Consider the following 57671-nt stretch of genomic DNA (forward strand, 5'->3'; position numbering starts at 1 on the left):
CGACCTGCAGCAGTTTGTTCAGTTTTCTGGAAATCGTCATGTGATCAATATTTCAACAATCAATAAATTCTGTGTAAAAAAGCATCATACGCAGCGAATCTTTATTATAAGGTCGTGCCCTGCTGCGGTGAAAGGTGCGACTTACTCATACACCATATGAGGCTTTGCAAAACCGGAACGGTTCAATTGTTCCAGCAAGGTTTCCAGTTCTCCCGGAGAGTCTACCGGGCCGATACGTACCCTGTAGAAAGGATCCGGTCGCTCTTTTCCTGTCACTACCCGGGCGGATATACCCAGAGATTCATGAACCTTTTGCCGTAACTGGTGAGCATTATCCAGGCTCTTCAGCGCTGCCAGCTGTAAAAACAACTCCGGCTGACCGGCAATACCCGGCTTTTTCACGCCGGTTACTGGCATGACATCAGCTTGTTCCTGGGCAAATACCAACGGATCAATACCTTCCACTTTAACCCGGGCTGTGCCCTTGTTGTGGAAATCCAGTTTTTTGGCTGCAACCCAGGACAGGTCAATCAACCGGTCGCCGTGAAAAGGCCCCCGGTCATTAACCCGCAGAATGACTGACCTCGAGTTTTCAAGGTTGGTAACCCTGACATAGGACGGCAGCGGCAAGGTTTTGTGTGCCGCTGTCATCTTGTACATGTTATAGACCTCACCGTTCGCCGTATGGCGACCATGAAACTTGGCACCGTACCATGATGCTGTTCCGGTCGCTGAATATCCGGCAGAGGAAGCTAGTGGCTTATAATCCACACCGGCCAGTTCATAAGGTGAGTTTTTTATCGGGCCATCATGCACACGAGGAACGGCATCAGGCACCTGACTGACATCAAACCCCGGATTATCCGGGCCTCTGTCCTTGATATGGGGGTCAATAAACGGAGAGTCTTTTCGGCCGGAGCAGCCTGCCAGCAAGGCGAGAGACAGCACGCCGGCCAACATACCGGTCCGGCGAACTGAAATATTCCAGCTACTGCTCTCAATCATCCCATGACCGGAGCAGTAACTTGTCTTGTCGTATATTGTCATCAGCCTTTGGAATCCGCTTCCTTAGCAGATACAGTTGTTGATCCTGATTTTGTCTCTGCAGCTTTCTGTGTGCTGGTCGCCGGTTGGTGTGCATAAGCCTGTTTGACTTCCTGCCCCAACTGATAAACAGCCATTGCATAAAGGTTGCTGCGGTTATAACGGGTGATGACATAGAAGTTCTTCAGCGTCACCCAGTATTCCGGACCGTTTTTGCCATTAAAGCGCAGGCCTGTAGCCTTGGCGCCGGGAGCCAGAATATTGCGCGGTTTCCACCCGTACTTTTGCAATGCTCCAACCGTCTGCTTGGGAGAAGGGCCATCAGTCAGGCCTTCCTCAAAGTTACCTTTGACGTGAGCTCGTGAAGCAACCGGCTTACCCTGCTCCCAGCCATGAACACTCAGATAGTTAGCCACACTGCCAATGGCATCAGCCGGGTCATTCCAGATATCACTGCGGCCGTTGCCACTGAAATCAACCGCGTAAACTCTAAAGCTCGAAGGCATAAACTGGGGAATACCCATGGCACCCGCATAAGAGCCGGTCAGGGATAACGGGTCAAAACCCTGCTCGCGGGACAGGATTAACAGTTCCCGCAATTCCTTCTGGAAAAACTTGGCCCGACGCGGGTAGTTAAAGCCCAGTGTTGCCAGAGAGTCAACGACCCTGAAGCCGCCAGACTGACGACCAAAGTAGGTTTCAACGCCGATAATGCCGACAATAACCTCCGGCGGCACACCGTATTTTATGGACGCTGCGTGCAGCAGGTCAGCATACTTTTCCCAGAACTCGACACCTTTCTTGATTCGAGCATCGGTAATGAAAATATCCCGGTAGCGATCCCATTCCATACGCTTTTCAGCAGGGCGCTCCATGATGCTGACAATGCGTTCCCGGGGTTCAATCTGTTTGAAGAGCTTTTCCAGATAGGCACGGTCCATCTTCTGTTCCCGTACCATCTCATCAATAAATAAACGTACATCTTCACGTTCGTGGAACGCGACGGCAGCTTTTTGTTGTACTTGTTGTTGAGCACCAGCAGTTGCTTGGGTCTCGGTTCCTCCAGCCATCACCTCACCACTTGTCACTAGCAGTGAGCCGCTGACCAGAAACGGGGCCAGCCAGCTTGCCAGCCCGGGTCGCTGAACACGACTCATTGTTCCAATCATGCTTTTCTTCACCTGTTTCCGGGGTACCGGTTGTTGTAAAGGTACCGGCTTACCCATGGCTGTCTGGGTATTTTCATACCCTGTGGTTTCCTCTTTGGTGGTATACAAGCGACAACAGCCCGTGGCAGTCCACCACATCACTCATTCCACCTGAACAAAAAGCTGTAATGCTCTCATCTTCACATGGATGAAGCAGATGCAAAACCCCCAGATTGAGTTTTTACAAAACTAACATAAAGGAAGGTGAAATCTATGACAGGCGGGAAGCTGTCCGGGCCTTTGCCCGAACAGCGATTCAGATACAGAGAAAAGAGCGAAAAAGAAAATTGCTCGCACCTTAGCCGCGAGCAAGCAGGTTTCTGTGAGTATGAACTGACATTAACATGCCAAAACCGGCCATCAGCGTAACCAATGACGTACCACCACGGCTGACCAGAGGTAAAGGCACTCCAACTACAGGCAGAATGCCGCTGACCATACCAATATTCACAAACAGGTAAACAAAGAATGTCAGGGTAATACTGCCTGCCAGCAAGCGCCCGAAAACAGTCTGGGCATTCATCGCAATAAACACCCCTCGCCCGATAATAAAGGCATAAATGGTCAACAGCACCAGCACTCCGGCCAGACCAAACTCTTCTGCCAGTACCGCAAGAATAAAGTCAGTATGGCTTTCCGGCAAAAAGTCGAGGTGAGACTGGGTGCCCAACAACCACCCCTTGCCATAAACACCACCAGAACCGATTGCGATCTTGGACTGGATAATATTCCAGCCGGAGCCCCAGGGGTCACTCTCAGGATTGAGGAAGGTCAGTACCCGCTGCTTCTGATAAGCCTTCATCAAATAATTCCACAGCACCCATAGTGCCGGGATTGCAGCCAGAGCAGCGGAGAAAATTACCCGTTTTCTCAAACCTGCCAACAGCAGTACAAAGACTCCAGAAGCGCCAACCAGCAAGGAAGTACCCAAGTCCGGTTGTTTCGCGATCAGGGCAACAGGCATCGCGATAAGAATCAACGTCACCACTACCGCTTTCACACCCGGAGGCAAAACCTGCCGCGATACCCAGGCTGAAATTACAACCGGCATCACCAGCTTCAATACTTCTGATGGCTGAAAACGAAAACTGCCAAATGCCAGCCAGCGCTGGGCGCCTTTAGCACCATCACCCACCACCAGTACAGCCACCAGCATCAATACCCCTGCAGCATAAAGCCAGGGCGAGCAACGACTGAGAAATCTTGGTGACAACTGGGCAATGCCGATCATCACAACAAAACTGATGCCCAGGTATACCGCCTGTCGAATAACCATGCTGAGGTTACGATCACTGGCACTGTAGAGCACAAATAAACCGCACCCTGTCAGCAACAGCAACAGTGAAATTAACCAGGGATCAATATGCCACCGGGTCAGCAGCGGCGTTTGCTGCCCCAGATTATGACCGGACTCAGCCTGTCTGAGAAAATCATGCTGGCTCATCCGTTCTCTCCCTGGCTGGATTTCACGGCATCACTCTTTTCTGCCACTTTTTTGTCATCCATCATCCCGGGCCTCAACAGATAGGCATCCATGACATCACGCACCAGGTTGGCTGATCCCTTGTTGTTTTCGAGAATCGCCGCGACGACAATTTTGGGGTTCCGGGTCGGAGCAAAGCCGGCAAACCAGCTGTGATCACGCTGAAACTCTTTTAGCTTTTCAGCATCATATTTTTCGCCTTGAGGAATACTCACAACCTGTGCCGTACCGGTTTTACCAGCAATGTCATACTTTCGTTTGCGACCAATACGCCAATAGGCCGTCCCCGTCTGATCACTGACCACATCGTCCAGAGCATCAATGACCAGATCCCAGTAGGCATCATTCTGGAGTTTCACATCCCGGCTTTCCGGACGCTTCTCGACCAGATTGGAAGACATATCACTGCTGTCATCATTCAGCGGTTCATTTTTGGCCAGTCTGGGTTTTATATACTTGCCCCGGTTGGCAATCATCATGATCGCTTCTGCCAGTTGCATTGGAGTGGACAGCATATAGCCCTGACCAATGATGGCGATAATGGTTTCACCCGGATACCAGGGCTGGTTGTACAGCGCTTTTTTCCAGATTCTTGAGGGCAGCAAACCTGGTCGCACTTCACCGAGGTCAAGCTCTGAGGTTTCACCCAGGCCAAATCTGGAAACAAAGCTGTGCATATTATCGATACCCAACTTATTGGCCTGGGCATAGAAATAGGTATCGTTGGATACGACAATGGCTTTCTTCAGGTTCACCCAACCATGCCCCTGTCGTTTCCAGTTACGGTATTTGTGCTCGTTGCCCGGCAATCGGTAAAAGCCCGGATCAAATACCCTGTCGGAAGGAGTGACAATATTATTTTCCAATAGCGCCAGTGCCATGACCGGCTTTAATACGGAAGCAGGCGGGTATTCTCCCAACGTCGCCCTGTTGTACAGTGGTCGGTTGATATCATCCCGCAATGCACTGTAAGTCGGAGAGTCGATACCGGTTACAAACAGGTTGGGATCAAACCCTGGCGTACTGACTAATGCCAGCACACCACCGGTTTGCGGGTCGATCGCAACAACAGCTCCTCGTTTATTACCCAGCGCCTTGACCGCAGCCTCCTGCAATTCAGCATCCAGATACAGGTCAAGATTTTGCCCGGGCTCTGGCGGGACTTCTTTCAGCACCCGGAGCACCCGTCCCCGGGCATTACTTTCAACCTCCTGATAACCAGGCTTACCCATTAATATCGGTTCGTAATACTTTTCCAGACCGATCTTGCCGATGGTATCGGTACCGCTGTAACGGCTGGCATCAACCGATTTCAACTCGCGCTCATTGATACGGCCCACATAACCAACTGAATGAGCAAAGTCTTTACCGAAGGGGTAATAACGAATAAGTCGAGCCGAGACCTCTACGCCAGATAGACGGAACTGATTAACCGCTATTCGGGCAATCTCATCTTCGGTCAGGTTATATTTCAGCGGGACTTCTTCAAACGGGCGGCGACGACGAACCCGGTCACGGAATTTTTTAATATCGCTATCATCGAGCGCTATCAACTCCTGCAGGGCAGCCAGCGTATGATCCATACTGTCCACCCGTTCCGGCACTACGACAAGCAGAAAACTTGGCCGGTTATAGGCCAGCAGTTCACCATGGGTGTCATAAATCAAACCCCGGGTCGGGGGCAGCGGGCGAAGGTGAATACGGTTTTCATCGGAAAGCGTTGCCAGATCATCATGCTGGTCAACCTGAAGATAGACAAGGCGTGAAATCAAAACTGCTGTCAGCAGCAACATGCAGACCAGCGCCAATAGCAGCCTGATGTTTACGATACGCCCTTCCTGGGAATAATTTTTAAATGTTTCTAATGACATCAGTCAGTCGCTGGAATTTCAGAAAAAGAAGAAATGCCTGCTTTTATAAATTCTACGTAATCAATATTCGTATATTTAAAAAGATGCCTGTTCAGGAAACCCGGAACAGGCATCTGCAGCTTCAGGTCATATCGTCTGACACGACATGACCCTCGTCAAGCCGGAGAGTTTTCCGACTTTAACTAAAAACCACTAATGGACAGCATTATTTGTGGTAGGGGTGGCCAATCAGCAGGGTCCATGCCCGATACAGCTGTTCGGCAACCAACACCCGTACCAGAGGATGTGGCAGGGTCAGGGGGGACAGTGACCACAATTGCTCGGCTCGGGCAACCGCTTCGGGAGCCAGTCCTTCAGGACCACCCAGCAATATGCTGACATTACGTCCGTCTTCCTGCCAGCGCCCAGCCTGCTGTGCCAGCTGTTCAGTCGACCAGGATCGACCACCGACTTCCAGTGCGATAACCCGGTCTCCAGGACGAATAGCTGCCAGCATTTGCTCACACTCACGCCGGCGCAAACGGGCAAGATCGCTGCCTTTTCCCCGTTTGCCTAATGGAATTTCGACCATTTCCAGTGAAAATTCCTGCGGCAGGCGCCGGGCATATTCCTGGTAACCTTCTTCCACCCAGCGGGGCATCCGGCTACCAACTGAAATGATACGAATACGCATTATTCAGCCGCTTGGGCCGCTGCTTCTTCAGTTTCCCACAGGCGTTCAAGGTCATAGAACTCACGGGTAGCCGGCAGCATGATATGGGCAACCACATCACCCAGATCCACCAGAACCCATTCAGATTTATCGGTGCCTTCCAGACCAACAGGACGAATGCCGTGCTTCTTGCAGGCATCGATAACATTATCAGCCAGAGACTTCACATGGCGGTTGGAGGTCCCGCTGGCAATCACCATATAGTCAGTAATACTGGTCAATTGACTGACATCCAGTGCTGTAATGTCGTTACCTTTCAGCTCATCAATTGCATTGACAACCAACTGCTTGATTTCATCTGATTGCATGAAGTTGCGGATACCTTTTTGTAATTGAGAATATGACAGCCATGAGCAGAAAATGTAGCTCATCCGGTCATATGAAAATAGCTACAGAACCTGATATAGCTGTATTTTCATAGTAAATAGCAGTTTAGCGACTCATGCCGGGAGATTGAACCGGCACTTGCCGCAACATAGGTTCGTCACTGAAATCGGGTCTACCGGTTATTTCCGGATATGACCGTCACCCAGCACAACGTACTTCTGAGAAGTCAGGCCTTCCAGTCCGACAGGTCCACGGGCATGAATCTTATCGGTGGAGATACCGATCTCAGCACCCAGACCATACTCAAAACCATCGGCAAAGCGGGTAGAAGCATTGATCATGACAGAACTGGAGTCGACCTCACGCAGGAATTGTCTGGCACGGGTATAGTTCTCCGAGATCAGGGCATCCGTATGGTGCGACCCAAACCGGTTGATATGAACGATAGCCTCAGCCATATCAGCAACCAACTTGATACTCAGAACCGGCGCCAGATATTCGGTGCTCCAGTCTTCTTCGACTGCTGCCTTGATATCGGGCAGAACAGTTTGTGCTTTCTCACAGCCCCGCAGCTCAACACCATGCTCATCATAAGCCTGCTTCAGTCTGGGCAGAATCTGCTCCGCAATATCGGTATGAACCAGCAGAGTTTCCATGGTGTTGCAGGTGCCATAACGGTGGGTCTTGGCATTCACTGCAATATTAAAAGCCTTGTCCATATCAGCCTGGTCATCGATATACACATGACAGATACCATCAAGGTGTTTGATCACTGTCACCTTGGCGTCCTGACTGATGCGTTCAATCAGGCCCTTACCGCCACGAGGAACAATGACATCAATAAACTCTGGACGGGTAATCATTTCGCCAACGACTGCGCGGTCGGTTGTCTCGATAACCTGTACTGCATGCTCCGGCAGTCCGGCTTGCTGCAGACCGTTTCGAATACAGCTGGCAATTGCCTGATTGGAATGGATTGCTTCACTGCCACCCCGCAGAATAGTTGCATTGGATGACTTCAGGCACAGACTGGCTGCCTCGACCGTCACGTTAGGACGGGATTCATAAATAATACCGATCACACCCAGCGGAACCCGCATGCGTCCGACCTGAATACCACTGGGTACATAGTTCAGATCAGTAATATCGCCGACCGGATCAGGCAGGGAAGCAACCTGTTGCAGTCCTTCGATCATGGTATCGATTCGGGCTTCGGTCAGTTCCAACCGGTCAACCAGTGCATCCGGCAGACCTTTTTCCCGGGCAACATTCATATCCTTTCGATTGGCTTCTGCCAGAGTTTCTCGGGATGCATCCAGTGCTGTGGCTATTGCTGCCAGAGCACCATTACGGTCAGCCAGTGTGGTACTGGCCATCGCCGCAGCCGCTTCTCGCGCTTGCCGGCCAACCTGTTGCATATAGCTCTGAATAGAATTTGTCACAGTAACTCCATCCTTATGCTGTAAGGCACGTCTTTATTTTACTCTATGAAAATGCCCGCCGGCTGTTGCAGGGGCAGGCCGATAATAACACCAGCCCGCCCGCTACTGTGACTAATTCGTTGATTCAACGCTCAGGAGGTGTCAGGCAATAGGCAGAGTAAAGCTGAAGGTTGTTCCCCCTTCAGGGTTGCGATCTGCCCAAAGCTTGCCACCATGAGTCTGGATAATGGACATACAAACTGACAGTCCGATCCCCATACCATCCGACTTGGTGGTATAGAAAGGCGTAAACAGTTTTTCTTCAGCACCTTCCGCCAGGCCATGCCCCCGGTCTTTCACCGCAATTTCAACAAACTCATCATTGACGGTAACAGTTGAAATCCGAATACCCTCTGTCTTTCCCGGCGCATCACGCATGGCTTCCATCCCGTTACGCAGCAGGTTAAGAGCGACCTGCTGAATCTGTACCGGATCGACTCTGACAGCAGGCAGGGTTTCTGCCAGTTCAGAGTGAATTTCAATGCCATTGTTACGGGCATCCACTTCTGCCAGCCTGACAACATCCTGAACCAGACGATTACAGTCCACCTTTTCCAGACAATGGTCAGGCTTTTTAACAAAGCTTCTGATTCTGGAAATAATCCCGCCAGCCCGGCGAGCCTGACTGGAGATTTTTTCCATGGCCTCAATCAGACTCTCTGTGTCCAGAGGCTCCCGCTTCATCAGTCGCTGACTAACCTGGGCATAATTTGAAATAGCAGTTAGCGGTTGATTCACTTCATGTGCAAAACCGGCGGCCATTTCCCCCATCGTACTCAGTCGTGATACGTGGGTTACTTTTTCCTGCTGAACTTTCAACTCTTCCAGAGCTTTATCCAGAGCCGCCTGTTGACGTTTTTTCTCGGTGATATCGCGGAAAACCATAACCCCGCCATTAAGGGCTTCACCGGAAAAAATTGGATTACAGGCCAATTCACAATCAAAGGCGTCACCACTCCTGTTGGCTATCAGCACATCATCTTCAGCACCGGACTCTCCTGTCGTCAGCATTTTATCCATCAGGCTTGCAACCGCGTTGTTTGCCGTACCTTGAGGTTTCAACATATCGGTTAGCGGTGCTCCGACAGCCTCGGTCTCGCTCAGCCCTGTCATGTGACAAGCGGCTGGATTAGCAAAAATAATGGTGCCTTCGGCATCAAAACCAAAGATGCCTTCACTCATGCTCTCGAGAATACGCTGGTTCTCCGCCTCCAGCTGACGGTTACGACTGGAGAGTGCCTGCTCCAAGCGGTGAATTTTTAACTGAGTTTCAACCCTGGCAATGACTTCTTCAGCCTGAAACGGCTTGGAAATAAAGTCTACCGCCCCGGTTTCAAGGCCTTTCACCTTGTCCCGGGTATCATCCAGAGCAGACAGGAATATAACCGTAATATCTGATGTCTCCGGATCTTCTTTCAGTCGCCTGCAGACTTCATAACCATCAATCCCCGGCATCATAATATCCAGCAGCACCAGAGCCGGCTTGCCCTTGTGAGCAATATTCAGGGCACTTTCACCATTCTTGGCCACCAGTAACTTGTAGCCGCGCCCCGACAGGGTCTGCAGCAAAACCTGCAGATTGGTCGGGTTATCGTCAACCAGCAGAATACGCTCTGGAGAATCTGTCGCCTGAGTGTCCTGCCCGTTGGTATCATTCAGTGCAGCTGACGTCTGGCCCGGGTTTTCAGAGTTCATAGTGAGATGTACTTCTCTCTCAAGGATAAATAAAACGTTTCAAGCTGATCCATATCGACCGAGCGGCATAACTGCAAGATGTACTCGGCATCTTCCGCATGGCCATACTGCCGGGCTTTATCTGCAGCCTGACCAGCTGCTTCAATATCACCCAAAGCAATAGCCTGCCCTAACATATCAAGCCAATGCAGATCAGAACATGATGTTGCTACCGGATTATTCGGTGGTACTGAACGTGATTCAGATATCGATGTATCTGACGCATGTTGTTCATACTTCAGTCCCAGTAACTCGGCAATAACTTCCAGTAGCTCAACCGCTCTGAAAGGCTTGCTGACATAAGCATCGAAACCCAGTTCATGGTAATGGTGCTGCAGTCTTTCATTCACACTTGCCGTCACTGCAACAACAGGTACTTCAAGTTTCAGGTGCTGGCGCAGCTGGCGGATCACATCCATGCCGGAGATGCGTGGCATGCGAATATCAAGTAGCACCAGATCAAATACCTGTTCACGCAAATACATCAACGCCTGTTCGCCATCAGAAGCCTGTTTTACTCTGAAACCGGCGCCAGTCAACAGTTTAAGTAAAATATCGCGATTGATCGCGCTGTCATCGACTACCAGGATATCCGGGCAACAGCCTTGTGGTAGCCCCAGGTTTTTCCCTTCATCGAGAGGTTTACTTAGGAGTGCCGTCGGCGCAGTGGCAGGAATCGGATATATCGGGTGTTCGAAAATGAAGGTACTGCCTTGCCCTGGGTTGCTCTCGACCTGCAGCCTTCCACCTAATGCTTCCACCAGTCTCAGGCTAATGGCAAGCCCCAGCCCGGTACCACCTTCTTCCCGGGTTGAAGTGAGCTGTCTGAAAGGATCAAAAATAACATCCAGATCCTGCTGTTCAATGCCTACACCGGTATCCACCACTTTCAGGATTAAATTTTGCCGAACCTCACCAGCCTTACTCTCTGAATCAGGACGTCCTGCTGCAGCCGGTTGTATCGATACAGCCAGCTGCACCTTTCCTTCATAGGTATACTTAATAGCATTGCCAACCAGATTTATCAGAATTTGCCGTAATTTGGTTTCATCGGTGAACAGCGTTTCTGGCAAATCTGTGCCTGTTTCCAGCTCAAATACCAGCCCCTTGTTATCTGCCCGAGCCTTCAGCATCCGATGTACGGCCTGAAGCGTATGCCGCAACTCAGCCACTTCCCAGTGTAATTCCAGCCCGCCACTTTCGATTTTGGTCAGATCAAGAATGTCATTAATCAACGTCAACAAGTGCTGGCCACAGCTCTCTATAGCCTGCAGGTTTTCCCGTTGTGAAACCGAAACCAACTCACCCTGCAACATAATCTGGGTGTAGCCCAGGACACCATTCAGCGGTGTCCGTAACTCATGACTCATATTGGAAAGAAACTGGCTCTTCGCATGGTTTGCAGCTTCTGCTTCATCCCTGGCCTTGCGAATTTCCAGTTCCGCCTGCTTATAAGTTGTGACATCCCTTGCAATACCTTCCACAGCAGATACCTGCTGCTGTGAATCCAAGGCTGCCACTTCAAAGATTTCCAGAATCCGCTTGCTGCCATCAGCATGCGTCATTTCACAATAGTAGGCAGGACGCTTGCCGCCTCTGGAAAGTGCACGACTGTTCTCATAGACAACCCGGTTCATTGAATTGGCTGTCAGAAAACCTCTTGCGCCTTCCATATATTCTTGCTGGCTATACCCCAGAATTCGTTTGACTGAAGGTGTTACATAGGAGTAGCGCCCGTAAATATCATGGGAGTAGAAGAAATACGCCTGCTGTAATCCTTCAACCAGTCGCCGGTAGCGCTCTTCACTCTGCCGTAACGCTTCATCTGCTCGCTTGCGGTCACTGACATCACGAATGGCACAGGCAATTTGCATCCCGGCATCGGTCTGAATCGGATTAATAGTGACCTCGACCGGGAATTCATCGTCATGACGAGTCAATCCGGCGAACTCAAAGCCATGACTGCTGGCAATCATTTTGCTATTACTTTCACCCTGAAATATTGGATGCTTACCATGCAACCTGGCAGGAGCCAGTTTCATAACTGACTCACCAAGCAAGGCCTTGCGGGGATAGTCAAACAGATCTTCCGTACGGCTGTTTACCATCGTAATCATGCCCTTCGGTGAGCAGATCACCATGGCATCCGGCGATGCTTCCAGCAGGCTGTAAAACTTGTCAGAATCATTCACTCGGTCAGTAATATCGTGACCCATTCCCTCCAGACCGGAAATCTCGCCTCGGGTATCTTTCACCGGAACCGTAAAAAACTCGATCCGCCTCAAACTGCCATCTTTATGTCGCATTTCCAGTTCATAGGCCGATGGCTCTTGTCTCCCGCCATTTGCAGTCGAAAAATTCCGGGCCGGAAACTTAACATTCTGCTGCAGGTATTCGTCAGGGCTGAAACCAAGAATCCCTTCCAGGGATGGACTCACATGCGCAACACAACCATCAGTTGTACAGGCAAAATAGAAGTATTTACCCCGCAAACCTTCAGCAATTCGTCCGAGATTGGTTGCCCTGGCCTCATGCAAAGCCAGATCCCGCTCCTCCAGCCGTTGCACCATCGTTAAGAAGCTTCGGGACAGAGCTCCTGCCTCATCAGAACTATCTGTCTGTAGTGCAGTCAGGGGTTTGCCATCAGTGAAAGCTTTTACCGCAGCTGTCAGTTGACGTAATGGGCGAGTCAGCAGTCCCGACAAGTTCCAGACACAAATAACAATCAACACCAATGAGCCCAACATGACCAGCGCCGCTATTCTGGCCTGATGCTTGGCCGGAAATAGCGCCTGGTCTTTGGGAATACCGGTAAGCAGAACCCAGTTACTCACTCTTACCGGTGCTGCGAATAACCAGTACTCTTTATCGTTACGGTCATACTGCCTGGTATGAAATGTGCTCCCCTGCCGCAGTCCATAAGCCATGGAATCCCAAAGCGCCTGAATGCCTACATTGTCAGTCTCTGTGTCACTGGGGGTAAGATCCCAATTGCTGCTGCTATCAACAATCCGGCCTTGTTCCGAGAAAAGGGCAAAGTGCAGATGAGTATTGGCTCGCTGGGTTATACAGGTGCGTAATAGCACCATCGGAATCTGGAGTACGATTACGCCGATCCGGCTGCCAATATGAGCAAAACTACAGGCATAAGTAACACAGCTGGTTTGATTGGAAAGCAGTCCGGGGATATCAGTCATCCAGCGACTTTGTCCGGGAAAAGCAGACAGGGTGTCCAGTTCCTGCATAATATCTGATCTGATTCGGGCCGCTTTGGTTGTAGTCAGTGCGCCTTTATCCCGCTCTACCCAGATAACATCTCGAGTTGTAACATTTTCCTCATTCCGGGCATCTGAAAAGTAGGCTCCTATGGAAAACAGGGTCAGGTTCATCTGCATTATTGCATGCAGAAAGTCGATAACTTCTTCAGCATCATATTCATGCTGCGCCCCCATCATGGAACCCGTCATACGGGCTGCCTGATTAACCTCTACCAGCAAACTATCAAGCTTGCTGGCATAGTGCAGAGCCGCCTCCTCCATTTTCTGCTCAACATCTGCGGTTGTCAGGCGTACCGACTGATAGAGATTTACCCCGAAAATCAGGTTATACAGCAGAGTCACCGGAATAACGGTATAAAAAATAATTTTCTGCCGAATGGAAAAAAGCACCGATGCTTCACCTCTGTTTAAATATTCTGGTGAAACGCCGCAATGCATGAATAGCTCAACATGAGTGGTTGAAAATAATGATCTACACCCTTGCCTGCATTGTCAGCCCCTCTCTTGTCGGTTATAAAGTGTAGCTGCCACCTCACAATCATACTGATACTCAATACATGAAGGTTCTTGTTATTGGAGGAAGCGGGCTGATTGGCCGCCGACTCTGCAGTAAGCTGACCCAGCAGGGCATTCCGCATATCGCTCCGTCACATACAGAGCTGGATCTGACGGATGGACAGACAATCAAGTCCCTGTTGAACAGAGAGAAGCCTACCGTGGTGGTGAATACTGCCAGCTATGCAGATGTGGAAAAGGCGGAAACCACCCCGTCGCTCTGCTTCGCCGTCAACCGGGATGGTCCTGCGTTACTCGCTGAAAACTGCCAGCAACAGGGTTTGCCTCTGGTACATATCTCGTCTTATCGAGTGTTTGATGGTGAAATCAAGTCACCCTACACCGAAAAGAGTACCGCCAATCCATTCGGAGTTCTGGGAGGTAGTCGCTGGCAGGGTGAACAACAGGTCAGGGAACGTTGCCCCGAGCACATCATTATCCGTTTTTCATGGCTGTTTGATTGTGGCCGCAAGAATCGCCTGACAGACCTGATTGACCAGCTTCGTGATGAAGGCAAGGTACAAGCCTCTCACGAGCGTATTGTCTGCCCGACTCCTGCCGAAGACTCTGCACGTGTTATCACCGCAATCCTGCAACAACTGGACTGTGGTGCTTCCCCTTGGGGCACTTATCATTATTCCGCCCGAGAACCCGTTAGTGAACACCGGTTTATGGATACACTGATCGCTGAAGTCAGACAGTGGACGGAGATTGAGAGCGAGATTATCTGTGAAGCTGATGATCGAAAGCGGGAATTGATGAACTCGGCTCTCGATAGTGAAAAGGTTTTAAATACATTTGGTATCCATGCCCGTCCCTGGCGACCAGCGCTGGCAAAGGCTGTACGAGACACCCTGCAGGAATGTGAAAACTAAGTCAGTAGAGCTGAGTCAGGTAGTATGCAAGACCCCGTGATCGGGGTCTTGTCACCTATTCTTTATTTGTAGCCCTTTAGAAGCGGAAGCCCACATTTAGCGCCCATAGCCACGGATTTACTTTAAAATCCTTGGCCTTGTATGCAGAATTTGATCCCGCTCTGGTAATTTTCACATCAGGCTCCAGAGACAGATAACGGACACTGGCATTAATCAAAAAGCTGTCATTAACCAGCCAGTCAAAACCGGCTCCGGCATTCCAGCCCCAGCAGTCATCGAAGCTGACTTTTTTAATCACACTGGTATTTTTACTTTTGGCACTATCAAACCAGTCATAGTGCATTCCCAGACTCAGGTAAGGTTGAAACGGATTTTTCCCGCCCATCGGGAACCACTGCCCTCCCAGAATCAAAGGCATATGCTTGTACTCAAAGGCATCCTTGCTGGTATTTTTGTCTTTTACCGTATGCTTGAACTGAGTATTAAGTGCGATTTCCAGACCAAAGTTGTCATTCAGCATATGAGTAAAATCAAAGCCAAACTGGGTATTTTCTTTTTGCTTGTACTTTACCTTGATTTCAGGCGAGGTCTTCAGAGTATAAGTATCATCTGTTGGCGACATATAAGATGCACCGAAACGAATGATGCTGTCACCTCCCTTATAGGCAGCAGCCGGCCCGGCAATACCCAGCGCAACAACAATAGACAATATGGCAGCAGAGGAAAATCTCTTCATTACTTTCACCGAATTATCATGAGTGACTGAACACCTGCGTGTGCTGTGCGGCGGCATTTGCTGCGCACGCAGTCAGTCTAGACAAAATCCGGATCTTTAAACGATTAATGTTATTTTTTATTGTCTATCGGCAGCTGTACTTCATATGACGTATACCAAACCCGACCTTCCAATTAATGCTGTACTTGACTCCCTTGCCACCACACTTGAGGAAAAGCAGGTTGCCCTGCTTCAGGCTGAACCCGGTGCAGGTAAAACTACTCAAGTTCCATTACACCTGCTGCAAAGTAAATGGTTGCATAATCAACGCATCCTGATGCTCGAGCCCCGTCGTCTTGCCGCACGCACTGCAGCCCGCCGTATGGCCTCTCAACTGGGAGAAAAAGTGGGTGAAACCGTCGGGTACCGTATGCAACTGGATACCCGGGTCAGTAGCAAAACTCGTATAGAAGTCGTAACTGAAGGCGTACTGACCCGCTTGCTACAAAATGATCCCGAATTAACCGGTATTGGTTTGGTGATTTTTGACGAGTTTCATGAACGCTCCCTGCCCGCAGATTTGGGATTAATGCTATGCCGTGAGTGCCGGGATGGATACCGGGATGAAACAAACCCTTTAAGACTGCTGGTCATGTCAGCAACCCTTGATACGGGCTCACTTCAGCAATATCTGGATGCGCCTGTTATCAGTTGTCCCGGGCGGACCTATCCGGTCACAACCCGTTACCTTGAACGTAGCTTTCCATTCGGTGACAGACAGGCATTGTTTCAGGTACTGGTTCAACAAGTTATTGACTGCTTGCGTTCCGAATCCGGTAGCTTACTGGTATTTCTGCCTGGTGTAGCTGAAATCAGGCAGGTTGCAGATTTACTGACTGGCAGACTCCCAGCAAATACCGAGATTACACCTTTATATGGTGAGTTAAGCCAAAATGATCAGGACAAGGCTATCCAGCCTGCACCTGAGGGCCATCGCAAAATTGTACTGGCGACGGCTATCGCTGAAAGCAGTTTGACGATTGATGGTATCCGGATTGTTATCGATGCCGGTTTGATGCGGGTACCACGCTTTGACCCGGCAAAAGGCATGTCTCGACTGGAAACCATTCGAATTACTGCTGATGCTGCAGAACAGCGACGCGGACGTGCAGGCCGACAAGCAGCTGGCAGCTGTTATCGACTGTGGACAGAGGCCGAGCAGCAGCAGTTGGTCAAGCAGCGCAGGCCGGAAATTCTCGAAGTGGATCTTGCACCTATCATGCTGGAACTCTTGTCTTGGGGATACAGTGCGACAAACGATGCTGACTGGCTGACACCACCAGCACAGGCAGGCTGCCAACAAGCCTTGCAACTACTTTCCCAGCTTGGCGCCATTAAAAGTTTATCATCCGAACGCTGGCAGCTGACTTCTCATGGCAGTGCAATGAGTCAGCTCCCCATGCACCCCCGCATGGCTCATATGCTACTTGCTGCAAAACAATCCTCAATCCTGAAGAACCAGCAGTGGCTCGCCTGCCAACTGGCAGCACTGCTGGCTGAGCGGGATATTGTTCGCCGCTCAGCACAAGCATCTCCTGTAGATATCCTGCTAAGACTGGGTCTACTCGAAGGAGAGCGGATACCCGGACTGACAGCAGACAGCAACGGCATAAAACGGATCCGGCAAGTCGCAAAAAAGTGGCTGCAGATAGCAGGCAACCCCGAAAAGAGTGCTTATAACAATGATCACGTAGCTTGCCTGCTGGCTCTTGGATGGCCTGACCGGGTCGCCAAAAGGCGGAGTCCGGAGAGTTATATTCTGAACTCAGGACAAGGAGCCGCTTTGCCAAATGATGACCCCTTGTCTGCAGCGGAGTTTCTGGTAGCACCGGTATTGGGAGGGAATGCGGGACAGCGCAACGCCAGAGTTTTCATGGCTTGTGAGATAACAGCAGAACTGCTGGAAGAATTAATGCCCGAACTGATCACTCACCAGCAGCAAATCAGCTGGGATAACCGACGCAAGGCTGTACAGGCCCGGGATGTCAGTCGCTTTGGTTCTCTGGAGCTTTCATCCCAACCCTTACCAAAACCTGATGCAGAAAAGGTTTGTGAAGCCCTGATTCAGGGTATACGTCAAAATGGCATTCAGGCTCTGCCCCAGCAAAAAAGCTTTCGCCTGCTGCAGCAGCGTATTGCTTGTCTGCATGCTTTTGACAAGAGTCTGCCAGCAGCAGATGACCCAACCCTACTGGAAAATCTGGAAAGCTGGCTTGCTCCCTGGCTACAAGGCCTGTCCCGACTGGATCAATTGCAGTCAGTCAATCTGGCTGATTGCCTGCGTTCTCTGTTGAGCTGGGAGCAACAACAATTGCTTGACCGCGAAGTGCCTGAACGATTCAGTGTTCCCAGTGGCTCACGTCATACTGTTGACTACAGCACACCCGATGTACCGGTACTACAGGTAAGGCTGCAGGAAGTTTTTGGCCTGCTTGAAACGCCCATGCTGTGTGGCGGACGACTGCCCCTGACATTTGAGCTACTCTCTCCTGCACGGCGTCCGGTTCAGAAAACCCGCGATCTTGCCAGTTTCTGGCGCTCAACCTATCAGGATGTTAAAAAAGAGTTAAAAGGTCGTTACCCGAAGCATTATTGGCCGGAAGATCCGTTCACTGCTCAGGCTACCCGTCATGTCAGGCCTCGTCAGTGAGACACCTTTTATGACAGGAAAGACAGCTGATGGCACCAAGAGCACAATACCCTGTTACGCTTGTTTCCAGACAGCAGTTAACCAAATCAACATTCCAGCTCAATTTTGAGCTAGATCCTGATCTGCTGGATTTTGTGCCTGGTCAGTTCATTCAGTTGCTGTTCGAGTTTGAAGGTGAGCAGTGCAAGCGCAGTTACAGTGTTGCCAACTCACCTGAAAACTTCCGCCAAACAGGTCAGCTTCAGATTGCACTAGCCTGTGTTGAAGATGGCAAGGCTTCCCAATGCTTTGCGGCAGCTTCTCCCGGAGATACTTTCAATCTTTCGGGTCCCTTTGGCATGTTGGTGCTTCCTGAAGACTTCCCAAGGCGCATTATTCTGGCCGGTACAGGTACAGGCGTGGCTCCTTATCGCGCCATGTTGCCTTCATTACAAAAGAAACTGGATGATGGCATACATCTGTCTATCCTGATGGGAGCCCGACATCGTCGGGATCTGTTCTATGAGGAAGACTTTCAGCATGTTGCGGATTCCTATGAACACGCCAGCTTTATACGTTGCCTCAGTCGTGAGAGCAATATCTCTGCCGGTGAACATCATGGCTATGTTCAGAGTTACTTTGAGCAACTTGGGCTCAATCCAACCAGGGACCTGATTTATCTTTGCGGAACGCCCGGCATGATTGACGATGCTGTCAATCTACTGCAAGAGGCAGGCTTTGGCGCAAGGCAGGTAAAGCGTGAGAAGTATGTTTTTTCAGGACACTGAGTACTTCTAAAACTTATTTATTCATACTATTTCTCTCGCATACGAGCAAAATATCCCTGCCTGCACTGAATCAGCAATTTTAAATGTGCAGACGAATTCCATGAACAGGATTCAGAATATTTTACAACGCAATAAACTGATGTTTATTGCGTGGTGCATTGTTGCGTCTTTCATTGCCTATTTCAGTATGTATGCATTTCGAAAACCTTTTAATGCAGCATGCTATGAAGCATGGACATTGTTTGGGCTGGACTACAAAAGTGTTCTGCTGATTGCTCAGGTATTGGGTTATACCCTGTCGAAATTTTGTGGGATCCGTATCATCTCTGAATTGCACGAAAAACATCGTGCAGCACTTATTCTCGGGTTAATTGCCATTGCCGAACTGGCACTGCTGCTGTTTGCCCTGGTACCACCTCCCTACAACTTTTTGTGCCTGTTTCTCAACGGTTTACCGCTGGGAATGGTGTGGGGCGCGATATTCTCCTATCTGGAAGGAAGGCGTTTTACCGAGCTCCTTGGTGCCGGCCTGCTAGCAAGTACTATTATCTCTTCCGGCTTTTTGAAAACGACCGGCCGCGTCCTGATTGAACAGGGCGCATTCAATGAGTTCTGGATGCCTTTTGTTACCGGGCTGATGTTTACACCGCTATTACTGCTCAGCGTCTGGATGCTATGCCAGATTCCACCACCAACAGTCGACGACCATCGTTTGAAGGTAAAGCGGGAGGTGATGGATCAAAAAGCTCGACGCCGTATTTTTGCCAGTTATTGTGGTGGGCTGGTATGCCTTCTGTTGGCATATATTGCGATGGCAGTTTGCAGAGATTTCAGAGATAACTTTGCGGTTGAAATATGGCGCGAAATGGGTTTTTTCAATAATCCTATGATTTATACCGAAAGCGAGGGAATTATTACCCTGTTCGTACTGTTAATGGTTGTACCATTAGCGCTGATTCAAAGTAATCGTAATGCACTGTGGATGTCTCATCTGCTGGTAATTGTCGGTTTTATATTTACTGGTGGCAGTGCATTACTTTTCAACAATTATAGTATCGGTCCCTTTCAGTGGATGATCATGACCGGTATTGGCGTCAACATGATTTATATGAGTTATCAGATGGCGCTCTATGAACGTGTGATTGCAACTTTCAGAATTAAAGGAAATATCGGCTATATGGTGTATCTGTCCGAGTCGTTGGGATACATGGCCAGTGTTATCATTTTATTACTCAGACCCCTGTTTAAGGACAAGGAAGGATTACTGAGCTTTTATCTGGATCTCTCGCTCTACACCAGTTGTGTAGCCTGCGTTCTGGGGATGATGGCCTTTATCTACTTTCGGCGTAAAAGCCAGACACTTGTACCCTGTCCATCACCAGTAACCACAGCCATATGAAATGAATTGTCTAAAATTTTGATTCACTCCACCATTATGCCAAGATGAAGAACAGACGTTGGATGTCGTTCAGGGCGTAGCATACGTCATTGGAGATGCGAAGGAGAGGCCTGATGGTATCAACCTATCGTAACAAAACAGTGGTGATTACCGGTGCCTGTGGAGGAATGGGACGGGCACTGTCCTTGCGCTTTGGACAAGCAGGCGCCCGTATCGCCATGATTGATCTGAACTCGGAGCAACTCGATACCTTCAAGGCACACCTGGAGCAGAAAAATATTCAGGCAAAAGGCTATGTCTGTGATATTACAAAAAACGCCCAAGTTCATGACACTTTTAGCAAAATACTCGCGGACTTTACCTCGGTAGATTTGCTAGTCAACAACGCCGGAATCACCCATCGCAGCGCTTTTTCAGAGACTGATATTCAGGTTTTTCACCGGGTTATGCAGGTTAACTATTTTGGCGCTGTTCACTGCACCAAAGCGGCTATGCCGGCGCTGTGTCAGTCCAAAGGCCAGGTGATTACCATGAGCAGTATGTCCGGGTTCACTCCGCTTTATCATCGCAGTGCCTACAGTGCCAGCAAGCATGCCCTGCATGGTCTGTTTGATGATCTGCGGCTGGAGCTGGAGCCAAGAGACGTCAATGTTATGCTGGTCTGCCCAGGTTTTACGGCTACGGATATTCGCCGAAATGCTCTGGAAGGTGACGGCTCTATTGTCAATGAACCCCTGAGGCTGGTTGGGTCAGCTACGCCGGCATCTCAGGTTGCAGAGGAAATTTTCAAAGCGTCCCTGAAACGCAGACATCTATTACTAGTCTCAAATGTAAACTGGCGTGCCCGTATTCTGGCTCGTTTTTTTCCACGCTTTTTCGGGCACTATGTGGCTGGACACCTCAGCGGGGTTCACCTTGATCCTGAATAAACTTATCCACAAGTAATGGTTGTGTTGCCGCAATAAACCAACCCATTGCCAGACTGATTATCATTGTATCCAACACCAGCTGTTGCTCCCGAATCCAGGCCAAAGCGATCAAGCTCCAGATACAAAGTAACCCGGCATACCCCAGCCCTCTGAGAATCCAGGGCATTTGCTGAACAATTAAAGCCAACAACCAGAAGCTGGCTCCTGACAGAGCAGCCAGCTGAATACCAGCCAGATCATCCCCGTAGAACCAGAAGGTTAGTCCGCAAGCCACCATGAGTACTGGAAGCAGCAGTGCTATAGAATGCAATCCATACCGCCAGACAGATCCGCCTAAAAGAAACAGTGCAACAGCCACTGTAAGTTTTAGGTCTGTAAGCTGACCAAGGCTATGGAGAATGGCAACCAGATCAGATTGTTGTATCAGACTCAGATTCGTTACTAACTCCCTCTGCAGTTCATCCAACCCTCCAGCAGCCCATAATCTGAACACAACTGTCAGAACCAGACTGAGCCCGGATGCCACCAGAAAAAGCGTCATACCTGATTTATATTTTTTGCGAAGTAGCTCACCTGCAAATGCAATACAGAAACCCAGAACTCCGGCAGTCACTACAAAAACCATCAGAATTTCTGACAGCTTATCCAGCGTGTCTGCCCGGGTAAAAGCAGCTCCTACAACATATCCTGGAAGCAGGTAAGCCGGGGCCCAGAAAACAGCCGAAATAATATTCGCAAACCAGAACCGGCGAAGTGGCATATCCATCATACCGGCAACCAACGGAATGATCGGACGAATAGGCCCGACGAACCGACCAATCGCAACACTTAGCCCGCCATACTTCAGAAAGAAACGTTCACCACTGTTTATCCACTCGGGGTGTTGCCGAAAAAGCCACCAGCTTTTAATCCGGTCATGGAACCGATAGCCCAGAGAATAACTGATGGTATCGCCCAATACGGCTCCGGCAAATGCCCAGATCATTGCTGTCCAGATATCTAACGCACCACTTCCAGCAAGGCTGGCCAATGCAAATAGCATTACAACACCCGGCAGTATCAAGCCGACCATTACCAGGGTTTCCAGAAACGCTGTAAGGAATATGGCTAGTGATAGCCATTGGCTATTGGCATGCAGCCATGCCATCAGCTCGCTTAGACTGTGTTCCATCAGATAATAAAACTCCCGAATATCTGATTAACTGGATTTGCCTCTCAAAGATAATCTGACCGGATATTGTTTTATCTGTTCCATGCCTGATTTACAGTCATTTCTGCACTAAGTCAGGCAAACAAAGAAAGTAAAGCAATACTGCAGCAAGATGATACCATCGTTCCCAGAGCGACGATTCATGTTGTCCAGATCATCAAATAACAATATCGGGGGAACAGATATGAGCGATGTATTACGTAACCTGTTGCACGTACTGAAGCTGGAACAGATTGAGGTCAACCTGTTCCGGGGTCAGAGCCAGGACCTTGGATTTGGACGCGTGTATGGCGGACAAGTCATAGGACAGGCACTATCGGCAGCCAAACAAACCGTTGAGCAGGGTCGGCATGTTCACTCCTTTCACAGTTACTTCCTGAGAGAAGGTGACTGTAATCTGCCCATTATCTACGAAGTCGACTGTATCCGTGATGGACGCAGCTTTAATACTCGCCGGGTTGTCGCTATTCAAAAGGGCCGTGCGATTTTTAATATGTCCGCATCCTTTCAAGTTCAAGAGCCAGGACTCGACCATCAGGACAAGATGCCCGATGTTCCCGGACCAGAAGGACTGGAATCTGATCTTGAGCGAGCCCAGCGATTCAAGGCACACATCCCGGTTGAAGCCCATGACAAGTTACTTTGTGACCGGCCAATTGAAATGCGGGTTGTTGACCCTGTGGATCTGAGAAATCCAAAATTTGCAGGCAATACCAAGCAGGTCTGGCTGAAGGCTGATGGTGAAATGCCGGATGATCCGCGTATTCATAACTACCTGCTGGCTTACGCATCTGACTTCAAATTTATTACGACGTCTCTTCGCCCTCATGGCAAGTCATTCTGGGATCCCAAGCTACAAATTGCCAGTCTGGATCACGCTATGTGGTTCCATCGCAGTTTTAAAATGGATGACTGGTTGCTGTACAGCATGGATAGCCCTTCAGCTTCCGGAGCCAGGGGATTAGTACGAGGGCAGGTGTTTGATCGCCAGGGACGTCTGGTCGCTTCAACCATTCAGGAAGGTCTGATCAGAGACCATAGCTGACACCGGTTCACCGTTCTATTCCACAAAAACCTGTCGCGCGCAGTTCACGACAGGTTTACCCTTACCTTTATCCTCAGACTATTTTTCCCCTGATATAACGAAGCTTATGAACCTGCTCCATCGAATCCTGTTACTCTTGATCTGTCTTGCACCTCTGGGGCCGACACTGGCCGAAACAACTGGTTCCAGCCATGCAGTCATTCTGCAATACCATCATGTCAGCACCACTACACCAGCAGTGACCAGCATCAGCCCGGAACGATTTGCCGAGCATCTTGAATACCTTAACAAGGAAGGTTTCTCCGTTTGGCCACTGCCAAAAATTATTGAATATCTCCAAACAGGTCAGCAGATACCGGATAAAACTGTAGTCATTACCTTCGATGATGCCTTTACCTCTATTTACGACAACGCCTTTCCTGCACTAAAAAAGTACAACATGCCATTCACTGTGTTTGTTGCTACCGACCCTGTCGATCGCAAGTTCGGTAAAATCATGAGCTGGAAACAGCTGAGGGAAATGGCAGAATCAGGTGCAACACTGGCAAACCACACTCGCACCCATTCCCATGTTGTCGAGCGCGGTAAAGAAGAGACTGAAGCAGCATGGCTGAGCCGTGTCAAAGCTGATATTGAATACACTCAGAAACGGCTGAAAGAAGAAACAGGTCAGGATATTCGCTACTTTGCCTGGCCATACGGTGAATCTGTCCCGGAGCTGAGGCAGATGTTGAAAGAGATGGGGTATATCGGCTTCGGACAACAATCCGGCCCAGCCAGCCTGGCCAGTGATATGACTAACCTGCCACGATTTGCGATTTCAGGTAATTACACATCCATCAACTCACTACGCAGCCGCATCTACAGCCTACCTCTGCCTTTGGTTTCCGAGATGCCCGACTCGCCACTGATTACGGACAACAACCCGCCGGTGCTTAAAGTAGAGCTTATGCCAGGCAAGTTTCGCCTTAAAGAGCTGCAATGTTTTGCTTCAGGACACGGGGTCATTCCTGTTTTATGGCTAAACGAAACCAGAACATCTTTTTCAACAACAGCCCCAGAAACCTTGCCTGTCGGTCGATCCCGCTATAATTGCACCATGCCGTCCTGGACTACGGGGCGTTTTCACTGGTATTCCCATGCCTGGCTCAGGCTAAAACAAGACGGAACTGCAATTGATTAACAACAAAAGCAGAATCAGTGCACTTATTTTATTTATTACCGCTCTTTCAGGATGTAATCAGGAGCTGAAACTGACAGAGCAACAACAGGCCGGACAACAAAAGGCTGCCCAGCTTTGTGCCGGGTGTCATGGAACCCGAGGTATCGGGACTCTGGCGGTTAATCCGAATCTGGCATGCCAGAAAGAGAGTTATCTGGCCAAGCAATTAAGAGACTACAAGTCAGAACACCGAAACAACCATAAACCGATGGTGAATCTTGCAAAAATGCTGAGTGAGGATGATATCGATAATCTGGCGAGTTGGTATTCGATATTGCCTTGCGATGGGACATATTAAGACCCCTGGCTCCAAAGAATAAAAAACGGAGCTTATTTAAAGCTCCGTTTTTTATAAATCACCTAGACTGCAGTATCATTCTTCCGTCCATAAGTAGGAGGGTTTCTGTAGGGTGGAGGAGATGGAGGCAGCTGCTGACGGCTCTGCATAGCCTTTTGCATCATATGAGCTTGGTTTTCTCGATCTTCTATACCGAAGTTAACCCAGCCACATGCCATGGAAGCCTGATGCAAGGTGTGAGGTAATAACACCAACTCATTACCTTCCTGCCTCGCAAGCCCGCAAAACATCATTGATTCCTGAATATTACTTTCCAGATCTTCTTGACTCGTTCCTTCAGGGCGCTCGAGCCCTGCAAGATAGCGATACAGATTCATAGTATCCTTACTACCTCGCACATTACTTCCATCCAGTACAATACCTGCAGCAGCAAAGGTTTTTGTAGGATGTAATGGTGTGAATTGAGTATTTGTGACTGGAGGGTTTTGTATAGTCTGAACGCCAATAGAAGACGTGGTAGTTCCTGAAGGGGGTTGACCATTAACACCTATACCGCCAGAAACCCCGGCACCATTAGTGTCTGTTTTACCTTTTCTGGAAAAAGCACCCTTGATAGTAGATGCACCATTCGAGAGAGTCTGCTTGGTTCTTTCTATGATGCCCAGTCGGGGAGTGACCTCTCCAGAAACATCCGGGGTATCCAGGCCTGCATTAACACTGACACCAGACTGATTAGGTGCTGAAGTAGTATTACCTTGACCCATGCCTACCTGGTCAAAAACATCACCGGTTTTGGAATTGATACCAGCACCATCAGGGGCACCTGTCTGACCGGAGAATTTTACATTTGGCAATTCATAACCCAAACTGCCGCTGCGCTGCCCCTGATCTGTTGACTGTCCAGTCCCAATGCTTACATTACCATTATGAGCCTGTACTTTTTCTTGATAAAGCCGGCTAGTACCCAATTGATCCAACACTTCAGGGCTGAATTGCTTTCTCGCCTCTGGATGGTACATCGACATATCAGCAATTACAGAGCCTGGTTGATTCATACACATCATAGTATTAGCCATCTGATCATGACTAATGACAGCATTACCTTCCTGCCCTCTGGGTGGAAGTCCGGATAGATGTGCAGATGCCTGATATAAATTATCTTTGTTTTTGTCATCCCAGCGGGACATATGTTTGATACCAAACTTGGAGCCCCACTTCACAAACTTGGTAATCGGTTTACCGATAAAGAAATTATACAGCTTTCTTCCGAAGCGACGCATACGCCCCGCTTTTTTAACTTGACCTGCATTAGCATCAAGACCAACAGAAGGAGGTGTAACACCTGCTTTAAAGCCCGGGCCTCCCACACTGCCACCAACATTTGGTGTATTAATACCGGCACCTAAACCAGAGCTATCAGAATCACTATCCAGTTCAAAGCCGCCTAATCCGCCATTAAAGTTGGGTGGATTAACCCTGCCTCCAAATTCGCCACCACCAATTCCAGCCTGACCACCAGGAATCTGCCCCTGACCTGTAGAAATACCAAAATTGCCTGATTGTCCCCCAAAGCCTCCATCCAGATCTCCGCCACCAACGCCGCCACGAAGATCGGGAGTACTCAGGTTTGTTCCAAAGCCTCCTCCGCCAAAGCCCACTTGATTACCGGCCGGAGCACCATCCAGCTTTCCATTTCTAACCAGCCCACGCCACTGGTCGTTTGAAATATTCCATTCTTTCTGGAGCCCTAGTTGATGTTCATTTGGCAGTTTTCTAAGCCTTCTGCGTTCCAGGAAATTAAGTTGCTTACCTGACCGAACTTTTTCCCAGGTCTTATCTTTATTTTTGAGTGCTTTGTATTTGCCCGAGTCACCTGACAGACCAAAATCAGGGGTAGAAAAATTACCACCGGGTAGAGAGCCGCTTACATTCGGCAGAGATCCACTCACATTGGGAAGTGAGCCATTTACACTTGGAAGAGACCCGTTCACACTGGGCAGAGAACCACTGACGCCCGGTACAGAACCACTAAATGAAGGCAGTGCAAGGCGGGCGGAACCGCCATTGAAAAGATTATCAAGATCACCAGATTTTACATTGATGCCATTTTGCTTGAAGTCATCTTGCAACTGGGCTTTCCAAGCAGCCTTGGTCTTGGGGTCCATATTTTGGAACGCTGCCCGCTCTTCAGGAGTAAGAGACTCACCTCTGGCCAGCTTATTAAAGATATTTTCATAATTCAGACCGCTGCCCGCCCCCTCGCCAATCGCTCCAGTTGAAACCTGAAAGCCTGCCTGCGGACCGGAGAGGTCTGTATCAACCATATCTGAACCCAGAACCTGCTGTACTTCTTCCGGATTCTTGGTATGCATAAGGCATTGCCAGTCATCTCTGGATAAACTGCTTCTGAAGGCTCCCAGTAATTCCTGTCTTTGATCAGGTTGCATTTTCTGAAAAGCCTCGAGTTCATGAGGCTCCAGCTCAATACATAAAGCTATCTTTTCCCAGGCTTTAAGCTCATTGTCATAATGCTTGGTAGCCTGGATATCATAAGAGGTCTTTAAAGGAGCTTTTCCTTCCAACCGAGGACCGGAAGGAAGTTGGGAATTCGGATTATTAACGACTGTTACAATATGCCCATTCTGCTTGGCATGCTCAACATTCTTGCGGGCTGTAACCTGATCAGGTTGGTAGCTATAGCCCACGTGACCCGGGCTGATTCCCCCAACGCCTCCTCCTTTTCCCATTACCACGATCTCCCTGAGTGGTCATTTATGCTGACTTGCCAGTCTCTGATTTAAACTAAAGCTATTAATTTAAATGAGGCATCTATAGTCCTTATTTCATAAGAGTATAGACAAGCCTCTGTAATCATGTTGGATCTCCCGAAAATTAAGGTAAATCAATCGCTCTAGCTTGTCATAAGCCATCCGGCAACTACCTTTAATTAATAAGGAAGCCGTTTTTTAACCGGTTTTCGATAAGGGAAGCCTCGTCCGGGGCGCTGTCGCAATGGAAGTCAGACATGAACGAAAACACTGTTAAAAAACTCGCGTTAACTATCGCTGCCAACTGTGTTCATGAATCCATGATTGAGGAATACATCAATCAGGGAAAATTGAGTCAGGAAGATGCGAATGTTTTTAATCGCCAGATGACCAACAAGCTTTACACTTTCCTGACCTATCTGCTGAACAAGCCGGCTCAGGATTATGCGATGCTGATGGAGTCGCTTTCCAAGAACTATCCCCAGAATTGGGATATGCCGGAGCTTGACCCCAGTTTCACCAAGAATGCCAACCAGGTGCAGTCTTCTACCTCATTTGGTATCCAGCAGTAAGAATTACCGCCTCTTTTCATATTGTTTATCGGGAAGAGGCTACATGCTTTACGACTGACGGAGTATTGTATGGTCAGTGGCTCGACGCCCGCATTTCGTTCAGGTCATTTATTTACCGCAGTTAACTTTCTGCCAGATCAGGAATTTTTCGAGCCATTATTACATTCAGGTCCTGTAAGAATAGAGCGAATTGTTTCTCACGGTCATTCAACACCGCCCAGTCAATGGTATGACCAGAATAACGATGAATGGGTTGTATTACTCTCCGGTGCAGCCAAGCTTGAAATAGAGGGCCATCCTTCCCTTTTCTCCCTTGATCCAGGCGACTATATTTTTCTACCAGCTCATTTAAAGCACCGGGTCGCATGGACAGTACCGGACAGGGATACCGTTTGGTTAGCAATTCACTTACCTGAAAACACTCAATAAAAACATGAAACGCAGTATCTTTTTCCTGATCGGACTGTTTATGACGCTGAATGCCTTTGCTGCGACCCCGGAACCTGACCTGGAACTTGCAAGAGAATTGCTGCGCTACCTGCATGTGGACTATGAAAACAACACCGCGGGTATTGTTAAAGCAGCCAACGAACACTGGGGCCGAAAACCTGGCATGGAGCGCTGGGAGCTATCTGAGCCCCGTGTTACTCCAGATGAACGCAAAAAGCTTCTTAAAGATTTTGATGCTTTAGGTATCAGGGAAGACCTGGCTCCAACTCAAAGCCATTACCGTTACGCCATCATTCTTGGCGGGGCAGTCCCCCGCATGAAAAGGCGTTTGGGACATTTTATAAACCTTTGGCAACAAGGCCTTCGTACCGATGAAATAGTATTTCTCACCGGTCAGCGCCCGTTGATACCGGAAATCGACAAAATTGAAGAATTGACTTCAGACGGATTTAAACAGGCTCCGGCTGGCACTCATTATGAAGACCTGATTCCACAGAACGAAACCGAGGCAGCAAAACTGTTATTTCATACAACCAAGCTACCCACTGAAATGCGTCAGGTTGCCGTCACCTATATCGACACCCCGAGATTTTTGAAAAACGGCCACTGGGAAAGACCCTATACAGCCCTGACTGCTTATCAATGGTTACAAACCAGACCAGAGCCGGGCAGCGTGCTGGCTTTTTCCGATCAGCCCCACGCCGCTTATCAATTCGCCGCCCTGAGAGAATACATTCCTAAGGAATTCAAGCTTGAAGTCACAGCTTCCGCTGCCAGTGCTGAGACCACTCTGGCAGAATACCTTGATGCGCTCGCACTCTGGTTACAGAAGTGTTACCCCATCGAAGAGGAAAAATAACCTCAACCTCCCCATCGAGGCTGTAACGCTTGCTCGATTCCCAACTGTGACAGAACTCTGGCAACCACAAAATCCACCATATCCTCAACAGTCTCAGGGCGATTATAGAAGCCTGGACTGGCCGGCAGGATTACAGCTCCCATTCGGGTCAGCTTTAACATATTTTCCAGATGGATCTCGGACAGAGGTGTTTCCCGTACCACCAGGATCAACTGACGTCGTTCTTTAAGCGCTACATCAGCCGCCCTTTCAATCAGATTATTGCTTGCGCCTGTAGCAATGCTGGAAAGGGAACCAGTACTGCAGGGACACACTACCATCTTGCTGGGAGCACCGCTGCCGGATGCAACCGGAGCCATCCACTCTTCTTTATGGAAAACCCGAATCTGCCCTTCTGCTGCTTCAAAACGTTGCTCCAGGTAAGCTGATGTCTGGTCAGCATCCTCTGGCAGCATTTCATCCGTCTCTGTTTCAAGTACAACTCTGGCAGCACTGGAGATCATCAGGTAAATCTGGCAATTTGCCCTGACAAGACACTCCAGTAATCTCAGTCCATATTGGGCTCCGGAAGCGCCGGTCATGGCGACAGTGATGATTTCCCGGTAGTTACTACTCAAGTTACTACTCATGCCAGCTCCTGTTCCTGCAATACCTTCAGCAATCGCCCGTGAAGGCCTTCAAATCCACCATTACTCATAACAACCACATGATCTCCGGGTTGGCTCTGCCTAGTAATGTATTCAATAATTTTCTGGGTATCAGTTAGCACCGTACTGGTGGTGCCAGAGCTCAGTACTTCCTCTTCCAGTGACCACGCAATGGTTTCTGGCTGATACCAGACAACTTCAGTTGCTGCCGCTGCAGATTGTCCCAGCTTGCCTTGATGACATCCCATTTTCATCGTGTTCGAACGTGGCTCAATGACTGCGAGAATACGGCTGGCATCCCCCAAACGGGCTCTCAAACCTTCAAGGGTAGTGGCAATTGCAGTCGGATGATGGGCAAAGTCATCATAAATAGTGATGCCATTGGCTTCACCAAAAACTTCCATTCGCCGCTTTACCCCCTGAAACCGACTCAGAGCTTCACAGGCATGTTCTGGCATCACCCCAACATGACGTGCTGCCATTATCGTCGCCAGAGCATTGGCCATATTATGTTTACCGGTATGTTCCCAATTAACCTGCCCGACGACTTTGCCATTTTGCAAAATATCAAAATGACTGCTGTCATCCTTTTTGGGCTGTACTTGCCACTGTGCTGATCGGTTCTCAACATCCAGTGTCTGCACCTCACTCCAGCACCCTTTAGCTAACACCTCTTTCAGGTACTCGTCGTACTCCGGCATGATCACCAGACCATTACCCGGAATGGTTCGAACCAGATGATGGAACTGGGTTTGAATCGCTTCAATATTAGGGAAAATATCAGCGTGGTCATATTCGAGGTTATTCAGAATGGCAGTGCGCGGGCGGTAATGGACAAATTTCGAACGTTTGTCGAAAAAAGCACTGTCATATTCATCAGCTTCCACCACAAAAAACGGTGTTTCACCCAATCTTGCTGAAAGTCCGAAATCCAGGGGAACGCCACCAATCAGAAAGCCGGGCTTCATACCCGCATATTCCAGCACCCACGCCAACATGCTTGCTGTTGTCGTTTTACCATGTGTACCGGCCGCGGCCAGTACCCAGCGCCCGGGTAAAATCTTGTCTGCAAAGAAGTGTGGCCCCGAGGTATATGGCAGCCCTTCATTCAGCACATATTCTACGGCCGGATTGCCTCGGGACAGTGCATTTCCGATGACCACAAGATCCGGAGCAGGCTTCAGATGTTCTGCCTTATAGCCCTCCATTAGTTTGATGCCCTGCTGTTCCAGCTGGGTACTCATAGGCGGATAGACACCCTGGTCAGAACCACTGACTTCGAACCCCATTTCCCGCGCCAGCAGCGCGAGACTGCCCATAAATGTGCCACAAATACCAAGAATATGAATATGCATAGCCGAGTTTTTCAAGCTCAAGATAATTGCCAGACTGAATCGTATTCGCACCAGAGTAAAGCCGGCTCTGGATGAATGCAAAACCGACGCCAGTCCAGTATGATACCGCCAGCGAATTGATAACAACCAAACCGCACCAGCTTCCTTACGGGAACATTGAAGTCTATGACAAAAAGAAACGCATTTTACGCCCAGTCCGGGGGGGTAACGGCAGTAATTAATGCCAGTGCCTGTGGCGTAATCGAGACCGCACGACAGTATTCTGACAAGATTGGAACTGTCTATGCTGGCCACAACGGTATTCTCGGTGCGTTACGTGAAGAGCTGATTGATACCAGTAAAGAAACGGATGAGACCATTGCCGCCCTGCGCTTTACGCCAGGAGGTGCATTTGGCTCCTGTCGCTATAAACTGCCCTGTGTTGATACTCACCGTGCCCAGTACGAGCGACTGATTGAAGTGTTCAAAGCTCACGACATCGGTTACTTCTTTTATAACGGTGGTGGTGACTCTCAGGATACAGCCAACAAGGTTGCCCAGCTCAGTAAGCAGATGGATTACCCACTGACCTGCATTGGTATTCCCAAAACTGTAGATAATGACCTTCCTCTGACTGACTGCAGCCCGGGCTTTGGCTCGGTTGCCAAATATGTTGCTATTTCTGCGCAGGAAGCCGCACTGGATATCCAGTCCATGTGCGATACCTCCACCAAGGTCTTCATCATGGAAGTGATGGGCCGTAATGCCGGCTGGATCGCAGCGGCCGGTGCACTGGCTTCCCAAAAAGCCGGTGATCCGCCTCATATGATTCTGTTCCCGGAACGTGGCTTTACCCGCGACGCTTTCCTGAACAAGGTTGATGAAACCGTTAAATCCGAAGGCTACTGCGTCATCGTGGTTTCGGAAGGTGTACATTACGGTGACGGTACATTCCTGTCCGCATCTCGCACCACCGACGCCTTCGGCCATGTTCAGCTGGGAGGTGTTGCGCCGACCCTGGCCCGCATGATCAAGGAAGCCCTGGGCCATAAATATCACTGGGCTGTAGCAGATTACCTGCAGCGTTCTGCCCGCCATATAGCTTCTGCAACTGACGTTGAGCAAGCCTACGCTGTGGGCAAAGCTGCTGTTGAGTATGCGATGGCTGGCAAGAATGCCGTGATGACCACTATCGTCCGCAACGATGGCCCGGAATACAGCTGGAGCATCGGTGAAGCACCATTGTCAGATGTCGCCAACGTCGAAAAAATGATGCCGGACGACTTCATTTCCGAAGATGGTTTCTGGATTACAGACAAGTGCCGTAAATACCTGGAGCCACTGATTCGTGGTGAAGACTATCCGCCATACGACGCCAATGGCATGCCACACTTTGCCCGCCTGAATCGCGTTTACGCCGAGAAAAAACTTCCTGAGTTTGAAGTTTAATCTTCCGCTTGAAGCAGCCGCTGTTTCAGGCGGCTGCTTTTCTTACCTGATACACCCTGCTGTTACTCCCCCTTGCTAATATCAGAGCATCTCCTCTCAATTCAGGCAGGCAAAAATGTCCAGCGTGCTGATTACAGGTGCTAACCGCGGTATTGGTCTGGAGTTAACCCGTCAATTTCTGAAGGCTGGAGATCAGGTTTTTGCCTGTTGCCGCTCACCGGAGCAGGCAACCGAGCTGAGTGCCATCGCTGATAAAAACCTGACCCTGCTTAAACTGGATGTAACCAGTGAAACAGATCTGAAAACCATACAAAAACAGCTGCTGAATACACCACTGGATATTGTTATCAACAGTGCCGGTGTTGTCGGGCCCGGACAAGAGCTCAGTGAAATGACATATGCAGACTGGCAACGAGTGATGCAAACCAATGTTGCCGGGCCAGCTATGTTGACTCAGGCTTTGCTTGATAATTTACGGGCGGGTCAGGATAGAAAGCTGATGTACCTCAGCAGTGGTTTGGCTTCGATTGCGACCAACACATCCGGTGGGCAGCTCGTTTACCGTGCCTCAAAGACTGCGGTTAACTCTTTGGTTAAGTCGCTCTCCATCGAGCTTGCAGATGAGCAGTTTACCGTGGCAGCGCTTGATCCGGGCTGGGTAAAAACCGATATGGGTGGCCCCAATGCCACAACATCAGCAGAAGATTCTGCTCGGGGACTCATATCCCGGATCAGGGAACTGACGCCCTCAGAATCAGGTTGTTTTGTGAATTACCGGGGTGAAAGCCGGGAATGGTAGTCAGTCTTTGCTCAGAGGACATGGATGACAGTGAGCCTGAAGCGAAGTAAACATTCATCTGCAGCAACATCAGCACGCAGGTCATCAGCAAACACAGCAAAAGCATAAGCAAGCTGTTGGATCTGAAGATTTTCCTGCTGAACATGAATATTCCTTTGACCGACAAAAGGCAGTAAGCCGTAACTGTTCTGAAGAGTGATATATTTTTTACACCGCCAAATATAATGCCCGATTCGGTTTAAAAAAAGACGGTAAAAATACGATTGGAACAGGCGAACCACCTATTACAGAAGGCTTTAAACCCTTATTAAAAAGAAAACACCTACAGTCAAAGCTGCAGGTGTTTTCTCTTCAGCAAAAGAGAATCAGGAGATCATTCATCCAGAGTTTTCATCAAAACCTTGGATGCTCTGGCAACCGGATAGGAGTTCTGCCGGTCTTGCGGCAGATCAGTTACCATAACCTGCTCAAAGCCCCTCTCAGCAAACCAGTGTGAGGTTCGGGTGGTCAGTACAAACAATCTGGATATTCCTTCCTCCCTGGCTCGGGACTCAATTTGCTCCAGCAGTACATCGCCCCGGTCACTGCGGCGATAATCTGGATGAACCACAATGCAGGCCAGCTCACCACTGTGCCCATCCTTAAACAGGTGAAGTGCTGCACAACCAATGATCATGCCATCCCGAACAATCACGCTGAACAGTCCGATTTCCCGCTCTATCTGCTTGCGTGAACGGCGCACCAAAATCCCTTTTTCCTCCAGAGGCCGAATCAGCTCCAGAATGCCCCCGACATCCTCAATACTGGCCGTGCGCATTTCTTCATAGCGGTCCAGAGTCAGCAGGGTACCTGCACCATCACGGGTAAACAGCTCCACCAGCAGTGAGCCATCATCTTCATGACTAATGATATGGGTACGCATTACACCGCCCTGCCCCGCTTCCAGTGCAGCCATCAACAATCGACGTCCCTCTGCATCCTGACAGGGCAGTAGTTTATGCCGGGCTTCAAGTGGTCTGATAGAGCGGGTCAGCTCCCCTTCAGCGTTGAATAACCCTTTGTTGGCACTGAACATAATCAACTTTTCAGCTTTCAGTTCCTGAGCTGTCTGGTGCGCGACAGATTCAACCGGAAGATTGAAAATTTCAGCCGTGGAAGAAAGCCCGATACAGGAGAGCAACACCACATTACCTTCATCCAGCTGGCGGGAAATGCCTTTGGCATCAATGCGCCGAACTTCACCTGAGTGCAGATAATCAATGCCATCAACAACGCCCAGAGGCTGGGCCGTGACATAGTTGCCACTGACAACCCGAATCCGGGAGCCATACATCGGCGAGTTAACCAGACCTGTGGATAACTGTGCTTCCAGCTTCAGCCGAAGACTGCCAACCGCATCCTTGACGCATTCAAGCGCAGCCTTGTCCGTAACCCGGACATCATTGTGAAATACACGCTCCAGCTCGCGAGAGCGAATACGCTCGTCAATCTGGGGGCGGGCACCATGCACCAGTACCAGCCGGACACCCAGACTGCTCAGCAACGCGATATCATGGATGATATGCGGCAGGTTCGGATGATCGACAGTCTCGCCACTGAGCATCATCACAAAGGTCTTGCCCCGGTGGGCATGAATATAGGGCGATGACTGCCGGAAAAACTTAACGTATTCAGTGGTGTTCAGGATCACTACACACACTCGCTTGTCTTGTTATGCTGTTATTGTTTGCGACGGTTATCTTACTCCAGACAGAACCGTTTCATTAACTCCCTGAGCAAACTTATCATCGGATCAATACGATCCAGTGACAGATATTCATCCGGCTGATGGGCCTGATCAATATCGCCCGGCCCTAACACCACAGTCTCACCACATAACTGATTGATAAACGGAGCTTCGGTTGCAAAAGCCACTGATTCCGGGTCATAACCCGTCAACCGGGCACAGGTCTGAACCAGTTCACCATTAATATCGGAGTGAAAAGCCTCAACACTTTCTGAAACAGGATAAAGATCAAACTGCATGCCCCGTGACTCAATCAACGGCGCAATACGCTGTCTCATCTCCTGACGGACAGCCTCAGCTTCCATACCCGGCATCATCCGCACATCATACTCCAGCATGCATTGGCCACAGATTCGGTTGGGGTTATCTCCCCCATGAATACATCCCAGGTTGATTGTCGGCACCGGTACACTGAAGCCCGGATTCTGATAGCGCTGCTGTAATTCACCCCTTAATTTCAACAGCTCACCCATCGCTTCATGCATACCTTCCATTGCATTCAGGCCCAGTGCAGGGTTGCTCGAATGACCTGACTTTCCGGTAATCTGCAACCGTTCCAGCATAATACCCTTGTGCATATGCACCGGACGCATGCCTGTTGGTTCTCCAACCAACGCATATCGCCCTTTCGGCTTGCCGGCTTCTGCCAGCGCTCTTGCACCAGACATGGTGGTTTCTTCGTCAGCCGTTGCCAGCACAATAATGGGCTGCTTCAGCGGCTTGCCAATAAAGGGTTTGACGGCTTCCAGTACCAGCGCAAAGAAGCCCTTCATATCGCAGGTGCCCAGCCCGTAAAAGCGGTTATCTTGTTCAGTAAGTTTGAAGGGATCGTGCTGCCAGCGGTTCAGATCATAAGGAACGGTATCAGTATGGCCAGCGAGTACCAATCCTCCCGGGCCCGTTCCAAGTGTCGCTATCAGGTTAAACTTGCCTTCTTCACCATTAACCGGACTGATATCACAATGAAAGCCCATTTCCTCAAAGGCTGTTGCCAGCAAATCAATAACAGGTTTGTTACTTAAATCCAGCTTTTTATTAGTACAACTTATAGAAGGAGTTGAAATAAGTTCTTTTAACAGGCTCTTAAATAACAGCATTTATTTTTCACTTTTTACATGCGTAGCAAATATCAAATAAACATCAAATGTTACCAGATTTATCAATTAACCTGTTGGAGAATTTAATTAGTTCGTACTAGTTTGAATAAAGCCGTTGTTTCCGGAGCGGTTTATGAAAAAAGCAACAATATTCAAAATATTATATATCTGCTATTTTCTGATGCTTGCTGCAGAAGTGTATGGGCACAATTACCCAGAAAAGCTAGCAGTTCCTATGGTCTCTATTCCCAATGAGCTAATGACGCTTTATTGCCCGTCATATTTCTCTGGATCAGGACCTTCAGAAAGAACATATCCTGGTTGGTATGGTGGCTATATTAATGAAAATGGAACACCTTCTTTTTATGCAGTGTATTCAGGGGAACCGCCTCGAAGCAGGTTTACCCTTTTACTACCCTTAGTATCAAAATGTATTTGGAATCGAGATCAGACTCCGGCTAACAAACAACATGTTCACTTCCATCAAGGAAGTAAGATCATTCCTGTTTATTGGCCTAAACAGCAATACCAACTCTCAGTTTATGTAAAACGCCATGGATCAATGAGGGCTACAATTGGTCAAATTTTATTAGGGGTTCGCACTAAACCTTACATTGAAAACTATCCCTGCTCTCAACTATGCCTGCACTACCTTGAAAATGAGCAGGAACACAAACTGGAAGAAATATATCCAGAAAGAAGAAAGCTTGATTTCAGCCCTGTTTTTTATATTTTGTTACAAGCAGATGGGAGCGTAACAGTCGAGAACTCATTGTCTTTAGAAGATAAGCATCGGTGTATCGCCAGAATAGAGAGTAACCCTTCAGCCCCCTTTAATTTTGTCCTGGAAACAAGTTGCATCCTCAGAGCACTAGGGGAGCTATGTGATATCTGGCTTCAGCTATATGGAGCATTAACTGCGACAGCGGGTGGCTCTTATGACTGTATTGAAGCTGTACGACATCAGCGCGCACTTATAGCTCTCAGGCGCCTGATCACAGAAGCTTCACCAGATATGAAGATTTTCGCTACCTGGGCGCAAGTTGAGCTTCATATCTATCAGTTGTTAGAACAGCTAAAAATAGAAGCCAGTTTAAGTCCTGAGTTGATAAGCTCTATCACTCCCTATACCCAAGCGTGTCACACGATAAATTATCAAGTTGATGTACAGAAATTAACGGCCGATATATTGCAGGCTCAAAAGGAAGTTGTTCCTGTTTGTGCTCCCTCTCCTAAACCTGCAGCACACCAAGGTTATGTGGCTTTTATATCCCCAACACACCAGTCAAAACCAACCAAAGAGAAAGCAATATCAGAAGAACCTTCAACCGTTCCCTTTTTAACACTCATGAATACCTTGCATGAAGCCTGGGCAATCATGTTGTCATATGTATTACAACCCCAGTTAGATGACTCGGATGCTAACGAACACCTCACAGAACTGAAACCTTATGTGGAGCGTGGAGCAAATAGTGGATTTCAAGGGCTTCCTGTTGCTACAGGTTGCTCCAGAGTTCACCTGATGATGGTGTTACAAACCTATAATAATATTTCGGAAAAATGGCATTGTCCCGGTCATCGCCCTCCTTTACCTGGCTATTGCAGCAAGTCTGATACCAGCCTTAACTCAATGAGCAGAAGGGAAATGTCCCCTCCTGTGGCTGTTCCTTCAGCTAAATCAACCCTGCACTGCGCAGATTCAGGCATCGGAAAAAGTTACTCTTCAACGTCCAGCGTGGATATTCCAGCAAGGCTCAAGCAAAGCCCTTCTTCTACTCACTCAGTATCCAGCTCTCCTCTTTCAGTAGCGTTACAACAGAGCAGTTCTGGTCCTCGTCAGATATTGAATATCGATGGGTCTTCCTCACCGGTTATTGGCTTTACCTCTCCAACAAGTATGCTTCCATCGCATCATACAGTAGGGCCACACCCTGTTTTCGAAGATGCGCCCCCCCTAGATATCTCAAGGCTGCAAGGCAGCTGTATTGTGCTGCTATTTTCCTGCCGGGATCATGCAAAAAACGCTAAAAAACATCAGAAGGAAAAACAAATATTACTGGATGAGCTGGAACTCATTTGTAAGGAAGTCGAGAAAATTAACTGTCACGATTCATGGGATCCCGAAAAATCCTCACAAATAGAACAATCAGCCAGCGGCTACTTGAAGCAACTTTCTGAATGGCTCAAGAGATGGAATGGTGGAACAGCCAAGAAAGACCGGCAACTTGAATTTGATTTTCAAGGCCGATACTAGGTTCTGTTGACCTAAGGGATAAGGGCATATTGCAATCACAATATGCCCTTGGAAAGATCAGCCGAAGAAGCTTTGCATCATAAAGAAGAAAGTAATGGAAAGGATCGCACCGGCTGGCAGGGTCACAACCCATGAGGCAAAGATCTTACCAATCACCTGCAGGTTCAGCGCACCGATACCACGGGCCATACCGACACCCAGCACCGCACCAACCAGCGTATGTGTGGTTGAAACAGGCAGGCCAGTACCAGAAGCCAATACCACGGTTGTAGCCGCTGCAAGCTCTGCAGCAAAGCCACGGCTTGGGGTCAATTCGGTAATATGCTTTCCGATTGTGGCCATTACCCGGTAGCCATAAGTCGCCAGACCAATCACGATACCGATACCACCCAACAGCAGTACCCAGGAAGGCATCTCGGCACTGGAGGCAATTTCACCACCGGAGATGACGATACTGGCTACTGCAGCCAGCGGGCCAACAGCATTTGCTACATCGTTAGAACCGTGAGCAAAGGCCATAGAACAGGCAGTAAAGATCATCATGATGCCGAACACTTTCTCCACACTGGAGAAATGGAATTGCTTATCGGCCTGACGATCTTCTTTCACTCGGTGCAGCATGGTCTTACCGACTATCATGACGGCAAAACCAATCACCAGTGAAAGAATGACAGACTGAGTTGTGGTCAGTGGCAGACCGATATGTTTCAGGCCCTTGGTCATGGTAACCATTGCCATCATGAAGCCCACCAGCATCATATAGATGGGCGCATAACGCTTGGCATTACGGAACGGGTGGTCAGTATCGAGGATCAATCGCTGGATACTGATAAATATCAGAAACGCCAGCGTCCCCGACAGTACCGGCGAGACAACCCAGCTGGCTACAATTGAGCCTACCTTGCCCCAGCTGACCGCATCCATGGAGATACCCACAGCGGCAAAGCCGACAATGGCACCGACGATGGAGTGAGTTGTAGAAACCGGCCAGCCAAAGTGGGTCGCCACCAGCAGCCAGGTACCGGCTGCCAACAGGGCCGAGAGCATGCCATAAACAAGCAGCTCAGGGTTTTCCTGCAAGAACGGCATGGTCGGGTCAATAATGCCCTTTCGAATTGTGGCTGTAACTGATCCACCGGCCAGATATGCGCCGGCAAATTCAAGCACAATCGCAATCATAATGGCCTGACGAACAGTCAGTGCCTTGGAGCCAACAGATGTGCCCATGGCATTGGCAACATCGTTTGCCCCTACCCCCCAGGCCATGAAGAAACCAAAGGCACCTGCAAGAATCAGCAATAAAGTGCCGTGCTCTGCTATAACAGACATCGTTATATACCAATCAGGAAGTTTTATCGGGCAAGCGTTAATTGAAGGTAACTACCCACTCGGGAGGCGCGATCTGCGAGATCACCCACCCAGTCGATAATTTTATAAAGGAAGATCACATCAACCGGCGGTAGATCCTGCTCAATGGCGAACAGAATTTTACGCACCTGAACCTGAAGGTCGTCAGTATCGCTTTCGATATTGTCGAGCTCTTCAATCATGTGTTCGACCAAATCAACTTCACGCCCACGGAAACCGGTTTCAAGCAGTTCGTCCAGTTCATTCATCGCGCGAAGAGCCTGCATGGAGGTTTCAATGGAACGCTGCAGGTACAGCAGGAAAGCTTCACGAATCGGCTCCGGAAACTTCATTTCACGTCCCAGTACCAGACCAGCGATATCCTTGGCCCGGTTAGCGACCTTGTCCTGAACCGTTACGATTTCCAGCAAGTCTGCACGGGGAACCGGCAGGAACAGGCTTTTGGGCAGCGAGAGACGAACGTTCTTCTTGATTACATCCGCTTCTTCTTCCAGCCTGCTGATTGTATGCTGCAGATTGGCAGCCAGTTCCCAGTCTTCTTCATAGACAGCCTGAAAAAATGGCAGCAATTCGGTGGCGCATTCATGCGCCTTGGCAATATGCTTCTGGATCGGACCGATCGGGGAGCGTCCGAAAACGCTGGATAGCAAGTTGCTCGGCATGACTCTTTCCGTCAACAAAAAGCGCAAGTATATAGACGCCGCGGCCCCTTGCAATACCACCCGCCTCGATACAGTCCATTACCAAATGCGCCTGAATTAAAAGGTTCACCCGATCCCCGGGCAGACCCCGTTCAAAACAGCGAACACATTGCCACCTTTACTTTCACTGCCAAGCCAATAAATTAGCCCGACCGAAAATCCAGGACGACAACATGAATGCGGAAATTGAACTGAAACTTAGAATCCGGCCTCAGGACATCGGCAGGCTAGAAACGTACGATATATTCCGCAAGTATAACAATGGTACGCTCGAACGCCATTTGCTGATATCGACTTACTTCGACACCCGGACGCTGGATTTTATCCGCAACAAAGTTGCATTACGTGTTCGGCAAAAAGATCAGCAGATCATACAAACGCTCAAGTTCGACAGCCGTAGTGAGCAGGGCCTGAGTCGGCGCCCTGAAGTAGACTGGCTGCTATCTGCTCCTGTGGTGGATCTTACACTTGCCCATAAATATCTGCCAACCGCATTGCAATCTTTTGACTCGACCGACCTGAAACCTGTTTTTGAAACCCGGATTCAACGTACCTCTATTCAGCTCAACTGGCCTGCTTCTACCCCGACGACTATTGAGGTCGCTATTGATCAGGGCGAAATCTGTGCAGGACCACATAAAGAGGCAGTATCTGAAATAGAGCTGGAGCTGATATCCGGAGATGAAGATAGCCTGCACCAGCTACATCGGGAGCTTCAGCAGGATTTCGAACTGGAACCCTCTGATATCAGCAAAGCCGCTTTGGGTTACCAGCTCGCTAAACTGGCCGATAAACCATAGGAAATATTCAACATTTATTAATTCAGCACGGAAGCCGGGTTTCAAATGGCAGATGAACATCCTGACTCACTACTGGATCTTGGCCAGATCATTCACGATCTGGTGCGTGACAAGCGACTGGATCAGGATGCGGCGGAAGAAGCACTTAATCGCTCCCGAACAGGCAAATCTGCCGGGTTGCACCCCTTGGAATATCTGGCCAGTCTGGAGCTGGAAGATGCGACCAAAACCGGGCAAAAGCTGGATCTTGCGACCCTGACACGCTGGCTGGCAAAGACTGCTGGTCAGCCCTATTACGCGATAGACCCTCTGAAAGTCGATGTTGCCGAAGTTACCCCGGTAATGTCTCAGGCTTTTGCCACCCGCCACCATATTCTGGCGGTGGAAGTATCACCAAGGGAAGTGACCATCGCCAGTGCCGAACCCTGGCATACCGGCTGGGAAGATGATCTGAGCCATGTCACCCGAAAAGCGATCAAACGGGTTGTGGCCAGCCCGGAAGATATTCGCCGCTTTACCACCGAGTTCTATCGTATAGCCCACTCAGTGCAGGGTGCAGGTAGTACTGAGGGTGTAAGATCCGGGCATATCAACAGCTTTGAACAACTGCTTGAGCTGGGTGATGGTCAGAAAACTCCGGATGCCAACGATCAACATGTGGTTAATATCGTTGACTGGCTACTGCAGTATGCCTTTGAGCAGCGTGCCAGTGATATTCATATCGAGCCCCGGCGGGACAAAGGCTTACTCCGGTTACGGATTGATGGCGTACTCCACCCGGTTTACTCCATGCCAGCCAGTGTGATGGCCGCTGTAACCAGTCGCCTGAAAATACTGGGGCGTATGGATGTGGCTGAAAAGCGCAAGCCTCAGGATGGTCGGCTCAAGACCCGCAATCCTGAAGGTAATGAGGTAGAACTGCGATTATCCACCTTACCCACAGCCTTTGGAGAGAAGATGGTAATGCGCATCTTTGATCCGGAGGTGCTGGTCAAATCCTTCTCCCAGCTGGGTTTTTCTGCAGAAGATCACAACCGCTGGCAAGCAATGACACAGAAGCCTAACGGTATTGTCCTGGTAACAGGTCCTACCGGTTCAGGTAAGACAACCACTCTCTATTCAACCCTGAAACAGCTGGCTACATCCGAAGTTAACGTCTGCACCATCGAAGATCCTATTGAGATGGTTGAACCGGATTTTAACCAGATGCAGGTTCAGCATAATATTGACCTGACCTTTGCCAGTGGTGTCAGAGCCTTGCTGCGACAGGATCCGGATATCATTATGATTGGTGAGATCCGGGACTTGGAAACAGCCGAGATGGCAATTCAGGCTGCGCTTACCGGGCACCTGGTACTCTCAACCCTTCACACCAATGATGCTCCCTCAGCTATTACGCGCATGCTGGAACTGGGCGTCCCTCCCTACCTGCTTAAAGCCGTACTGCTTGGTTCCATGGCACAACGCCTGATTCGTACACTTTGCCCGAACTGTAAAAAAGCCGTTCCTGCAGACAAAACTGTCTGGAAAAACCTGACTCAGCCATGGTCTGTCAGTGTGCCTCAACACTTTTATGAACCGGTTGGCTGCTCAATATGTCGTGAAACGGGATATCAGGGTCGTGCAGGTGTATACGAGATCATGCCGCTTAGTGATGCGATCAGAGGTCTTATCGGCCAGAATCAGGATGCAAGGCAGATCACTCATCAGGCAATGAAAGAAGGGATGCACACCCTGAGCCTGAGCGGTGCCCAGAAAGTTGCGGCCGGCTTGACCTCTGTTGCCGAGATACTTCGCGTCACACCCAGCCAACATTAAACGCGGTATTCCTCCTGCCAAAACATAACGTTCCGGTCATTCAAAGCGGTGGAAGTGGTCATTCCCAACCCGGATGATCCTTTTTAAGCTGGCAGTCACCTCCATAAAAGAATCTGTGGTACAGCTTATGCCGACTGCGATTGATGTCTGGATGCAGCATCCAAATCTCAAATTTGCCAACCACGAAATGTTTGCTTCGCTCAGGCGTTGGAATAAAACGGAAACATCTGATACCCCTGTTCCTCTGGAACTTACCCTCGCAGCAATGGATCAGGCCGGTGTCAGTCAGTCTCTGGCTTGCGCCTGGTATGGGCCACAGGGTGCCCTGATTTCCAATCAGGAAGTCGCAGATATCGTGGAAAAGCACCCCGAGCGTTTTCTTGGTGTGGCATCCGTAAACTTATACAAGCCCATGGAAGCGGTAAGGGAGCTGCGCTACTGGGTCAGGGGGCATGGATTCAAGGCACTTCGTATTGTCCAGTGGCTATGGAATCTGCCGCCAACAGACCGGCGCTATTACCCACTATTTGCCGAGTGTGTGGAGCTGGATATTCCTGTCTGCCTTCAGGTCGGTCATACCGGTCCACTGTGTCCATCCGAGCCTGGGCGCCCAATCCCCTATATTGATGAAATCGCGCTGGACTTCCCCGAACTCAAAATTGTAGGTGGTCATATTGGATACCCCTGGACCACAGAAATGATTGCGGTTGCAACCAAACACCAGAATGTCTTTATCGATACTTCGGCATATGCCGCAAACCGTTTCCCTGAAGAATTGGTTAAATTTATGAAAGGGCATGGCAAGACAAAGGTTATGTTCGGCAGTAACTATCCGATGATAACTCCTGGCAAGTGTTTACAGGATCTTGATCAACTGGAGCTGGGTGGAACAACAAAACAGCTGTTCCTTGAACAAAATGCCCGGAGTGTATTCAAGATATGAACCTTCCTTACGGAAGGTTCACGTTGGAAGGTCGGGTTTAGGATCCTTCCATTCAGGGACATCCAGATCAAACATTCGTCTCTCAATGTCGTTGGTCTGGGTTATCACTCGATCATGGAAGTCGGCAATGCCCTGCGCCATCAGCTTCTCGGCTTCTTCCTTGTAACGCTCGCGGCGAAGAATCATAACGGCCAACTCATAATCGCGCAGATTTTCAACCGGCATTCCTTTTGGCAGTTTGGCACCTTTTGGTAATTCTGCCTTATCTGCCAGGTGCTGGGCTTTATCCTTCACCTTGCCAGCAGTCTCATCAAGCTTGCGTGCTATTTGGTCCCGCTTTGATGTTCCATCTACAAATCTTTTGAGATCTTCATGATCTCTGTGCATCTTCTGCAGGTTGTTCATGAACTTCTCAAGATTTGCTTTGCCGACAGTACGGGCAACACCTACTTTTTCACGCCCGGTCATCTTCTTACTGAAAGGCCCTATACCTTTTCTACCCGTTTTAAGCTGCCAGTTATTTACTTTGGTATTGGCCTTTTCTGCAGCATGATTCGCGATATAAAAACCAGCCAGTGCTGCGAGATATTCTGGCGTGGGTGTTGGCTTCACTTGCTGAGCACCCTCAGCCAGTGCAGGTAATGCTCCGGTCTTTATCCCGCTGCCTACCACTTTAGCGAAGTTAATCGCACCAATTTTAGCCATGTCTTTACCATACATTTGAGCCATGCCTGCAAAGTACTTGGCGCCTCGGTCAGCTTTTACTGCAGAGCGGTTATAGAGTTTTTTGGCCTTTTCCGTACGGTAACCGGCTTCACCCTTTCCCGGTTCAGTAGTTGTGTCATGTTCCGGTCTAAGCTGTGGAACCGCTTTCCCAACCCACTCACTGTCATCACCACCAATCTGATACCACTTCTTGTGTTTTACCCGATAGTCTTTTGCTGCATAGTTAAATAATGCCGCTACTTTGTCTTTATCAAACTGACCATTTTCATCCTGATAAGCAGGGTTGCCTTCGAAACGTTCCTTCCAGAGTTTATCAAGCTGAACGCCCATTTCTGCATCCATTCGGGCAATGTCCTGAACCGAAGCCACGATCATTTGATCGTATGGATTAAAATGTTGTTTCAGCTGTTGCATCCGATACTGAACCCGGGCTGTTGCTTCTTCTCCCTTGATTGCAGCTGCAGGCGTACTCTGATCTTTTCTTGCTTGTAATTTTTGGGCAGTATTGTAGTCGCGCTCCAGTTCCGAGTATGCATTGAAAGCATTCGTCATACCCCGGTGGGAGCAGAAGTAACGGGCATTTTTAAGGAAGCTGGCCAGTTTTTTCGGGTCGACTCCGGCAGCCAGAAAGCGTTGCTTAACCTCGTTAGTAACCTTATCCAGCTCTTCGGTATATTGATCATCACGTTCAAAGTCAGCGTTTTTCTCCATCTGCCGGCGCTGTTGTCCACCCTTGATATGATGCAGGGCTGCCAAACCACCAGAAACGGCGACTGTTCCCCCAATTTGCCCTGTTAAAGCGGCTGCAGCCCCGATACCACCGGTACTGATTCCGGCAATCACTGTGAATGTCACAGCCTGAGTAGTGAAGAGGCCAATTTTGCGCTTATTGCGAAGAACCAGCCGTTTCAGCCGGTTGGCAATATCATGCTTTGGTATGTACAGGCTGTTACCGTCAGCCACTGCTCGCTGAATATACTCGATATCTTCCTGGTCCAGCTCATAGGGCGTTGGTTGTGGCGCATCCAGCTGAGGCATTTGTGGGTTTCTGAGATTAACTGAAGGAAAACTGTGCCCGCTGGGAACCGGTGCCAGACGGGGATGCTGTAATCTGAACTGATGCTTCAATGTCAGCAAGCGCTCGAATGTGACATCCCGGTCCGCCTTGATGCCGGCACTGTCCAACATACCCCTGACAGCTTTCTCGGCCTCCTCCGGCTTCATGGAGCCCGCCATAATGTCAGCTTTAATTTCAGGCAGCATCTTGTCGTAGGCGGGTAGAGGCGTATCTCTCAGAGTATCCATCAACATGGATCTGAATTTCTGATTTAGCTCCTCATCCTTGCATGGGGGCATTTGTAGCAGGTCCGTAACCTGCTTTTTAAATACTGAATGATCACCTTGTAATTTCAGAGACTGAATCAGTTCGTCAGCTTTCACCGTTGCCTGTTGCGGGGATAGCTCAGCCTGATTCAAACGGGGGAAAATAGCATTAGCGACAAGGTTATTGAGGTAATCTTTCTTCATATTTGCCACTTTATTCATGGCAAACATTTCAGCTTCCTGTTCGCTCAATTTCTCGCCAGAAGAAAGCAGACCAACATAGTGTGGCACCAAGGCCTTATCAATAAAGCCCGGGGGAACGGGCTGCCCCTTTTCCATAAGCTGGTAAGCCAGCTGAGCCGGGGTTGAGCGAAGCGCCGTATCAAGTTTATCCAGACGGTCAGCATTGACTGCGCGCCCGGTGCTGACAACAGAGATATCACCATCCGGGCTGGTTCGAATCGAGGCAATACCTGCTCCAACCATTGCTGCAGCCACTTTGTACTGACAAAGCTTCTTATCTCCACCCTTGGCAGCGTAGAAATCGCAGTATTTATCAAACAGGCTCTGGGCGACCCTGTCCTGGGTTGTCACCCGGCTTTTGCTGGCGCGACTGAAAAAGGCACTGATCCGGCTTCGGGCACGAACAAAGTAGCCCCCGAACTTGGACTGAACCTTGAGTCCATCACCTGTAGATCTTGAAATTACACCGCCTTTTTGCAACTTGCTTGCGGTGTCCTGGCCCAGAATATTTTGATAATGAGGTACGGCTGCAGTCGCCGCTGGAAGAGGCATGGTTCAGCATTCCTTTGCTTATCTGCTATCTAAGATAAGTCTAGGCGCTTTTTCAGACTTCTGTTTCAGGCTCTGGTGGTCGTCCCTGACCATCCGATAATGTCACAGCCTGCTATCAGGCACGATCAAGTACGATATAGCTGTACTTCAATGCTGGCTCATCATCAGTCTGATGATCGTCTCTGGCAACCTCAGTCCACTCAGATTCATCAAACTCCGGAAAGTAGGCATCAGCTTCAAAACTGTGGGCCACCTTCGTCAGATAAAGACGATCAGCTTTGGGTAACAGCTCCTTATAAATCTGGCCACCACCAATCACCATGATTTCCTCATTGCCATTGACCAGAGCAATATCCTCAGCCAGTGACAACGCCTCTTCGGTGTTATGGACAACCCTGATGCCATCATGGCTGTAATCCGGATTCCGGGTAATCACTATGTTGGTGCGCCCCGGCAGCGGCTTCTTCAGCGACTCAAAGGTATTGCGCCCCATAATAATCGGCTTGCCCATGGTGACTGCCTTGAAGTAGCGCAGATCACCTGGCAGATACCATGGCATTTTATTATTGATACCGATCGCATTGTTTTCCGCGACCGCCGCAATCATGGCAATCTTCATTCAGCCGTGCTCTCCCTGACTGTTCTTGGCATTCGGGCTGTCGCTTTGGGCAACAACCGGCTTTTTCTTTTTATTAGGGCTGTAGACGTCCACATTGGTGTGGCCATCTTCACGCAGATGCATGGCATGCAGCTGGCTCATCACACCTTTTTCACAGTAGAGCAGGTAATGACGCTCTTTATCCAGTGTCGGGAAGACACTGTTCAACTGATAGAAAGGTACTTTGACCACTTCGTGACTGGCGACAGACAGCGGCTTCAGCTCTTCTTCAGTAGGGTGACGGACATCCAGAATAATGGCATTCTTCTCGAAGCGCTCATCCGCCATATCAGAGATAACCTCGACCTCTTCCCGCTTGAGGTCATCTGCCACGATATTACTAATGCTGACTTCACGGCGTTCTTCTACCGCCTTGTCTAACAGGCTGAAGTCAAACTTGCTTTCTTCGGCTGCAATTTTTACCTGACTCGCTTTGGTGGTCGGTTTTTTGGAGATAACCGCACAGTATTCCGGAATATTGCGCGAGAACTCTTCGGTACCAATCTTCTCGGCGTAATCAATAATATCCTGCTTGTCCATGGTAGCCAGCGGGCGAATCACCAGGGTATCAGTGACCGAGTCAATAACCGCCAGGTTAGTCAGGGTCTGGCTGGAAACCTGAGCCACTGCTTCGCCAGTTACCAGTGCCTGAATGTCCATGGTTTTGGCGACTTGAGTAGAAGCACGCAGCATCATTCGCTTCAGAATGACACCCATCTGGGAGTTCTCAACCTTGTCGAGAATTTCGGCAACCACACCTTCAAACGGTACAGTGATGAACTTCACATTGTGAGATGCACCGTATTTATTCCACAGGTAGAAGGCGATCTCTTTTACAGCCAGCTCATGAGCATGACCACCCAGATTGAAGAATACAAAATGGGTACGAATACCCCGGCGCATAGTCAGGAAACTGGATACAGAGGAATCAAAGCCACCGGAAATCAGTGACAGTACCGGCTCCTGGGAGCCCAGCGGGAAACCACCCAGGCCTGACTGTTTCTTCTGGACTACATAAAAACGATCACGTCGTACTTCCATCTGCACCACGACATCCGGGTTTTTCAGCTTTACCCCGGTCGCTTCAGAGTTCCAGTTCAGATAGCCACCGACATGACGCTCAACATCAATGGATTTGAACTCATGATTGCCCTGACGCTTGCAGGTTACCCGGAAGGTTTTACCTGCCAGTTCATCCTTATGGCTGGCCAGCGCTTTTTCAGCCATATCATCCAGATCAACAACCGGGAACTCGAGCACTTCCCGCCACTCATGGATACCGGGAATGCAGCTCAGTATATTGCCGATCTCTTTCAGAGAGCGCTCATCATTGACCGAAGTTTCAATATCAATCTGGTCCCAGGCTCCGGTGACAGCGACATTTTCATCAACATTACTCAGCAATTTGCGAATGTTGCCACGCAATTGTTTTACAAAACGCTTTCGGACCGGCGTGCTCTTGATGGAGATTTCCGGGAACAGCTTGACGACAAATTTCATGAACTTCTTACCATGACACCCCGGCACCTACTTTGATGATCATTCAAAAAGTGTCCGGGTATTAACAAGAGATGATGGTCAAAGTATACCGAATTGCAGAACACCCCGGTATCGACAAAAAGCCACAGTTCAAAGTTGTAAAAAATGTAAAAGGATACATAGAGCAAAGCAAATCCTGTAATATAGAATGATTCTCATTTGTTTTTGAATTACTGTTGTTATGGCCTTGCTTTCTAGGACGATGGGACCGGTCAGGATTATTGGCTGGTCAGTACTTTTTTCATCCGCTGTTTTTACCAGTCAGTCAGGCGCTGATCCGCTGAGTGACAGCCAGCAACAGGTTCATTCAACCCATCAGGCCTCGCAGCAGTCCCAGCTGCAGATCAATAAAATGTCTGATGCCACCCGCAAAGCACGGGCAGAATATCTAGCCAACGAACGAATGGCTGATGTGGCCGAGGCTTATAACCGGCAAATTGAGCGGTTGGTACAATCCCAGCAACAGGAACTTGCTGATCTCGGCAACCAGCTGGCCTCCATAGAAGAAACCGACCAGGCAGTACTACCCATGCTGGAAGCCATGGTGAATACACTGGATCAGTTTGTCGCTGCCGACCTGCCCTTCCTTAAAAAAGAACGCCAGAAGCGATTGCAAAAACTCCGGACATTGCTGGTTCGGGCCGATGTCAGTGTGGCAGAAAAATACCGCCAGATCCTTGAAGCCTATCTGGTTGAAGTGCAGTACGGACGCACCCTGGAGTCCTACAGCGGACAACTTGAAACGGCACAGCATAAACGGCAGGTTAATTATCTCCGACTGGGACGCACAGCACTTTATTACCAGACACTGAACGGACAAGAGAGCGCTCTCTGGCTTCCGGAACAGCAACGCTGGCAGCCACTGGACGACGCTAACAATCTGACCCTGAGCCAAGCCATCCGTATTGCCCGGCAACAACAGGTACCGAGCCTGTTCGACCTGCCTCTGCCCCAGCCGGAGCCCCGTTCATGATCAAACAGATTCTTGTTGCTACTCTTCTGATCGCTTCAGGTGTACAGGCAGCCGATCCCGCGCCGTTAAAACTGGATGGATTACTTCAGGATGTGCGTCAATTCAGTGCCGAAGACCGGCAGCTGAACAAGCAGCGTGAACAGCTTTTCAGCAATGACCTCAGCCAACAACAGCAGTTACTGAATAAAAGCCGTCAACGTTTACAGCAGGCAGAGCGTGAGCAGGCCCGACTTAAAGCGGCATTCGACGCCAATGACACCAAGCTGGCTGAAATGCAGACTTTGATTCAGCAACGTTCCGGCCAACTGGGTGAAGTCTTCGGTGTAGCAAAGGAACAGGCTGGCGAGCTGCGTTCATTTCTGAGAGATTCCCTGACCGGAGCAGATAACCCGGGTCGTTCAGAGACTTTGGCATTTGCCGATTCCAACCGTGTACCAACCCTGAACGAACTGAAAAACCTCTGGTATCAGTTACAGTTGGAAATGACTGAAACAGGAAAAATAAGCCGCTTCGACAGTCCGGTCATTGCTAATGACGGTAGCACCGCGACCCAGCCAGTTGTTCGCTTCGGCATGTTTGCTGCGGCGACAGAACAGGGCCAGTTTCTCGGCTGGGATGCCACCGAACAAGCACTGACAGTCCTGCCGACACAGCCTGAGGATGCAAGCCAGCAGGTTGAAGAATATCTTCAGGGCTCAGCCAATGACATCACCATTGACCCGACCCGCGGCCAACTGTTTCAAATGCTGGATCGTGAACCGACGGTACTTGAACGTATTCAACAGGGCGGCAAGGTGGGTTACCTGATTCTTGCACTGGGTGCCATTGGTCTACTGGTTGCCCTGGTGCAGATCGCGATGATGCTGATCAATGACTTCCGGGTTCGCAAGCAACTGGCCAGTCCTGACTCCCTGACCCGTGACAACCCGCTTGGACGGGTACTGCTGGCAGTTAAAGAGCAGAGCCTGACAGCAGACCAGCGGGAAGTAAAAGTCGACGAAGCCATTCTGCAGGAGATGCCGCTGTTTGAACGGGGTCAGAGCTTTGTTCGCCTGCTGTCCGCTGTTGCACCCCTACTGGGTTTGCTCGGCACAGTAACCGGCATGATTGCCACATTCCAGAGTATTACCCTGTTCGGCACCAGTGATCCCAAGCTGATGGCCGGCGGTATTTCCCAGGCACTGATGACTACCGTACTGGGTCTGGTCGTTGCAATTCCGCTGCTGTTCTGCCACAGCTATCTGGCATCACGCAGCCGTCGCCTGATGCAGATCCTGCAGGAACGTGGCCTCGGTCTGCTGGTTGATGCAGAGCGAAAGGCAAAAGTTGGTGGGGTAACAAGGCATGCTGCCTGATGCCTTTTCGCTGCATGAATTCAGATTTCTGCTGGGTCAGTTTTTTCAGTCCGGTGGCTGGGTACTTTATCCCATCTTCGCTGTCACCATCCTGATGCTGGCACTGATTCTGGAACGGGTTATTTACCGTGCGTTCAATTTCTCCACTGCCAGAAAAGATTTGCTGGCGGCTCTGGCAACAGAGCCACTGCGAGAGAAGAAACGCAGCCTGGTCTGCGAGCTGGATCTTGAGCTGAAAAGCCATTTCACCATGATCAAAACCCTGATTACGCTCTGCCCGCTGATTGGTCTGCTGGGCACCGTAACCGGCATGGTTCAGGTGTTTGACAGCCTGGCCCACTATGGCACGGCAAATCCCAGACTGATGGCAGCCGGTGTTGCCAGTGCCACCTTTCCAACCATGACCGGAATGGCCATTGCGGTGACCGGCCTGTTGTTCCACAACCGGCTGTCACGCTGGGCCGACAGTGAGAGCCAGAAGTTGCGACAACATCTCAATCGTGACCAAGACCTTAATCGCGACAGGGAAGTACAACGATGAGCCAGCGACTGAACCTGATCCAGCAACAGGATGATGCCGAGATCAACATGACACCGATGCTGGATATCGTGTTTATCATGTTGATCTTTTTTATCGTCTCCACGTCCTTTGTGCGTGAGTCGGGTGTCGATGTGAATCGCCCCAGTGCCCAGACCAGCCAGTCACAAAGCAAGGCCGCCGTAATGCTGGCAGTGACCGCCAACGACGAGATCTGGCTTGATCGCAAACCTGTGGATGTACGAATGATCCGCCCGGCAATTGAGCGGATGCGAACCGAACAGTCAGATATCAGTGTGGTGATTCAGGCTGACGAGAAGTCCACCACCGGACAGCTGGTCCGTGTCGTGGATCAGCTGCGACTGGCGCAGGTGCAATACACCGTAGCGACCACTGAAGGGGGATAACATGACACGGTTACTGTTGTCTTTCCCCCCTGCAGTCGCACTGTCGCTATCGCTTTTCTACGGCCTGGCCGTCACCACCAGCACCGGACAACCACTGATCAGCGATCAGCAGGCCAGACCTGATCTGAGTTTTCTGATGGTACGTCAGGAAACGGATATCGAACTGCGTAACCGGCAGCTGCCGCCGGAACCGGAAGACACAACCGAACCCGAACCGGAAATTCCGATGGTGCCTTTTAAACAGACACCATCAGTGGATGTAGCACAGCTGGATGTGCGCATCCCGGATATTGATATGGCGGTGAAGGTGAATTTGTCTCCTTCACTGAATCATCTATCCATGCCACAGCCTGCTATGACGGTGGAAGCCAACCCGACCATCCTAAGCAAAATCAGGCCTGAATACCCGCACAAGGCACAGCGTCGCGGGCTGGAAGGACGAGTACTCATTGAATTTATTGTGAATACAAAAGGCCGGATCAAACCCGGCTCGCTGGTTGTGCTGGAATCCACGCCTCCAGGTATATTCGAGCATGCAGCGTTACGGGCCATTAAACGCTGGCGTTTTAAAACCCGGGTAGAGGAAGGTCAAGCCCAACCTTATAAGACCCGACAGGAACTGGAGTTCAAGCTTGATCGCTAATGTGTCAAAACTCTTGCTGCTGATCCTTTTAAGCTGGCCCGTATTTGCCAGTGCCAAAATCCAGCTACCGCCCGGTGAATACAAGCTGCTGACAAAAGTCAGCAGCTTACTGCAGGAAGATAAACAGGATGAAGCCTATCAGCAGCTGCTAAAAGCACAGGATCGGGTTCGCAGCAAATACGGCAAAGCGCTGGTATTACACAACCTGGGTCAGGTTGCCTTGCAGCGGGAGCAGTTCAATATTGCCCTGAAGCACCTGCAGCAAGCTTATGAACTGGAAGCGATGCCAAAGGAACAACAGCTGAATCTGCACCGAATGCTATCGCAGCTGTATTGCATGGAAGAACAATGGCAATCCTGTATTCAGTCACTCCAGGACTGGATGGTCGAAGTATCCGAAACAGCACCAGACAAGATATCGGCTGACGATTATCTGCTGCTGGCACAGGCTCAGAGCCAGACTGAACAGTGGAACAATGTTGTTGAATCAATCTCTCAGGCCATGCATCGCAAGACAACCAAGAAGCAAACCGTACCTGAAGGCTGGTATCAACTGAGAGTTGTCGCCCATATTCAATTGAAACAATGGCCCGCAGCTATTCGTGACCAGCAGCGGTTAATCGAAGACTATGCCAGCAAGCCAGCATACTGGCGCCAGCTGGTTTCAATGCACCAGCAAAATAAAGATCCTCAGTCTGCTCTGTCCGCCCAGCGGATTGCCTATGAACAAGGGCTGCTGGAAAAATCCGCAGACTATAGGTTACTGGCCCAGATGCTGCTGCAGGACAAACTGCCTTTCTTTGCCGGGCAAGTGCTTGAGCAGGGGCTCAAACAGGGCATATTGAAACATTCCAAAAAAAATCTGGAGCTACTGGGTCATTGCTGGATGCAGGCACGGGAAATGAAGAAGGCCATATCGGTGCTGGCTGACCTGAACCGTATTGACCCTAATCAGGAGCGCACAGTTCAACTAGCCTATCTGCAGATGGAACTTCAACACTGGCAGGCAGCCCATAACACCCTGGAGCAGGCGCTACGAAAAAAATCAGCTGATAAATCAAAACTGCAGTTAATGCTTGGAATTACCCGCATCAAGCTGAAACGTTATCACCAGGCCCGCCAGGTTTTGCATGCCGCGGCAAGTGATGCCTCGCTCAAAACAACTGCGGAAAGCTGGCTGCGGTATCTTAAACAGGTCAGCCCCATGAAACGACTACTGTCGTCCAGCTAATCCGGATACGTAAAAAATGTAAATTGGATCAAACCCTCTCCAACGGATACATATAATAATCATTATCATTTGCATTGTTGTTGGAGTGGGTTTGTGCAGGTTTCAAATGCTGTAGCAGGGCAGAAACCAGTTAATAAAAAGCGGGGCAGTAATAAACATATCCGCTGGATCAGAACGCTCCATGTTTATATCTCGATGCTGATGCTGCTGATTATGCTGTTTTTCACAGTAACAGGCCTCACTCTCAATCATCGCGACTGGCTTCCGGATGCACCACCGACAGTGCTGAACGAATTGCCATTGCCGGAAACACTCCAGAACCCACAGGCCTGGGAAGATGATCCACTGGGTCATGCTGAACAGGTACGGCGCTGGCTAAGCCAGCAGCATGGCCTGACCGGAAACCAGATCAGTTATGACTGGCAGCCGGAAGAACAACTTCTGGTCATAGACGTCAAGCGCCCCGGCGGTTACACCCTCGCAGAGGTACTGCCAGAGGATGGACTGGTCGTACTGGAGCATCAGGAGTACGGCATTGCCGCCGTACTGAATGATCTGCATATGGGGCGTTACAGCGGTGCGCTCTGGCGAGCATTTATTGATGCTTCGGCCTTGCTGATGCTGCTGTTCACTCTCACCGGCTTATGGCTGGTTATACCCCAGAAAAAGCGACGCCAGCGGTTACTGCTGCTCAGCAGTTGTGGCGGTGTTGTGATGGCTGCCGGGTACGCATTGATTGTAATGAATTGAATGGTTACGGATATCGCAACTCATGGTAGGGAAATGACAAGAAAAAGTATTCTGCAGTCGTTGTTTCTAATCGGTGTTCTGCTGACAGGATCAGCCGGGGCCCAAACCGTCAGCATCGAACTGGTATTACCCAATATAAAGAGCGGCCAGTATCAGCGCCCATACACTGCTGTATGGCTGGAAAAAGACGGTGAACGTCGTGCTGTGTCGACTATTGCGGTATGGCATGAAGACAAGAAATGGCTCAAGGACCTGCGCCGGTGGTGGCGTAAGGCCGGTCGTTATAACCCTGAAGTCGATGGTGTGTCCGGGGCTACACGCCCGGCAGGCACTCACCTCGTGAGCTGGCAGGCACAGGATGCTAATGGCAAACCCTTAGCGGGGGATTACTTGCTTTGCCTCGAAGCGGTTCGGGAACACGGTAACCGGACATTGCTGAAACAGAAGATTCATCTGGGGGATGGCGCCAGAAAGTACAGTCTTTCCGGTGGCAAAGAGCTCGGTCTGGTCAATATCACGCTTGGAAAGTAACAATTTCGTTCAGGAAGTAATAATGAAAAAAGGATTCAAGTCAGTATTCAAGGCAGCCGTAGTGACTGCGGGATTATTATCCGGCGCTGTTGTTTCGACTGTTCAGGCACACCCACTGTGGGTCCTGCCCGGTGAGTTTAATGTTTCTGATGAAAAAGCCAGCTGGGTCACCTTTGATGTCAGTGCTTCCCACACTGTTTTTGGCTACGACAAAAGCCCGGGGCTGGAGCAGGCAAAGGTGTTTTCCCCCGATGGTGACAGCAATTCCATCAGAACCTATTTCAAAAGCCAGCGTCGTAGCGTCTTTGACTGGCAACTGACTCAGGACGGCACCTACAAAGTGCATGTGCAACGTCCAACCTTCTATTACACCCGCTATAAAGCAGGTAAAAGAGAGCAGGATAAATGGGTCAGCGGCAACAAGATTGAAACCAAAGCCAAGCTGCCGGATAACGCCCGGGATATCGAGACCATGCTGTATGACATCAGCAGTGTCGCCTACGTAACCCGTAACGCACCGACGGACTCTGTTTTTCAGCCAACCAACAAAGGCTTTGAACTGGTTCCCCAGATTCATCCAAACGACATCATTCAGGATGAAAAAGTAACCCTCAACGTCCTGATTGATGGCAAACCTGCGAAAGGCGCCAAGGTAGAGATCACGCCCGGGGGCTCTCAGTATCGTAACGACCGCAACAGTATCGAGCTGGAAACAGACGAAAGTGGCCGTATTCAGTTTACTCCGGGCCAGGCTGGTCCCTGGCTGATGAGCGCAAGCCTTGTCAGCCCGTTGGATTCTCCCATGGCTGATACAGTTAAGGCCGTTCGCTTTCTGACCTTCGAGGTGATTCCCAATTGATCACCAGGGCTTTCATTTTGATGGTCTCAGGTCTCGGGCTGCTGCAAAGCAGCCCGGCACTGGCACATTACCCGTTAATGGTCTGTGAAGCTGACAGCCAGACCATCCGTTGTGAAGTCGGCTTTACCGATGGCAGCAAGGCGGTTGGCAAGTCTGTACGCCTGATTGACTACGACGAAAATGTGCTGCAAAGCCAGAAAGCAGACCGTTTCTCCAAAGTCGAATTCAAGCGGCCGTCCGGGGATTTCTATCTGCAATTTGACTCAGGCCACGAGTTTCCGGTGGAGGTTGATGTTGCTGAACTCTGACGGTTATACCGAGCAGGTAAGACCCGATGATGGCCGCAGGGAAAGCGGATGGGTGCTGCTGGCCATTGTTCTGATTCTGCTATCCGGTGGTATTGGTATTGCCAGCCATCAGGCAGCCCCGGCCAGCCGGCCTGACTATCTGTCTCTGTCGGTTCAGGACAAGGCAGTGCTTACCGATCTCAGAAATGCCGGCGATGAAATCCTGTTTCTGCAGGAAGATGGTCAACCTCTGCCAGATATTCTCCAGCTTGCCGACGATGGTATTCCTCCTTTTCAGCAGCAGTCCAACCAACAGAGCAGTCACCACTGGCAAAAGCTGTCAGGCCCCTGCTATGCGGGAACACCTGTTAATAATGGTTCAGGGCTGAATTTCTTACTGCTGCTGGAAGGCAACGTCAGGGTTTACTGGCAACCGACTGCCACTCATGAATCTGATTCCCTTCATTCCGATGAGACTGCGACCTGCTCACCCGATGAACATTGGCAACTGTTTCAACATGCGTAATTTTATTCTGCTTCTGTCTGTT

The 57671-nt window shown here is 49.7% G+C and carries 51 protein-coding genes (2 of these 51 only partly in view); 29 read left to right on the forward strand and 22 right to left on the reverse strand.

The genetic code is table 11. The features are described 5' to 3' along the window. The 10 genes from ACYZZ0_RS06155 to ACYZZ0_RS06200 all read right to left on the reverse strand — a co-directional run. Positions 1–40 carry the start of a D-alanyl-D-alanine carboxypeptidase family protein gene (locus tag ACYZZ0_RS06155; RefSeq protein ID WP_461535718.1) on the reverse strand. The gene continues 1154 nt to the left of window position 1, outside the view, so only the first 40 of its 1194 coding nucleotides appear in the window; its start codon is at positions 38–40; its stop codon lies off the left edge, out of view. A gap of 101 nt (positions 41–141) precedes the next feature. After that, positions 142–1047, reverse strand: coding sequence for a septal ring lytic transglycosylase RlpA family protein (locus ACYZZ0_RS06160; protein WP_461535719.1), 906 nt, complete (start codon positions 1045–1047; stop codon positions 142–144). Next, positions 1047–2351, reverse strand: a complete 1305-nt coding sequence (gene mltB / locus ACYZZ0_RS06165) for a lytic murein transglycosylase B (protein ID WP_461535810.1) — start codon at positions 2349–2351, stop codon at positions 1047–1049. Before mltB ends, ACYZZ0_RS06160 begins: the two co-directional genes overlap by 1 nt. Positions 2352–2550: 199 nt before the next feature. Further along, positions 2551–3696: a rod shape-determining protein RodA gene (gene rodA, locus ACYZZ0_RS06170; protein WP_461535720.1), complete on the reverse strand. Its 1146-nt coding sequence runs from the start codon at positions 3694–3696 to the stop codon at positions 2551–2553. After that, positions 3693–5606, reverse strand: a complete 1914-nt coding sequence (gene mrdA, locus ACYZZ0_RS06175) for a penicillin-binding protein 2 (RefSeq protein WP_461535721.1) — start codon at positions 5604–5606, stop codon at positions 3693–3695. Before mrdA ends, rodA begins: the two co-directional genes overlap by 4 nt. A gap of 205 nt (positions 5607–5811) precedes the next feature. Continuing rightward, positions 5812–6279, reverse strand: coding sequence for a 23S rRNA (pseudouridine(1915)-N(3))-methyltransferase RlmH (rlmH, locus tag ACYZZ0_RS06180; protein ID WP_461535722.1), 468 nt, complete (start codon positions 6277–6279; stop codon positions 5812–5814). After that, entirely contained in the window at positions 6279–6626 is a 348-nt protein-coding gene (gene rsfS / locus ACYZZ0_RS06185; RefSeq protein ID WP_461535723.1) for a ribosome silencing factor, read from the reverse strand. The genes rlmH and rsfS overlap by 1 nt, the downstream gene beginning before the upstream one ends. Positions 6627–6824: 198 nt before the next feature. After that, positions 6825–8087 (reverse strand): glutamate-5-semialdehyde dehydrogenase, encoded by a 1263-nt coding sequence (locus ACYZZ0_RS06190; protein WP_461535724.1) that lies wholly within the window; start codon positions 8085–8087, stop codon positions 6825–6827. Between the two features lie 141 nt (positions 8088–8228). After that, positions 8229–9821: an ATP-binding response regulator gene (locus ACYZZ0_RS06195; RefSeq protein ID WP_461535725.1), complete on the reverse strand. Its 1593-nt coding sequence runs from the start codon at positions 9819–9821 to the stop codon at positions 8229–8231. Then, complete coding sequence (locus tag ACYZZ0_RS06200; protein WP_461535726.1) at positions 9818–13528, reverse strand: PAS domain S-box protein; 3711 nt, start codon at positions 13526–13528, stop codon at positions 9818–9820. Before ACYZZ0_RS06200 ends, ACYZZ0_RS06195 begins: the two co-directional genes overlap by 4 nt. A 167-nt stretch (positions 13529–13695) precedes the next feature. Between ACYZZ0_RS06200 and ACYZZ0_RS06205 the strand changes: the two genes are divergently transcribed. Beyond that, on the forward strand, positions 13696–14568 hold the full coding sequence (locus tag ACYZZ0_RS06205; RefSeq protein ID WP_461535727.1) for an SDR family oxidoreductase: 873 nt from the start codon (positions 13696–13698) through the stop codon (positions 14566–14568). Positions 14569–14644: 76 nt separating this feature from the next. Here the strand turns inward: ACYZZ0_RS06205 and ACYZZ0_RS06210 are convergent, their stop codons facing one another. Next, complete coding sequence (locus ACYZZ0_RS06210; protein WP_461535728.1) at positions 14645–15304, reverse strand: OmpW/AlkL family protein; 660 nt, start codon at positions 15302–15304, stop codon at positions 14645–14647. 145 nt (positions 15305–15449) lie between these two features. On the opposite strand from ACYZZ0_RS06210, the gene hrpB reads away from it, so the two are divergent. The 4 genes from hrpB to ACYZZ0_RS06230 all read left to right on the forward strand — a co-directional run bounded on the left by hrpB (position 15450) and on the right by ACYZZ0_RS06230 (position 21088). Then, on the forward strand, positions 15450–17993 hold the full coding sequence (gene hrpB, locus ACYZZ0_RS06215; protein ID WP_461535729.1) for an ATP-dependent helicase HrpB: 2544 nt from the start codon (positions 15450–15452) through the stop codon (positions 17991–17993). 29 nt (positions 17994–18022) lie between these two features. Then, positions 18023–18760 carry an FAD-binding oxidoreductase gene (locus ACYZZ0_RS06220; RefSeq protein WP_461535730.1) on the forward strand — a complete coding sequence of 246 codons (738 nt, stop codon included), beginning with the start codon at positions 18023–18025 and terminating at the stop codon, positions 18758–18760. A gap of 100 nt (positions 18761–18860) precedes the next feature. Next, positions 18861–20159 (forward strand): DUF5690 family protein, encoded by a 1299-nt coding sequence (locus ACYZZ0_RS06225; RefSeq protein WP_461535731.1) that lies wholly within the window; start codon positions 18861–18863, stop codon positions 20157–20159. A 113-nt stretch (positions 20160–20272) separates the two neighbouring features. After that, a complete protein-coding gene (locus ACYZZ0_RS06230; protein ID WP_461535732.1) occupies positions 20273–21088 on the forward strand; it encodes an SDR family oxidoreductase in 816 nt (271 codons plus the stop codon). Here ACYZZ0_RS06230 and ACYZZ0_RS06235 read toward each other — a convergent pair. After that, a complete protein-coding gene (locus ACYZZ0_RS06235) occupies positions 21060–22259 on the reverse strand; it encodes a DedA family protein (RefSeq protein ID WP_461535733.1) in 1200 nt (399 codons plus the stop codon). The two genes, ACYZZ0_RS06230 and ACYZZ0_RS06235, sit on opposite strands and share 29 nt — an antisense overlap. A gap of 223 nt (positions 22260–22482) precedes the next feature. Here ACYZZ0_RS06235 and tesB point away from each other — a divergent pair, with 223 nt between their 5' ends. The 3 genes from tesB to ACYZZ0_RS06250 all read left to right on the forward strand — a co-directional run bounded on the left by tesB (position 22483) and on the right by ACYZZ0_RS06250 (position 24863). Next, the gene (gene tesB, locus ACYZZ0_RS06240) at positions 22483–23343 is read left to right on the forward strand and encodes an acyl-CoA thioesterase II (RefSeq protein ID WP_461535734.1); all 861 of its coding nucleotides are present in this window, start codon (positions 22483–22485) and stop codon (positions 23341–23343) included. A 106-nt stretch (positions 23344–23449) separates the two neighbouring features. Next, entirely contained in the window at positions 23450–24526 is a 1077-nt protein-coding gene (locus ACYZZ0_RS06245; protein ID WP_461535735.1) for a polysaccharide deacetylase family protein, read from the forward strand. Then, positions 24519–24863 (forward strand): c-type cytochrome, encoded by a 345-nt coding sequence (locus tag ACYZZ0_RS06250; RefSeq protein ID WP_461535736.1) that lies wholly within the window; start codon positions 24519–24521, stop codon positions 24861–24863. The genes ACYZZ0_RS06245 and ACYZZ0_RS06250 overlap by 8 nt, the downstream gene beginning before the upstream one ends. A gap of 62 nt (positions 24864–24925) precedes the next feature. Here the strand turns inward: ACYZZ0_RS06250 and ACYZZ0_RS06255 are convergent, their stop codons facing one another. Further along, positions 24926–27610 (reverse strand): hypothetical protein, encoded by a 2685-nt coding sequence (locus ACYZZ0_RS06255; RefSeq protein WP_461535737.1) that lies wholly within the window; start codon positions 27608–27610, stop codon positions 24926–24928. A 278-nt stretch (positions 27611–27888) separates the two neighbouring features. Here ACYZZ0_RS06255 and ACYZZ0_RS06260 point away from each other — a divergent pair, with 278 nt between their 5' ends. From ACYZZ0_RS06260 to ACYZZ0_RS06270, 3 genes are all read left to right on the forward strand, one after another. Further along, a complete protein-coding gene (locus ACYZZ0_RS06260; protein ID WP_461535738.1) occupies positions 27889–28203 on the forward strand; it encodes a hypothetical protein in 315 nt (104 codons plus the stop codon). A gap of 69 nt (positions 28204–28272) precedes the next feature. Then, on the forward strand, positions 28273–28632 hold the full coding sequence (locus ACYZZ0_RS06265; RefSeq protein WP_461535739.1) for a cupin domain-containing protein: 360 nt from the start codon (positions 28273–28275) through the stop codon (positions 28630–28632). Between the two features lie 4 nt (positions 28633–28636). Then, complete coding sequence (locus ACYZZ0_RS06270; protein WP_461535740.1) at positions 28637–29512, forward strand: hypothetical protein; 876 nt, start codon at positions 28637–28639, stop codon at positions 29510–29512. Positions 29513–29514: 2 nt separating this feature from the next. On the opposite strand, the gene ACYZZ0_RS06275 is transcribed toward ACYZZ0_RS06270, so the two are convergent. Both ACYZZ0_RS06275 and mpl read right to left on the reverse strand, forming a co-directional pair. Further along, a complete protein-coding gene (locus ACYZZ0_RS06275) occupies positions 29515–30141 on the reverse strand; it encodes a flavin prenyltransferase UbiX (RefSeq protein ID WP_461535741.1) in 627 nt (208 codons plus the stop codon). After that, a complete protein-coding gene (gene mpl / locus ACYZZ0_RS06280; RefSeq protein WP_461535811.1) occupies positions 30138–31514 on the reverse strand; it encodes a UDP-N-acetylmuramate:L-alanyl-gamma-D-glutamyl-meso-diaminopimelate ligase in 1377 nt (458 codons plus the stop codon). The genes ACYZZ0_RS06275 and mpl overlap by 4 nt, the downstream gene beginning before the upstream one ends. A gap of 165 nt (positions 31515–31679) precedes the next feature. On the opposite strand from mpl, the gene ACYZZ0_RS06285 reads away from it, so the two are divergent. Both ACYZZ0_RS06285 and ACYZZ0_RS06290 read left to right on the forward strand, forming a co-directional pair. Beyond that, a complete protein-coding gene (locus ACYZZ0_RS06285; protein WP_461535742.1) occupies positions 31680–32942 on the forward strand; it encodes a 6-phosphofructokinase in 1263 nt (420 codons plus the stop codon). A 115-nt stretch (positions 32943–33057) separates the two neighbouring features. Then, on the forward strand, positions 33058–33741 hold the full coding sequence (locus tag ACYZZ0_RS06290) for an SDR family oxidoreductase (protein WP_461535743.1): 684 nt from the start codon (positions 33058–33060) through the stop codon (positions 33739–33741). 373 nt (positions 33742–34114) lie between these two features. Here the strand turns inward: ACYZZ0_RS06290 and argA are convergent, their stop codons facing one another. Together argA and argE are read right to left on the reverse strand one after the other, a co-directional pair. After that, entirely contained in the window at positions 34115–35431 is a 1317-nt protein-coding gene (gene argA / locus ACYZZ0_RS06295) for an amino-acid N-acetyltransferase (protein ID WP_461535744.1), read from the reverse strand. 50 nt (positions 35432–35481) lie between these two features. Continuing rightward, complete coding sequence (argE, locus tag ACYZZ0_RS06300; RefSeq protein ID WP_461535745.1) at positions 35482–36624, reverse strand: acetylornithine deacetylase; 1143 nt, start codon at positions 36622–36624, stop codon at positions 35482–35484. Positions 36625–36757: 133 nt separating this feature from the next. Here argE and ACYZZ0_RS06305 point away from each other — a divergent pair, with 133 nt between their 5' ends. Beyond that, the gene (locus ACYZZ0_RS06305; RefSeq protein WP_461535746.1) at positions 36758–38878 is read left to right on the forward strand and encodes a hypothetical protein; all 2121 of its coding nucleotides are present in this window, start codon (positions 36758–36760) and stop codon (positions 38876–38878) included. 57 nt (positions 38879–38935) lie between these two features. On the opposite strand, the gene ACYZZ0_RS06310 is transcribed toward ACYZZ0_RS06305, so the two are convergent. Both ACYZZ0_RS06310 and ACYZZ0_RS06315 read right to left on the reverse strand, forming a co-directional pair. Next, the gene (locus ACYZZ0_RS06310; protein ID WP_461535747.1) at positions 38936–40207 is read right to left on the reverse strand and encodes an inorganic phosphate transporter; all 1272 of its coding nucleotides are present in this window, start codon (positions 40205–40207) and stop codon (positions 38936–38938) included. A gap of 23 nt (positions 40208–40230) precedes the next feature. Then, positions 40231–40908, reverse strand: a complete 678-nt coding sequence (locus tag ACYZZ0_RS06315) for a TIGR00153 family protein (RefSeq protein ID WP_461535748.1) — start codon at positions 40906–40908, stop codon at positions 40231–40233. 212 nt (positions 40909–41120) lie between these two features. Between ACYZZ0_RS06315 and ACYZZ0_RS06320 the strand changes: the two genes are divergently transcribed. From ACYZZ0_RS06320 to ACYZZ0_RS06330, 3 genes are all read left to right on the forward strand, one after another. Next, positions 41121–41747, forward strand: coding sequence for a CYTH domain-containing protein (locus ACYZZ0_RS06320; protein ID WP_461535749.1), 627 nt, complete (start codon positions 41121–41123; stop codon positions 41745–41747). Positions 41748–41792: 45 nt separating this feature from the next. Next, entirely contained in the window at positions 41793–43565 is a 1773-nt protein-coding gene (locus tag ACYZZ0_RS06325) for a GspE/PulE family protein (RefSeq protein WP_461535750.1), read from the forward strand. Positions 43566–43692: 127 nt separating this feature from the next. Next, positions 43693–44508: an amidohydrolase family protein gene (locus ACYZZ0_RS06330; RefSeq protein ID WP_461535751.1), complete on the forward strand. Its 816-nt coding sequence runs from the start codon at positions 43693–43695 to the stop codon at positions 44506–44508. Between the two features lie 18 nt (positions 44509–44526). Here ACYZZ0_RS06330 and ACYZZ0_RS06335 read toward each other — a convergent pair whose 3' ends face one another. The 3 genes from ACYZZ0_RS06335 to thiI form a co-directional block, all read right to left on the reverse strand. Continuing rightward, complete coding sequence (locus tag ACYZZ0_RS06335; protein ID WP_461535752.1) at positions 44527–47352, reverse strand: hypothetical protein; 2826 nt, start codon at positions 47350–47352, stop codon at positions 44527–44529. A gap of 115 nt (positions 47353–47467) precedes the next feature. Then, positions 47468–47971, reverse strand: coding sequence for a dihydrofolate reductase (locus ACYZZ0_RS06340; RefSeq protein WP_461535753.1), 504 nt, complete (start codon positions 47969–47971; stop codon positions 47468–47470). Beyond that, entirely contained in the window at positions 47972–49510 is a 1539-nt protein-coding gene (gene thiI / locus ACYZZ0_RS06345) for a tRNA uracil 4-sulfurtransferase ThiI (RefSeq protein ID WP_461535754.1), read from the reverse strand. It abuts the gene before it with no gap. A 241-nt stretch (positions 49511–49751) separates the two neighbouring features. Here thiI and ACYZZ0_RS06350 point away from each other — a divergent pair, with 241 nt between their 5' ends. The 12 genes from ACYZZ0_RS06350 to ACYZZ0_RS06405 form a co-directional block, all read left to right on the forward strand. After that, complete coding sequence (locus ACYZZ0_RS06350; RefSeq protein WP_461535755.1) at positions 49752–50522, forward strand: DUF3450 domain-containing protein; 771 nt, start codon at positions 49752–49754, stop codon at positions 50520–50522. Then, positions 50519–51877, forward strand: coding sequence for a MotA/TolQ/ExbB proton channel family protein (locus ACYZZ0_RS06355; protein ID WP_461535756.1), 1359 nt, complete (start codon positions 50519–50521; stop codon positions 51875–51877). Before ACYZZ0_RS06350 ends, ACYZZ0_RS06355 begins: the two co-directional genes overlap by 4 nt. After that, a complete protein-coding gene (locus ACYZZ0_RS06360) occupies positions 51867–52418 on the forward strand; it encodes a MotA/TolQ/ExbB proton channel family protein (RefSeq protein ID WP_461535757.1) in 552 nt (183 codons plus the stop codon). Before ACYZZ0_RS06355 ends, ACYZZ0_RS06360 begins: the two co-directional genes overlap by 11 nt. Then, positions 52415–52822, forward strand: coding sequence for an ExbD/TolR family protein (locus ACYZZ0_RS06365; RefSeq protein WP_461535758.1), 408 nt, complete (start codon positions 52415–52417; stop codon positions 52820–52822). The genes ACYZZ0_RS06360 and ACYZZ0_RS06365 overlap by 4 nt, the downstream gene beginning before the upstream one ends. Before the next feature lies 1 nt (position 52823). Continuing rightward, the gene (locus ACYZZ0_RS06370) at positions 52824–53465 is read left to right on the forward strand and encodes an energy transducer TonB (protein ID WP_461535759.1); all 642 of its coding nucleotides are present in this window, start codon (positions 52824–52826) and stop codon (positions 53463–53465) included. Position 53466: 1 nt separating this feature from the next. Beyond that, a complete protein-coding gene (locus ACYZZ0_RS06375; protein WP_461535760.1) occupies positions 53467–54696 on the forward strand; it encodes a hypothetical protein in 1230 nt (409 codons plus the stop codon). Between the two features lie 93 nt (positions 54697–54789). Next, on the forward strand, positions 54790–55446 hold the full coding sequence (locus tag ACYZZ0_RS06380) for a PepSY-associated TM helix domain-containing protein (protein ID WP_461535761.1): 657 nt from the start codon (positions 54790–54792) through the stop codon (positions 55444–55446). A 33-nt stretch (positions 55447–55479) separates the two neighbouring features. After that, positions 55480–55977: a DUF2271 domain-containing protein gene (locus tag ACYZZ0_RS06385; protein ID WP_461535762.1), complete on the forward strand. Its 498-nt coding sequence runs from the start codon at positions 55480–55482 to the stop codon at positions 55975–55977. Between the two features lie 22 nt (positions 55978–55999). Then, positions 56000–56836, forward strand: coding sequence for a DUF4198 domain-containing protein (locus ACYZZ0_RS06390; protein ID WP_461535763.1), 837 nt, complete (start codon positions 56000–56002; stop codon positions 56834–56836). Between the two features lie 20 nt (positions 56837–56856). Beyond that, positions 56857–57144: a hypothetical protein gene (locus ACYZZ0_RS06395; RefSeq protein ID WP_461535764.1), complete on the forward strand. Its 288-nt coding sequence runs from the start codon at positions 56857–56859 to the stop codon at positions 57142–57144. Beyond that, the gene (locus ACYZZ0_RS06400) at positions 57128–57649 is read left to right on the forward strand and encodes a DUF6162 family protein (protein WP_461535765.1); all 522 of its coding nucleotides are present in this window, start codon (positions 57128–57130) and stop codon (positions 57647–57649) included. Before ACYZZ0_RS06395 ends, ACYZZ0_RS06400 begins: the two co-directional genes overlap by 17 nt. After that, positions 57642–57671, forward strand: the beginning of a protein-coding gene (locus ACYZZ0_RS06405) for a metal ABC transporter solute-binding protein, Zn/Mn family (RefSeq protein ID WP_461535766.1). 891 nt of this gene lie beyond the right edge of the window; 30 of the gene's 921 nt are visible here — the first part of the coding sequence; the start codon lies at positions 57642–57644; its stop codon lies off the right edge, out of view. The genes ACYZZ0_RS06400 and ACYZZ0_RS06405 overlap by 8 nt, the downstream gene beginning before the upstream one ends.

Source organism: Spongorhabdus nitratireducens, from assembly GCA_947387575.1.
In the GTDB taxonomy this organism is placed as follows: domain Bacteria; phylum Pseudomonadota; class Gammaproteobacteria; order Pseudomonadales; family Endozoicomonadaceae; genus CANDOC01.

Coding starts and splice junctions, on each gene's coding strand:
- ACYZZ0_RS06160 (WP_461535719.1), bottom strand. CDS start 1,047: ATGACAATATACGACAAGACAAGTTACTGCTCCGGTCATGGGATGATT.
- mltB (WP_461535810.1), bottom strand. CDS start 2,351: ATGTGGTGGACTGCCACGGGCTGTTGTCGCTTGTATACCACCAAAGAG.
- rodA (WP_461535720.1), bottom strand. CDS start 3,696: ATGAGCCAGCATGATTTTCTCAGACAGGCTGAGTCCGGTCATAATCTG.
- mrdA (WP_461535721.1), bottom strand. CDS start 5,606: ATGTCATTAGAAACATTTAAAAATTATTCCCAGGAAGGGCGTATCGTA.
- rlmH (WP_461535722.1), bottom strand. CDS start 6,279: ATGCGTATTCGTATCATTTCAGTTGGTAGCCGGATGCCCCGCTGGGTG.
- rsfS (WP_461535723.1), bottom strand. CDS start 6,626: ATGCAATCAGATGAAATCAAGCAGTTGGTTGTCAATGCAATTGATGAG.
- ACYZZ0_RS06195 (WP_461535725.1), bottom strand. CDS start 9,821: ATGAACTCTGAAAACCCGGGCCAGACGTCAGCTGCACTGAATGATACC.
- ACYZZ0_RS06205 (WP_461535727.1), top strand. CDS start 13,696: ATGAAGGTTCTTGTTATTGGAGGAAGCGGGCTGATTGGCCGCCGACTC.
- ACYZZ0_RS06210 (WP_461535728.1), bottom strand. CDS start 15,304: ATGAAGAGATTTTCCTCTGCTGCCATATTGTCTATTGTTGTTGCGCTG.
- hrpB (WP_461535729.1), top strand. CDS start 15,450: ATGACGTATACCAAACCCGACCTTCCAATTAATGCTGTACTTGACTCC.
- ACYZZ0_RS06220 (WP_461535730.1), top strand. CDS start 18,023: ATGGCACCAAGAGCACAATACCCTGTTACGCTTGTTTCCAGACAGCAG.
- ACYZZ0_RS06225 (WP_461535731.1), top strand. CDS start 18,861: ATGAACAGGATTCAGAATATTTTACAACGCAATAAACTGATGTTTATT.
- ACYZZ0_RS06230 (WP_461535732.1), top strand. CDS start 20,273: ATGGTATCAACCTATCGTAACAAAACAGTGGTGATTACCGGTGCCTGT.
- ACYZZ0_RS06235 (WP_461535733.1), bottom strand. CDS start 22,259: ATGGAACACAGTCTAAGCGAGCTGATGGCATGGCTGCATGCCAATAGC.
- tesB (WP_461535734.1), top strand. CDS start 22,483: ATGAGCGATGTATTACGTAACCTGTTGCACGTACTGAAGCTGGAACAG.
- ACYZZ0_RS06245 (WP_461535735.1), top strand. CDS start 23,450: ATGAACCTGCTCCATCGAATCCTGTTACTCTTGATCTGTCTTGCACCT.
- ACYZZ0_RS06255 (WP_461535737.1), bottom strand. CDS start 27,610: ATGGGAAAAGGAGGAGGCGTTGGGGGAATCAGCCCGGGTCACGTGGGC.
- ACYZZ0_RS06260 (WP_461535738.1), top strand. CDS start 27,889: ATGAACGAAAACACTGTTAAAAAACTCGCGTTAACTATCGCTGCCAAC.
- ACYZZ0_RS06265 (WP_461535739.1), top strand. CDS start 28,273: ATGGTCAGTGGCTCGACGCCCGCATTTCGTTCAGGTCATTTATTTACC.
- ACYZZ0_RS06270 (WP_461535740.1), top strand. CDS start 28,637: ATGAAACGCAGTATCTTTTTCCTGATCGGACTGTTTATGACGCTGAAT.
- ACYZZ0_RS06275 (WP_461535741.1), bottom strand. CDS start 30,141: ATGAGTAGTAACTTGAGTAGTAACTACCGGGAAATCATCACTGTCGCC.
- mpl (WP_461535811.1), bottom strand. CDS start 31,514: ATGCATATTCATATTCTTGGTATTTGTGGCACATTTATGGGCAGTCTC.
- ACYZZ0_RS06285 (WP_461535742.1), top strand. CDS start 31,680: ATGACAAAAAGAAACGCATTTTACGCCCAGTCCGGGGGGGTAACGGCA.
- ACYZZ0_RS06290 (WP_461535743.1), top strand. CDS start 33,058: ATGTCCAGCGTGCTGATTACAGGTGCTAACCGCGGTATTGGTCTGGAG.
- argE (WP_461535745.1), bottom strand. CDS start 36,624: ATGCTGTTATTTAAGAGCCTGTTAAAAGAACTTATTTCAACTCCTTCT.
- ACYZZ0_RS06305 (WP_461535746.1), top strand. CDS start 36,758: ATGAAAAAAGCAACAATATTCAAAATATTATATATCTGCTATTTTCTG.
- ACYZZ0_RS06310 (WP_461535747.1), bottom strand. CDS start 40,207: ATGTCTGTTATAGCAGAGCACGGCACTTTATTGCTGATTCTTGCAGGT.
- ACYZZ0_RS06315 (WP_461535748.1), bottom strand. CDS start 40,908: ATGCCGAGCAACTTGCTATCCAGCGTTTTCGGACGCTCCCCGATCGGT.
- ACYZZ0_RS06320 (WP_461535749.1), top strand. CDS start 41,121: ATGAATGCGGAAATTGAACTGAAACTTAGAATCCGGCCTCAGGACATC.
- ACYZZ0_RS06325 (WP_461535750.1), top strand. CDS start 41,793: ATGGCAGATGAACATCCTGACTCACTACTGGATCTTGGCCAGATCATT.
- ACYZZ0_RS06330 (WP_461535751.1), top strand. CDS start 43,693: ATGCCGACTGCGATTGATGTCTGGATGCAGCATCCAAATCTCAAATTT.
- ACYZZ0_RS06335 (WP_461535752.1), bottom strand. CDS start 47,352: ATGCCTCTTCCAGCGGCGACTGCAGCCGTACCTCATTATCAAAATATT.
- ACYZZ0_RS06340 (WP_461535753.1), bottom strand. CDS start 47,971: ATGAAGATTGCCATGATTGCGGCGGTCGCGGAAAACAATGCGATCGGT.
- thiI (WP_461535754.1), bottom strand. CDS start 49,510: ATGAAATTTGTCGTCAAGCTGTTCCCGGAAATCTCCATCAAGAGCACG.
- ACYZZ0_RS06350 (WP_461535755.1), top strand. CDS start 49,752: ATGGGACCGGTCAGGATTATTGGCTGGTCAGTACTTTTTTCATCCGCT.
- ACYZZ0_RS06355 (WP_461535756.1), top strand. CDS start 50,519: ATGATCAAACAGATTCTTGTTGCTACTCTTCTGATCGCTTCAGGTGTA.
- ACYZZ0_RS06360 (WP_461535757.1), top strand. CDS start 51,867: ATGCTGCCTGATGCCTTTTCGCTGCATGAATTCAGATTTCTGCTGGGT.
- ACYZZ0_RS06365 (WP_461535758.1), top strand. CDS start 52,415: ATGAGCCAGCGACTGAACCTGATCCAGCAACAGGATGATGCCGAGATC.
- ACYZZ0_RS06370 (WP_461535759.1), top strand. CDS start 52,824: ATGACACGGTTACTGTTGTCTTTCCCCCCTGCAGTCGCACTGTCGCTA.
- ACYZZ0_RS06385 (WP_461535762.1), top strand. CDS start 55,480: ATGACAAGAAAAAGTATTCTGCAGTCGTTGTTTCTAATCGGTGTTCTG.
- ACYZZ0_RS06390 (WP_461535763.1), top strand. CDS start 56,000: ATGAAAAAAGGATTCAAGTCAGTATTCAAGGCAGCCGTAGTGACTGCG.
- ACYZZ0_RS06395 (WP_461535764.1), top strand. CDS start 56,857: ATGGTCTCAGGTCTCGGGCTGCTGCAAAGCAGCCCGGCACTGGCACAT.
- ACYZZ0_RS06400 (WP_461535765.1), top strand. CDS start 57,128: ATGTTGCTGAACTCTGACGGTTATACCGAGCAGGTAAGACCCGATGAT.